This is a genomic window from Streptomyces sp. NPDC041200 (assembly GCF_055591805.1).
Map to the genome: position 1 here is coordinate 1 of NZ_JBVIZF010000008.1, position 56139 is coordinate 56139.

Below are 56139 nucleotides of genomic sequence, written 5' to 3' on the forward strand. Positions count from 1 at the left end.
GCCCACCGCATCCTCCAACGCCACGGCCTGCCACCCCTGGCCACGCTGGACCGGGCCACCGGCGAACCCGTCCGCCGCTACGAACGCTCCCAACCGGGCGAGCTGGTCCACATCGACGTGGACCGTCGACGGTGCCGGGCGGCCGGGCACTTCTCATGCCACCTTGATGACAACCTTGCCCGCAGTGTGGCCGTTCTCGACGGTGGCGAGGGCGGCCGGGGCGTCGGAGAGCGGATGGACCGCGGTGATCACGGGTGCGAGGGCTCCGTCGAGGGCCAGCCGGGCCGACCGCTCCAGGTTCTCCCGGTCGAGGCGACGCTCGACGAAACGCCCACCGAGATCGGGAACGGACATATCACCCACAGCGATGACCTGGCGGGGATGCCGGGCCAACGGAGCGACCGTCCGCAGCGAGGTGCCTCCGGCCAGGTCGACGATCCCGTCGAAGCCGTCCGGAACTAGCTCGCGTGCCGCGGCGGCGACGTCCTCGGCGGTGTAGTCGATGAACCGCACCCCGATGGCCTCGGCGTGCTCGCGTTTGGCGGTACTCCCGGCGCCGATCACACGCAGCTCGCGCCCGATGGCCAGCCGGGCGACGGCGAGGCCGACCCCGCCCCCGACCCCGTTGACCAGGACCGTGGCACCGGCCGGGAGACCGAGCTGGTCGAGCACGTCCACCGCGGTCGTCCCGGCCACTGGCAGAGTTGCCGCCACGGTCGCGGACAGCCCCTCCGGGATGCGCGCGGTGTTCGGCGCGGACAGCACCGTCGTCTCGGCGTAGGTGCCGCCACCGGTGAGTGCGAAGCCGAAGACCGCGTCACCCACCTCGAGCCCGTCGATGTCCTCGCCCAGGGCGAGAACGGTTCCGGCTGCCTCCATGCCCAGCACGCGGGGAAACGGACGCCCGCCGTCGAGCCCGTCGACCAGACCCGAGCGCAGAAGGTGGTCGAGCGGATTCACCCCGGCGACGTCGACCCGGATCAGCACCTCACCGCGACCGGGTACGGGATCGGGACGATCGAAGAACTCCTGCACCTCGGGCCCGCCATACCTGCCGAAACCCCACGCCTGCCCCATCTTCCGCCGCCTCTCGTGTGACCGACCCGGTCATTCCGGGCGTTGTCGCCATCCTCACCTCTGACATTGATGTCAGGGGCAATCGGCTGAGATGCAGATCACAGCGTCAGGCCGACCGCGCCACCGGTTCCGCGCCCGTGGACAGCTCCGCCCGGTGCCGACTGTTGGCCCTGATCAGCAGGTCAAGTGCATTCCGGGTCTCGATCAGGTGGGCGATGCCGGCGTCGATCCGGTCGCGCTCGCGCATCATCGCCGTGAACGTCTCCTCGGCGACGCCCAAGTCACCCGGGACGTCCACACATGGCAGCACAGTCGCGATCACCCGGCTGGACATACCCGCGTCGAACAGCTGTCGAATAAGCGACACGCGCTGGACCGCCGCAGCGGAATAGTGACGCTGCCCGGTATCGGAGCGTGAACTAGTCAGCAGGCCCTGCTCTTCGTAGTATCGCAATGAGCGCGGACTCACGCCCGTGCGCTTGGGCAGCTCGCCGATCCGCATTCCTCAAAGCCTACGCTCGCGTGCTCCAGGTTCAGACCGCCGGCGAGCGATGGGCACCCACGGACACCGCCACGGCCGCAGGGTTGTCGTCCCGGTCCCACGACTGAGCACGTTCGTCTGTACACGCCTGAGCACTTTTCTCAGTACGCCGACACCCGCCCTCAAACCGGCCTTGTTCGAATCCTGACTTGCGAAGAATCCCCCCGGAGGATTCGGAACAGGCACTCACCTTGTCATTTATGGTCCGGCGTCGAACGTGGCTCGAACTTGGTCGGCCTTTTCGTAGTTCAGCGGACACGTAGGCGGCCTTCGTCTGATCCTGTGCTCCGTCACAGAGTGGATCAGCGCGAAGGCCGTGGTCGTGAGTTTGGTACATCAGGGCATCCTGCGGGATGCGTTCGCGGAAGTGTCCCACTTCCGGTCGGAGCTGTACGCGTGTCTGACCGCGCGGGGCGCCCCGAGAACTCCGCTCACCAGAACCGCCGTTCTCGGCGTGAGCGCGCCGGTGGCGATGGAGGTCGCCACCGCGTTCGCCGTGTCGTGGAATCCGTTGGTGAAGTCGAAGGCGAGCGCCGTGACGATGACGACCGCCACCAGGAAGGTGATGTGGTCCATTCCTGTATGCAAACAAGCCCAGGCCAATGCCCGGCGAACGCGTGGCAAAGGAAGTACAAGGAGCACGCGCGCAGGTGGTGGGAATCGGCCCGGTCGGGAATACACGGCTGTGCGGGTGACCGTGCGGGGAGGGCGGCGTGCCCATCGGCACGTGCCCGAACGCGACGCTTGACTGTGCGCATGTCGCATCATCTCGACTCACCCCTCGCCCGCCAGGACGTCCGCCTGGACATCACCGACCTGTACGTCTTCCGTGGGGAGACCGGCACCGTCTTCGTCATGGACATCTGTCCCTCCGCGGCCGGCGACGACGCTCGCAAGGGCTTCCACCCCGAGGCGCGTTACGAGTTCAAAATCGACAGCGACGGCGACGCGGTCGAGGACCTCACCTACCGTCTCACGTACGGCGCCCCCGACGCCTCGGGCCGACAGCAACTGCGGCTGCACCGCCTCACCGGCGCCCAGGCCGCCGAGCCCGCGGCAGACGGCACGCTACTCGCCGAGGGCGCCACCGGCGACGAGGTGACCGGCCAAGGCGGCCTGCGGCTGTGGGCAGGAAAGGCCCACGACCCGTTCTGGATCGAACCCGGTGTGCTGGAGGCCATCGGCAACGCCTTCACGGGCGGCACCAAACCCGACCTCTCCCATTGGGACCCCAGCCGCGCGCAGAACCTCTTCGCGGACAACAAGGTGTACACGACGGTTCTGGAGATCCCCGACGGCGAACTGCTCTCCGCCACCTCCGGCCGGCGGAACATCGGAGTGTGGGGCCTCACCACCCTCGCCACCGACTCGGGCGGATGGCGCCCCATCAACCGCGCAGGGCTCCCCATGATCCACCCTCTCTTCACCCAGCACGACGAGACGCTGGGCGACCGGCTCAACACCACCCGGCCCGCCGACGACCTCCAGCACTACGGCAAGTCCGTGACCGACATGATCGCCGCCGTCGTCGCCCAAGGCGGCACGCAGGACCCCCACGCCTACGGCAAGACCGTCGCCGAACGGATCTGCCCCAACGTCCTGCCGTACACGATCGGCACCCCCGCGGTGTTCGGCTTCGCCGGCTGGAACGGCCGCTCCCTCACCGATAACGCGCCCGAGGTGATGTTCTCGCTCGCCACCAACACCGCATGCGGTATCGGCCTCGACCACAACGCGGTCCCGGCGAAGCCGACCACCACCTTCCCGTACGTACACCTCGCGGACTGAGCTTGCCGTTTAACCTCGGCGCTCGATGAGACGGGCGAGTGATTCTGTGGGCCAGCAGAGCCACTGCAGGAGTGGGTCGGTGACCACGAAGTAGTGGGCGCTGACCCAACCTCGCTTCTTGTCCAGGAGAGGCATTGTCAAATCCTGTGGACTGACCCGACAGCCCAATGGCCGGTCGATCAAGCAAGCGGCTTGCGGTAGCGGACGTACTCGTTCCGCCGCCGGAACCCCACACTCTCGTAAAGGTCGTAGGACCGGTGCGGATTTGCCGTGCCCGTGAACAGCCGAGCGGACGTTGCACCCTGCTCGCGAAGGCTTCGCAGCCCGTCCAGCAGCAGGACCCGGCCGATTCCGAGGCGTCGCTGGTCCGTCCGGACACTCAGCTCTTCCACCTCGCCCACGGTGTGGTCGTGACGGCGGATGGAGCAGAGGGCGACGCCGACCATGTCCTGCCCGTTCCAGGCAGCCCTCCAGCATGCCGGGTCGGCGGTGTCGACGAAGTCCTGGAAAGGCCATCTCTGAGTGAAGCCGGTGTCCGCGTACGAATCGACGACCGTCCTCCAGGCTGCACGGTAGTGGCTTGTCCCGATCGGCCCGGTCCGTATCCCGGCTGGCAGTTCGCCGCCCGGCTCGGGCACCTGCCGCAGATCGCCCAGCTCCAGCTCGACCAGGCTGAAGACACGTCGGTAGTCGGCTGCGCCCAGAAGTGCCGTGGCGTCCTGCTCGGAGGCCATGGCGTTCGCGCCGATCACTGCCGTCCGCGCCGTTCCATGCTGTTTGACGAGTTGGCGGATCCGCTCTTCGGCCCAGCTCAGCATGGCTGAGCCGATGCCCTGGCCGCGATGCTCGGGCAAGAGGTAGCCGCGGTGCAGGTACAGCCACGTATCGTCCCGCTCTTGCCACCACCGGATCGTCGAGTAGCCGACGACGCTCCCGCCGAGCACCACCAGGATCTGGTTCTTCGACGGCTCGTCCAACTTGGCAGAAGCTTCGGCGATCTCGGCCGCCGTCGGGAGCCCTTCCACTACCGAATGGACATCGACCCGGTCCCGTTCAACACACCCCAGCCGCACCGCGGCCATGGCGCCGTGGTCTTCGTCGCCGCGATACGGCCGGAACCCGAAGCCGACCGGAAGGTCCTTTCCTGCCGTGCCATCCAACATGACCGGATGTTCTCGAACTTCGAGGCAGGTCCGCCACCCTATTCACGCCGCGGTCGTCTGCGGCCGTTCAACGAGCTGGCCGCGTTCAAAGCGGGCCCCAGCGCGGACGAGGGCAACGAGGTGGGGTGCATTCACGGCTCGCCAGCGGGCCTGGGCGGACTCGACGAGCTTGAAGACCATCGCCAGGGCGGTGGCCCGGGATCCGGCGCCCTTGGTGACCTTGGTCCGCAGACGGACGGTCGCGAAGGTCGACTCGATGGGGTTGCTTGTCCGCAGGTGGATCCAGTGCTCGGCGGGGAAGTCGTAGAACGCCAGCAGCTCATCCTCGTCATCGACGATCTTCTTGACGGCCTTGGAGAACTTCGCGCCGTACTGCTTGGCGAACGCCTTGACCGCGGCGGCCGCGTGCTCCCTGTCCTCGGCGTTGTAGATGTCCTGGATGGCCTTCTTTGCCGCGGGCTGAGCTGACTTCGGGAGGCTGTAGAGGCAGTTGGCCGTTTTGCGAACCCAGCACCTTTGGTGGCGGGTTTCGGGGAAGACCTCGTTCAACGCGTTCCAGAAGCCCAGGGCTCCGTCGCCGACGGCGAGGACGGGAGCGCGCATGCCGCGCCGCTGGCAGTCCCGCAGCAGGCTCGCCCAGGACTCCGAGGACTCGCGGTAGCCGTCGGCCATCGCGATCAGCTCCTTGGTTCCGTCCGCGCGCACGCCCATGACGACCAGGACCGCGGCCTTCGCCTCCTCTAGCCGTATGCGTAGGTGGATACCGTCGGCCCAGACGTAGACGTAGTCCGTGGCGGACAGGTCGCGCTCGCTGAACGCCTTGTGGTCGGCCTGCCACTGGGCGGTCAGCCGGGTGACGGTGGCCGGGGACAGGCCGGCCGAGGAGCCGAGGAACTGCTCAAGCGCGGGCACGAAGTCCCCGCTGGACAGGCCGTGGAGGTAGAGGAGCGGCAGCACCTCGCTGATCTTCGGGGACTTGCGGCACCACGGCGGCAGGATCACCGAGGAGAACCGCTTGCGGTCGCCGGTTGCCTCGTTGATGCGCTTGTCGTTGATGCGTGGGGCCTTCACCTCGATCACCCCGGCCGCGGTCGCGACCTTCCTGGGCTGGTGATAGCCGTTGCGGACCACCAGGCGGCGCCCACTCTCGTCTTGCTGGTCGGCCAACTCGGCTATGTAGGAGTTGACTTCAGCCTCCAGAGCGGCGGCCAGCATCCGCCTCGCGCCCTCGCGGACGATGTCGTCGATCAGAGAGCCGGTCTCGGTCGTTCCAACGGCATTCACTACGCTTAGCACGGGCGTGCCTTCCCAACCGACGGTGCAACGTCGGCCTACTCGATGACCAGAAGTCGATCACTCGGGAAGGTGCGCCCTTCGGTCCAACCCGAGGCCGATCCACAGGTCATGAGCATTGCTCTGTCCAGGATCTGCGGGGCCTCATCGCGGTAGACGTAGCGGAGATAGCGGCGGCGGATCGGTGCTCCTGCTATCAGCAGTACTGGTGAGGCGACGAGGATGGCCAGCGGAATCAGGGTTTTCACAGCCGTGAGCTTGGCTCTCTCCTCGTAGCGCATGCGCTCAGTGTGCTGGTCCTCTGTGTCGCTCGTCAGCCTGTTCTGCGGGGTTCGGTGCCGACCTTGTGGTGGGTGGGACGGCTGTATGCCTCGCCCGTGGCGAGGACGCGTCCCACATCATGACGGATAGCCGGATAGCGGTTCTTCGAGCCGAGCGGTCGGCCGGGGCCGGGACGAGAGGGTTTCGGTGCACCGGTCGGCGAGCCGGTCTTTGTGTAGAGGTTTCTGAACCCTCTGCGGACGCGGGCGGGTGTGAGCTTGTTCGGCAGAGCGGGTCTCTCCCAGGGGCGTCGGAGGTCGGTGGCCAGCGGTCGAGCGAACCGGAGCTGGGCATAGGCGGCGATCGCCAGCCAGGTCCACCGGTCGGCCGCTTCCGGGCTGCGAAGCCGGGGCCTGGTCCAGCCGAGGGTCTGCTTGAACAAGCGAAACGTGTGCTCGATGTCGAAGCGACGGAGGAAGGACTGCCAGCAGCGATTGACGAGATCGTCCGGGAGGGCGCGCGGCGGATGCTGGCCGCCGCGCTGGAGGCCGAAGTTGACGCCTGCATAGCCGAGTTGGCGCGGGAGAAGGACGAGTACGGGCGCCGGCTCGTGGTCCGCAACGGCCACCACCAGCCGCGCAAGGTCACCACCGTCGCCGGAGTCGTCGAGGTCAAGGCCCCGCGCGTCAACGACAAGCGCGTCGACGAGGCCACCGGCGAGCGCAGGCGGTTCTCCTCGGCGATCCTTCCCGCGTGGTGCCGCAAGTCCCCGAAGATCAGCGAGGTCTTGCCCCTGCTCTACCTGCACGGCCTGTCCTCCAGCGACTTTGTGCCCGCACTCGAGCAGTTCCTCGGCAGCTCCGCTGGCCTCTCCCCGGCCACCGTGACCCGTCTCACGCAGCAGTGGCAGGCCGACCACAAGGCGTTCGGCGAGCGCGACCTGTCGTCCACCGACTACGTGTATGTGTGGGCGGACGGCATCCACCTGCGTGTCCGTCTGGACGAGGCGAAAGCCTCCGTCCTGGTGGTGATGGGAGTGCGGGCCGACGGCGCCAAGGAGCTGATCGCGATGAGCGACGGCTACCGCGAATCGACCGAGTCCTGGGCAAGCCTGTTGCGGGACTGTGCCCGGCGCGGCATGCGCGCCCCCCTCCTCGCGGTCGGTGACGGCGCGCTTGGGTTCTGGAACGCGCTCAGCGAGGTCTTCCCCGAAACCCGCCACCAAAGGTGCTGGGTGCACAAAACCGCGAACGTCCTCGACAGCCTCCCCAAGTCCGCACAGCCCGCGGCGAAGAAGGCCCTGCAGGACATCTACAACGCCGAGGACAAGGAGCACGCCGCCAAGGCGATCAAGACGTTCGCCCGGCAGTACGGCGCGAAGTTCCCCAAGGCCGTCAAGAAGGTCGTCGGTGACGAGGCCGAGCTGCTGGCCTTCTACGACTTCCCCGCCGAGCACTGGATCCACCTGCGGACCACCAACCCGATCGAGTCGACCCTCGCGACCGTCGGCTGCGGACGAAGGTCACTAAGGGCGCTGGCAGCCGAGCCGCCGCGCTGGGCATGGTGTTCAAGCTGGTCGAGTCCGCCCAGGCCCGCTGCCGCGCGGTCAACGCACCCCACCTCGTCGCCCTCGTCCGGGCCGGAGCCCGCTTCGAACGCGGCCAGCTGGTCGAGTGCCCCGAGGCCCTGGCAGCGTGACCAGGTTCAACCGTTCCACCGCACTTGGCAGTTACTCCCCGATCTCCCCGATCTCCCCGATCTCCCCGATCTCCCCGATCTCCCCGATCTCCCCGATCGAGAGATCGCCAGAGACAACCCCAACGCCGCCCGCGAGCATGCCTACCAATCTCTCCACCTGTTCCCGGGGCTCCGGCGCACCGGACCAGCTGGTCATCAGGAGGTGATGGACGGTTCCGACCACGGCGAGTGCGACCGCAGTCGTGTCGGCGCCTGCCGCGAGGCGGCCGAGGCGCTGTTCGGCATCCAGGTATTCCGCGATCGCTTCCTGGATTGCCGAGAAGCCCGGTGCCCCGGCCTCCAGTGCCTGGCGTATCCGGAGGGAGGCGGCAGGGCGCGTCATCGCCAGACCGGCGATCGTCGGACCGCCGGAGTCGAACAGTGCGAGCGCGACGCTGCCGAGGTTGCCTGCCACTGTGTCCTCGCCCGCTCGCCCGGGGAGTTCCTCGGCCTGCCGCGCGGTGCGCGCGAACCTGTCCAGGCACAGATCGGCGACGAACTCGTCCAGCCCGGCGAAATGAGCGTGCAGCAACCCCTTGGCGCAGCCCGCCTCGCCGGTGATTTCCCTGCTGGTCAGGCCACCAGGACCCTCCCGCGCCAACACGCGCTCCGCGGCAGCGAACAGCCGCTCCCGGACGTCGGGCATCGCCACTCCACGCGGTGACATGAGGCCTCTCCCGATGTGATGTCGCGGTCCGCCCCTGGCAGACCCTGGGGGATTGCCAGTATGGGCGTGCGCCCATACTGTTTGGGCGCACGCCCATCATAAGCTCGCCGACCCGGCAGCCCAGCAGGAGGCACCCGATGCGCAACGTCGTCAACACCGAGCAGGCCCAGGCATGGAACGGCTACGAAGGCACGTACTGGGCCCGCAATCAGGACCGCTGGGACGCTGTGAACGCAGGCTTCAACCAACCACTGCTCACCGCCGCCGCGATCGGCGAACACGACCGTGTACTCGATGTCGGATGCGGATCCGGGCAGACGGCACGGCTCGCCGCACGCCAAGCAGCCCAAGGGCAGGTTCTCGGCATCGACTTGTCGGCCCCCATGCTCGAGCGCGCTCGAGCGACCGCGGCGCGGGAGGCCATCGACAATGTGGCGTTCGACCACGCAGACGCCCAGGTCCACTCCTTCGAACCCGGCACTTTCGACGCGGCGATCAGCCGCTACGGGGTGATGTTCTTCGCCGACCCTGTCGCCGCGTTCGCCAATATCGGCCTCGCCCTGCGCCCCGGCGGCCGTTTGGCGTTCATCTGCGCCGCGGACTCCGGGCTCAACGAGTGGGTGCAGGCCATGGCGGCACTGCGGGACTACCTGCCCGTCGGAGACTTCGGAGCACCGGGACTTCCGGGGATGTTCTCCCTGGCGGATCCGGACCGCATCCGCGCGGTGCTGTCCGAAGCCGGGTTCACGAACGTCACTCCGCGGCAGGTGGAGGCGTACGGAAACTGGGGGCGAAACGCCGAGGACGCGGCGGCGTTCCTCCTGGACACCGGCCCCGGACGCCACCTGACCGGTCAGGTATCCCAGGAGACCCAGGACCGCGCACGCGAGGCACTCACGGACCACCTGCGCGACCACGAGGAGAACGGCACGGTCCAGCTGCGCAGCACCGCCTGGCTGGTCACCACAAACCACCCAGCATGATCGTGCTCAGCTGCCGCGGCCATCCACGCAACCTCCACTCCGCCGCAACGGTCGCGATCCACAACTCTTGACAATTGCTCACGTTTTGGTCGTTGGGGAGTACACATGCGCATTGGGGCATCACGCTCGGTCAGTCTGCGTTCCGGGGTTGCCTTGTCCGCTCTCGGTCTGGTGGCCCTCGGCGGTTGCGGCAGCCAGAAGGTAGCTGCCGGCGGTGACACGGATGTACTCGCAGACCGTGCCCGGCAGGTTGCTGCGGCCTGGGACGGGTCGACCGCGGCTGCCGCGTGGCGGGCTGGCTACTACCCCATGGGGGAAGAGGTCCAGCTGCCGCGCGGCGGCCTGCGCGGCCAGGCTGATAAACAGGCTTATAGAGCCCAGAACTTCTTCCTGAGCGGCGAGTTGCCCAACCTCGCGCCGAAGGACGGCCAGGTGACGTGGGCCGGGGGCGACTCAGTCACCCGGCCGCTGGTGGGTGCCGACGAGTTGTACCAGACCCTGACCGGCACCCGCTCCGGTGGAGAACCGCATCTCACCGTGACCAAGGTGAAGCTGGGCGAGATGACGGTGGCCACCAGCCGCGGACCGGCAACGGTCCCGGCCTGGCTCTTCACCCTGGACGGCTATGCCACCCCCCTGAAGCAGGCAGCGGCCGTCCCGTCGAAATTTCCCCCTGCGCCGATCAAGGCCGCTCGGGGCATTCCTGGGTATCCGCTTAACCGGCTGGTGAGGGTCGCCGCTGACGGGCGTTCGGTGGTCGTATTGGCCCTCCACAGGGTCTGCGACGACGACTCCAAGGTGGACGCGTTGGAAACGCGCGGCAGTGTCGTGCTGTCGGCCACCGTCAAGGAGCACGGAGACGGCGGCACCTGCAGCAAACAGGCGAGCTTGCAGCAGGTGACGGTGGAACTAGCCCGACCTGTGGACGACCGAGTCCTGCTCGATGCCCGCACTGGTCAACCCGTTCTTTACAAGGGGTTGGGCGGAATCTCTTCGTCCCCAAGTCGGAGTTGACGCCGCCAGGCTACGGCAGATGCTCGCGGATCACTACGCGGATGAAGGGTTTGGGTTCGATGTAGCGCATGCCCCACCTGTGCCGCACAGGTAGGTGCGGCAACCGGCGCCGAGGTCAGGTCCGCGAGCCGTCCCGGGCGGCCGGTGCGGGCGGACAGGGCACTGCTGTGAACGACTCGTCCTTGCCATCCGGCGAGTCGGAGAAGGAGCAGCGTCGATGCCTTCGTGATACCCGGCGACCCGTCAGTGAGGGGGAAGCGACACTCGCCCGAGCCGCCACCACCGCTGGCCAGCGCGGCCTGGAGCACCAACTGCGCAGCGTCAGCAAGGTCCGCAACAGCAAGGAGTAGCCGTGAGCTCGATCAACCAGGGACGACGCCCGGACCCTCTGGAACGACAACCTCATGGGACAGCGGGTCCAGCGATGCTCGGCTGCCATCGCTCTGGGCAGGTGCGGCATCGGGCCGGTGAGTTCGGCCGCCTCGGCTGAGCCGGGCAGGGTGCCAGCGCCAGCTCAGGAGGAGCGAACCGGCACGGACACGTGTGGGGCTGAAGGGTGTCTTTATCGCCGTACGGTGGTTGACCTGGGTCACCGGCGGTAGACGCGGGATCGATGCCCACCACGGTAAGGATTTCCCAGACCGTCGTCGAGCCGGCCGGGTGTCCGAGCCGGACCAGTTCGCCCTGAGTTCGTCGACAGCCCCAACGCGGATTCTCCCTGGCGAGCCGCAGCACCAGGGCCTTCACCGCACCCGCCGTCGCTTGCTGTAGCCCCACTTCCGGGCGATCAGCCTGCGGTGCCATGCCAACAGCGCCGCGGGGGTCACCGGGAACACCTGCGCCCACCGGAGCCGGGGGATCAGCGAGGACAGCGCTGCGAACCACAACCAGTCCGCATGTCCGTAGGGCGTCGGCCTCGTGAGCTGTATGCCCAGCACCCCGTTCTGGTGCCGCAGCACGAGCAATCCCGCGTTCTTGGCTGCGTCCCGGTGTGGCAGGACCTGAAGGGTGTCAATATTCCGATCAAGCTGCTGAGCTGGGCGTTTCCTGTGGATGGTGAGGCGGTCGGTGCATTCTGCGCGGGCTGTGCGAATCCATCCTTCGGCGAATGCGTTTGACCGTGGGCTTTGCGGCGGGGTCGGGATGACCCCTGTGCCGTTGCCGGCGAAGACGGCGTCGAATGCGGCGGTGAACTTGCTGTCCCGGTCCCGGATGAGGAACCGGAGCCCCTGGCCCTGTCGCCGAGGTCCATGAGCAGGTGCGGGCGAGTTGGGTGACCCATGCGCCGGTCGGGTGGGCGGTGACGCCCAGGACGTGAACGCGCCGGGTGGCGATCTCCATAACGACGAAGACATAGAGACGTCGGAGGAAGACGGTCCCCACGTGCATGAAATCGCAGGCGAGCAGCGTGTGGGCCTGTGAACGGAGATGAGGGCCAGGTCTGCTGGGATGCTCGCTGCGGTGCGGGCGGCAGGCCGGAGCGGCGCAGGACGCGCCGGATGGTGGCGGCGGCGACCCGATGACCGAGCCGTCGCGGTTCGCCTTGGATTCTGACGTATCCCCAGGTGGGGTTCTCTCGCGCCAGGCGCTGGATGAGCGCGACTGCCTCTTCCGGTATCGGTGGCCGGCCGGGCCTGGCGGGTGCCTGCCGCCACTTCTTACGCACCAGACGACGGTGCCAGGCCAGCAGCGTCCCCGGGGTGATCAGCCGATGACGGCGCAAGGCGGAGGGCAGGTGCCGCGCGAGAGCAGAGAGCACGGCACGATCAGCCCATGAGAGCCGCTGCCGCTGGACCTGCCGACGAAGCACAGCGACCTCATGACGAAGGGCAAGGATCTCGGCGTTGTTCGCGGCGGTCGATCGGCCCAGCACAAGGAGGCAACCCAGTAGTCGGCAGAAGATCAGGTAAAGCAGTCGCAGACCCACGATCACTGATCATGCCCATACTCGGGCGATCACAAAGCCCCAGGTCAATCACGGTACGGCAATAAAGACACCCTTCAGGGGGCCCGCAGGATCGTGGCCACAATCGCGCGGTCTCGGTCGCGGCTCCGCGAGGAAGCGGTTACCGAGACGACGCGTTGGTACGCGGACGATCGGACGTGCTCGTCCGCGACGGCATCGTCGATGTCCACGTCGAGGATGCCGGCCCCGCCAGCAACTCGGCCACATCGGAATGCAATGTCATCGCTTCGTCCCTTGTCGCAGGGTTGGTTCTTGGGCGGCCCTCGCCCCGCTCCCGTTCAGCCTGCGGACTGCGGCGAGGTCGGCCTGCGGACAAGCGGGGCACTCGCACCGGGGCCTCAATCGTCGCGTCCCGCTTCCTGGCCTTCGCGTACCCGCTTGTACCGCTCGCCCGGTGATAGGTCCGGGTGCTTCGCCGCCTCCGCGTACGGTTCGGTTTTCATGAGGAGGCTCTGCAGCGTCAGAGCGTGTTCGCCATGCATCTGTTTGGAGAGCCCGAACGGCGACAGGTCCTCATAGGGCATCTCGCCTTCCTTTCCCGCGATCTCGCCGCTGCCGATGGACTCGTGGTCGTAGGGCAGCACACCTCCGCTGTGCACAGGCCGCCACGAGGGCGGTTCATCTTTTACGCTGTCGAATACCATCAGGCCCAGGTAGGTGTGACCGGCCTTGATCCACGGGACGCACGGGACCTGCCATAGCTCTGCACGGAAGCGGTCCGGCAGCTTCCTCGCGTGGTCCCTGCTGTACAGCACCTTGTCGACGACGATCTCTGCACTGCGTTCGCCGCCATCGCGTGCCTGCTTCTCGCTGCCTTCCCTGATGTGGAAGACGGTCATGTGGTCGCCGAACGACACCCAGTCCTGCGCATCCTGTGCTGGATAGTCGGGATAGACGGCGTCGTAGTTGGCATCGGCGCCTCGGCAGCCGTGATAGCCGTCGTCGTCGCCATCGCCCAGGTACAGGCTCCCCGCCACACCCACCACCGCCGCCGCCAGAGCCGCGCTCGCAGCCACCACCGCCCGTCGGCCTCTGGTCCAGTCGCTCCAACGCATAGCCCCTCCTCGCGCACCCAACCGGTCATCCAAGGGACGCTTCCGCGACACCTTGGGTTGTACGTCGCCTCCGGTCGCGGTGCGGTACCGGAGGTGCTCTTCCAGCGTGGCCAGCGCCGCGCGCACCTGGTCGAGCGGGTCGTAAAGAGCTGCTTGCAGAGAGGCGGCCTCGGCTTTTTTCGCGGCCCAGCTCGCCCCGGCCCGACCCAGGTGACCGCGCTCATCGACGAGCACCCGCACCTGGGGGTCGAGCCCGTACTCCGGGAACTTTCCATCCCCCTTCCTCCACCTACTACCGCTGGCGACGCGCCGAGAAGGAGCCGTGCGAACGACGCCGCCAGGACACCGAACTGACCGGCAGGATCCGCCAGGTCCACCAGGACTCCGGCGGCATCTACGGCTCACCACGCGTGCACGCCATCCTCAGGCGTGAGGGCATCCAGGTCGGCAGGAAGCGAGTCGAACGGCTCATGCGCCAAGCCGGCCTGGCCGGGATCAGCCCCCGCAGAGACAAGGGCTTCACCCGCCGCGACCCGGACGCCGACCTCGCTCCTGACCTGGTGCAACGCGACTTCACGGCACCCGCGCCGAACCGATTGTGGGTCACTGACCTGACCATGATCCCCACCAGAGAGGGACCACTGGCTGTCGGCCATCCGGGACGCGTTCTCCCGCAGGGTCGTGGCCTGGGAGACCTCCGCCCACGCAGACGCCGACCTGGTCCTGTCGTCGCTGGAGTATGCCCTCACCAGCCGCGAGGTCGCCCCCGGCGAGCTCGTCCACCATGCCGACCACGGCACGCAATACACATCCATCAAGCTCACGACACGCCTGGTCAGAGCAGGAATCCAGGCATCCATGGGCTCGGTCGGCGACTCGTTCGACAACGCCCTGGCGGAGAACCTGTGGATACTGATCAAAACCGAGTGCATCCGCCGCCGCACCTTCGCGACCAGGGCCGAGGCGAACCTCGCGCTCTTCGAATACATCGACGGCTTCTCCAACCCCCGCCGCATCCAGAAACGGCTCGGCTACCTCAGCCCGGTCGAGTTCGAGGAGAAGCACTACGCCGACCAGGTAGCGGCCGAACCATTGAACCTGAGACCACGTCAACCCGCCCTGACCAGCTCATCGGCCACACCCGCGCAGCGGGGGAACCTCAGCCCGACGAACCGGTTGAGCGCTGTTCGGCCTGCGGTGAGCCAGCGATCCTGGCACCCAGGGCACCCCAGCCACTCCGGCACAGCGCAAGCACGCCGCAAGTACGGGAACCGTGTCAGCGCCCTACCGACGGCTATAGCCGGACCATGAACCACGGTTTGATTGATCCCCAGGGCCGGAGGCAGGGGCGCACGCACCCGTGGCCAGTCCAAACGGATGGCCCTGGGCCCGGGACGGCGTACCTGGTCTACGCGGCAGCCAGCGGCCACGACTCCGACGGATCACCCAGCCACGCCTGGTGGCCCTCCAGCGTGACCGTCAGCCCGAAGTCGAACAGCTCCGCCGCCCTGCGCCTGCCCACCAAGTGAGTGGTGCGGCCGTCTCATGGGCGAGGTTCCGCGGCCCCCACTGGTACATGGTGTCGTCCGCGGCGTACGCTCTGGAGTCGCGACTGCACCACCAGTGCCCACCGTCTTGCGGCCATGCGCAACGCCCGCGAGCCGCAGACTGACGGCGAACTCCGCGTGCGGGTCGGCCAGCAGCGAGACGTCCAGGTCGGTCTTCGACTCCCGGCTCTCTTCCCACGCCCCGGGACCGAACACCTCCGAGATCAGCGGCCGCCGCCGCTGCCCCCGCACAGACATGAAGGTGACCGCGCCCACGAACCGGCCCTCGGCTCGACCATCGTCCACGACGGCTGTACCTGCTCCACCCACGCCCACGGGAATTTCGTCACCGAGGCCGTGGCCACCAGCCGGTCGTACGGCGCGTTCTCCGGCCAGCTCTGCTCGCCATCCGCCAGCCGCACCCTCACGTCGCGGTACCCGGCGTCGAACAGGGCCTCCCTGGCGCCTGTGGCGGTAGGGGGCACGTGCGTCAGCGCGTGTTTCTGATCCCCTGATCTGAGTTGTCTTGAGTCCTACGCTGGCGTGGTGTCCAAGGGCGCCGCAGAGCGGCGCGCCAATTTGGCGCGCCGCCGCTGGATCCGTCACCGGGGCGGGTGCGTTTACTTGTAGATCGCGACCGGCGTTCCGCACTTCCATGCGCCGCCGCTTGCGTAGGAGCAGGCGGTGATCTTGGCGGAGAGGAAGGTGCCACCGTAGTAGGCGTACCGGGTCCCGATCGTCGTCTTGCCACGGTTGTTCACTTCAACGGCTGTCCAGTTGATGTCTCCTTCGGTTGAATGGACGTTGACGTAGACGCCAGCGCCCCCCGAGAAGGCACCGAAGTCCTGCAGAGTGCCGTTGATCTTCACTGCGGTGTTGGTGATGTAGTAGGAACCGGTGAACCTGGCGTCCGGCGCTGACGCGCTGACGCCGACTGCGTGCGCGACGCCGGTGCCGAGCAGGGTGAGTACACCTGCTGCTCCCACAATGCCGGTGGACTTGACTAAGCGGGACAGTCGGGACATTGCAAAGATCCTTTCAGTCAGAGATTCCGCGCTTCGCCCCTGAGCCGATATACGTGCTGCTGGGCAAAGATGACTTCCGTGTCCTGTGCCAACAACTCAGCGCTTAGCGAGGACGTCGTGGCCAAGGACTGTTAGTGCTTGTTTTCGATCCGGTGGGATGTTGGCCAGGATGGCTGGGCGGCTGATCGAGCGTCGACGTGATTTGACCTAGCCCGAATAACGACATCCTGGACATGCTCTGTGCCATGCCGGTACGCATCCACTTCACCACCGAGGACATGGCCCGCACCCGTTGCGCGGAGGCACCCCGTCCATTTCTTGAGCTGAACATCGCACTGCGGCAACTGCAGGAACGCAGTCATCCGACCCGGTTCGGGCCCTGGAGGCGGGAATCGTTGCGGCGCCTGCCCCCAAAGGTGCAGCAGTTGTTCGATCTGATCCCGTCAACGGGCTGGTCGGTGGGTTTCCTCGGCCTCCCGGCGGCCGAGGACATCGGAGAGGTGATGGATCAGATCCGCGCTATGCCTGCTGCCCGGGTCCGGAAGGACATGGAGGTCTGGGCCGGCCGCGACCATCAGCGGCCGGTGCCGGCCTGGACGCAGTCGCTCGGCAGTGACAAAGAGCTGCTGCTGGAGTTGACCGATGTCGCAGCCCACGTGCACCAGCACGTCATCGCTCCCTACCAGCAGCGCATCGATGCTCTCAGCGCCGCGGACCAAGCGCTGCGCAGACGTCAGACCGCCCACGGCGGACTCCATACCTTGCTGTCCGGACTCAACCCCCGCCACATCAAGTGGAAGCCGCCTGTTCTGGAACTCGCCATGGCCGACGGTGCGGACGACGACATTCATCTCTCCGGCCGCGGCCTGCTGCTGATTCCATCGGTCTTCGGGGTCGAATCCCCTGTACTGGGCGTGAGCGCCGAACCCCAGCCGTATCTGACCTATCCCATCCGCCGTAACGACACAGATCTCGCTCTGGCTCCTACGGAGACCGCACGGCTCCTCAGCACCGTCCCCAACTCCCTGACCGCGCTCCTGGGCCACACCCGGGCCATCGTGCTGTGGACCATCGCCCATCATCCCGGCTGCACCACCACCGAACTCGCCCGCCATGCCGGCATCTCCCCGGCCAGCGCCAGCCAGCACGCAACCGTTCTACGCACCGCCGGGCTGACCACCACCGTCCGCCACCACAACACCGCCCTCCACACCACGACCCCGCTGGGCACCAGCCTCCTCAACACCACCGCTTGAGAACTGCGCCGCACATTTCGCGAACGGCGCACTCTCGGCTGGTTCCGCCCCTTTACAGTGCGTGAGCTGGACGTTCAGAAACAGGTACTCACCTTGACATTTATCGTCCAGCGTCGGGGTCTTGCTTGGACGTCAGTCCCATGCGTTGAAGAGCACTCCGCCCAATGTGGTGATGCCGTAGAAGCGAACTTCGCGCTGCTCGCCTTGGGTTAGGACCGAGGTGTCGATGTCCGAGAGCGGCAGAGTGAGCTGCGCGCGATCAAGCACGACAAACCCCAGGTCGGCAAAGGCATGGGCCCACGGTGGTGGTGCGAGGAACTCCTCGGTGTACCAGTCCCGGCGTTCCTGAGCGAATGCGATCCACGGGTGGTAGGCGTGACACAGGATGACGCACTCGCCTGTGCCCTCGATGACCGTCGCGGTGTGAAACGTACGGGGGTACGTCTGTTCCTCTGTCTCGCCCACATGGCCTTTGGCCGCCCGGGCGGCTGCATACAGCGCTGCCCGAAACGTCCGCTGGTCGGTTTCCGGTAGCGGCCCGTCCTTCGGCTGGAAGAAGCCCGTGGCGCCTCGCGGCAGTGTGAACGCTGTGTCCTCGTCTACGGCCATGCGGCTCATTCTGCGAGGAGAAGCCCTGCCGACGTCTCACCTGTGCTCTGAGCTGCTGCTTTGTGCAGTTCTCCGAGGCTTCGTCCCTCTCTTGTGGTGGGACGGGCGAGTATAGGCCTCGCCCGTGGCGAGGACCCGGCCCACATCGTGACGGATGGCCGGGTGGCGGTTCTTCGAGCCGAGTGGCCGCCCGGGACCGGGACGCGTTGGTTTGGGTCCACCGGCTGGGGAGCCGGTCTTCGTACGGAGGTGCCTGAACCCTCGCCGCACGCGCGGGCGGGTGTGAGTCTGTTCAGCGCCGCCTCGCTGTCAGGGACGGTCAGTACAGCGGGACCCGGGTGAGGACGATGTACAGCGGGTCGGCGTCAGGACACGGCCGGCAAGGCCGTCGACTGGTACGTGCAGAACCCGGGAGCCTTCGTGGCCCCGGCTCTTGTCGGTCGGGTGATCACCGGCTCGCCGGTCTGCCCACGGACTGGCCTGCCCGCATGCCCTCGCGGTCTTCGAGGGCGCTGATGGCGGTGGCGGTGAGGCTGTGGGTGATGTGGCCTCGCATCAGCTGGGCGGCTTCGGCGGCGCGGCCGTCCGTGATGAGGGAAACAAGTTGGTGGTGTTCCTGTAGATCCCGGGTGCGGGGTTCGTCACCGGGCGGGAGTTCGAGGCCGAGGCGCCGGTAGCGATCGGACTTGTCCCACAGGTCGTCCAGGAGACGGATGAGGACGTCGTTGTGCGAGGCCCGGTACAGCGCCTGGTGGAAGGCGCGGTGGGCCGTCAGTGCCTCTTCCCCCCATTGGCGGGTGACGGGGAGGAGCTTGTCGACGGCGGCCTGCATCGTGGCGATGTCGTCGTCGGTCCGTCGCTGGGCGGCAAGTTCGGCGGCGGTCGGGTCCAGGGACAGGCGGACTTCGAAAAGCTGGCGGGCCTCGTTCGAGTTCATGACGGAGACCCGGACGTCGCGGTGGGTGTCGACGGTGACGAGTCCCTCGCTGCTGAGGCGGCGGATGGCCTCGCGCAGGGGCGTGATGCTCATGTTGAGGGACTCGGCGAGGTCGTACTGGGCGAGCCGTGACCCGGCAGGAAGAGTGCCGACGAGGATCCGATCGCGGAGTTCTGCGTAGGCGAGGTCGCTCTTGCTGAAGAACAGGTTCTGTCCTGCCATGGCCCCCTGACCATTCCTTTCCGGAGGTTCCCCACCCCTTGACATCCCGCCTCGGACCAGCCCACTCTAACACGTCGCATCTTATAAGATATGAGAAAGGCCCCGCAGTGAAGATCACCAACGTCTACGAGGGCGTCGTTCCGATCAGCTCCTCGATCCGCAACGCCTGGATCGACTTCAGCTCCATGGACTGTTCGATCGTGGCGATCGAGAGCGACGTCATCCGGGACGGCAAGCCCGTGGTGGGCTATGGCTTCAACTCCAACGGCCGCTACAGCGCCGGCGAGATCCTGCGCCGCCGGGTCCTGCCCCGCCTCCTCGAGGCCGAGCCCGGCAGCCTGCTCGATGAGCAGGGCGGCCTGGACCACGCCAAGGCGTGGGACGTGATGATGCGTAACGAGAAGCCCGGCGGGCACGGCGAGCGCTCGGTCGCGGTCGGTGTGGTGGACATGGCCCTGTTCGACCTGGCCTCCAAGATCGAGGGCAAGCCGCTGTACCGGTATCTGTCCGAGCGCTACGGCGACGGGCAGCCCGACGACTCCGTCTTCGTCTACGCCGCCGGCGGCTACTACGCCCCTGGCAAGACCCTCACCGACCTTCAGGACGAGATGCGCAACTTCCTCGACCTGGGCTACGACGTCGTCAAGATGAAGATCGGCGGCGCTGACCTGGCGGAGGACCTGCGCCGTATCGAGGCCGTCATCGACGTCCTGGACGGCGACGGCTCCCGGCTGGCCGTCGACGTCAACGGCCGCTTCGACCTCAACACGGCCCTGGAGTACGGGCGGGCCATCGAGCCCTACGGACTGTTCTGGTACGAGGAGATCGGCGATCCGCTCGACTACCACCTCAACGCCACCGTCGCCGAGCACTACGCCGGCTCCATCGCCACGGGCGAGAACCTCTTCTCCCTCCAGGACGCCCGCAACCTGATCCGCTACGGCGGCCTGCGCCCCGACCGCGACACCATCCAGGTCGACCCCGCGCTCTCCTACGGTCTGGTGGAGTACCTGCGCATCCAGGACATGCTCCGTCAGCACGGCTGGTCATCGAGGCGCTGCATCCCGCACGGCGGGCACCAGTTCTCCCTGCACATCGCAGCCGCCCTCAAGCTCGGCGGCAACGAGTCCTACCCGGGCGAGTTCCAGCCCACCGGCGGATTCGCCGACGACGCCGTCGTCGAGAAGAGCCGCGTCGGTCTGACCGACACCCCCGGCATCGGCTTCGAGAGCAAGGCCGCCTTCTACAAGGTGCTGCGCGCCCTGCACAGCTGACCGCCACCCCACCGCAGACGCGCCCGCCACCGGGCGGGCGCCGTCGGCCTGCGCCGCCGGATACGGGCGCCACACATGAGATCGGGGGCGCGCGAGCCGCGTCGCGTCCCCTGCACCCCCCACGGGACAGGGCTATACACGATCGTCGTGCAAGGGAGCACCAACGATGACAAGCACCACCACCGCCGGCCGGCCGCAGCGGTCACGGCTGAGCCGTCTCATACGGGAGCTGTGGTTCCAGGTCGTACTGGCCGCCGTCCTCGGCATCGCCGTCGGCATCCTCGCGCCCGGGCTGGGTGAGGACCTGAAGCCGCTCAACGACTGGTTCATCGCACTGGTCAAGATGATCGTGGTCCCGGTCGTCTTCTGCGTGGTCACCACCGGCATCGCTTCCATGGACAACCTGCGCAAGGCGGGCCGGATCGGTGTGAAGGCGATCGGCTACTTCCTGGTGCTGTCCCTGGTGTCCATGCTGATCGGGCTGGTCGTCGCCAACATCTTCCAGCCCGGCTCCGGCCTGCACGTCGACCCCTCGTCACTGAACGCCGACGACGTGCCCAAGTCTGACACCGAGCACGCCACCTTCACCGGCTTCATCTCCTCCCTCATCCCCGCATCCCTGCTGGGCGCGATCACCGGGGATGCGATCCTGGCCGCGCTGATGGTCTCGATCGTCTTCGGTGCGGCCCTGAACATGGCCGGCGAAGAAGGGGCACCGCTGACCCGCGGCATCAAGGCGCTGTCGGACGTCGTCTTCCGCATCGTGGGCTGGGTGATGCGGCTCGCGCCCTTGGGTACCTTCGGCGCCCTGGCCACCGTGGTCGCCACGTACGGCGCCGAGAGCCTCAAACAGCTCGCCTACCTCATCATCCTCTTTACCGCGACCTGCATCATCTACGTCCTGGTCGTCCTCGGCGCCATCATGCGGGCCTGCCGCCTGAGCCTGTTCGGCCTGATGCGCTTCCTCAAGGCCGAACTGCTCGTCGCCCTGAGCACCTGTTCCAGCGAGGCCGTCCTGCCCCAGCTGGTGCGCAAACTGGAGATCCTCGGCATCGGCCGACCCGTGGTCGGCATCGTCATCCCCTCCGGGTTCTCCTTCAACCTGGACGGCTCCGCGGTCTACCTCACGATGGCCTCCCTCTTCCTGGCCCAGGCCATGGGCATCGACCTGTCCTGGCAGCAGCAGCTGATCATGGTCGGCGTCATGATGCTCACCAGCAAGGGCACCGCCGGGATTGCGGGCGGCGCGTTCATCGTCCTCGCCAGCACCGTCACCGCGGTCGGCCACATCCCGCTCGCCGCCCTCTCCCTGATCGTCGGAATCGACCGCATCCTCAACGAGGGCCGCGTGTTCATCAACGTCCTCGGCAACGCCGTCGCCACGATCGTGATCGGCAAGTGGGAGAACGACTTCGACACCGAACAGGCCCGCAAGGTCCTGCACTCCCGCACCACCACGCCGCCGCAGGCCGAGTTGGACACCGCCAAGGTCGGCGCCGACAAGTAGCCGTGCCCGTTGGCAACGCGGTCTTTGAGCTGACGGCCACGATGGAGGCGCTGGGCGGTTCGGTCACCGCTTTCGCCGTCGCCGCCGTCGCCGACCGTCTCGATCGGTCCTTCCTTGAGATTCTCGACGGAGTGCCTGGGCCCGGTGCTCATCGGCCGGACGGCCCCGGGGATCTCCAGGGCCCCGGCTTGTGCCGACTGTCACCTCGCCTGTATCCGCTCGAAAGCCGCCCCTCGACCGCGGCGGCATTGAGGAGCTCGCGCGGGGCGCCACGCATCGACACGCCTGGCGGGCCTTGGGCCCTTGCCGGGTTCCCGTCGTCGGGCGATCTGTCCGCCAGCTCAGGCCGGGGAGCCCGCGCAGGTGAATCGCGGGAGGCCGACCTTCTCTCTGGTAATTGACAGGGTACGAGCGTACCTCTTAACGTACCCAAATCCAGGGGCGACGCCGTCAGCTCAACGAGGAGCGCCGATGCAGCACCTATACGAGATAGATGTCCAGGTTCCGATGCGTGACGGCGTAGCCCTCGCCGCCAACGTGTGGCATCCGGCCGCCGGGGAGGCTCCGACGCTGCTCGTGCGCCTGCCGTACGGCAAGGACGTGATGGGCTTCGGTCAGTCAGCCATCCCCGACCTCCTGACCTTGGTGGAGGCGGGCTACGCGCTGGTGGTGCAGGACTGCCGGGGCACCCACCGCTCGGAAGGCGAGTTCGTTCCCCATATGGCCGATCGGACCGACGGCGAGGACACCGTCGCCTGGATCGCCGACCAGCCGTGGTCGGATGGCACGGTGGGTATGTACGGGCCGTCCTACCTGGGGATGGTCCAGTGGGAGACCGCCGTAACCGGCGCCCCCGCCCTCAAGGCGATCGCGCCGACCTTCACCTCGATCGACAACTATGAAGCACCCTGGTACTCCGTCGGCGGTGCGCTCTCACTGAGCCTGGTCACGATGTGGAACGCCATCATGTACGCGGCCGACGCGCAGCGGTCCCTGGCGGTCGGCAAGGACACCCTGTCCCAGCTGCAGCAGCTCGGTCAGGCGGCGCTGTTTCCCGAGCCTCTCAACGATGTGCTGCCGACGGCCGAGGTTCCGGTCTTGGCGGCGTACGGCAAGTGGTGGGACGACTGGATGGCCCACCCGTCCCACGACGGATACTGGGACGCCATGGAGCTCACACCCGAGCTCAAGAACGTCACTGCCCCGGCGCTCAACATCGGCGGCTGGTACGACCTCTACATCGGCCAGACCGTCCGCACCTACACCACCGCCCGTCGGCAGGCTGGCAGTGCGCACGCGCGCGAGGGGCAACGGCTGATCATCGGTCCGTGGGATCACGTGTCCGCGAGTGGCGTCTATCCTGACCGCTCCTTCGGCCCGCTGGCCAGTGCCCAGATGATGGGCCTGACCGGCCTGCATGTGAAGTTCTTCGACCGCTGGCTCCGCGGCGACACCACCGCTCTCGACGACGTGGCGCCCGTGAAGATCTTTGTCATGGGTATCGACCAGTGGCGCGACGAGCAGGAGTGGCCGCTGCCCGACACGAGGTGGACCGATTTCCACCTCACGAGCGCCGGTCACGCCAACACCGCGGACGGCGGCGGCGTGTTGACCACCGAGGCGCCGACCGATGCCGGGCACGAGACCTACCTCTACGACCCGCGCCGCCCGGTTCCCTCGGCCGGCGGGGCGTCCATGCCGACGACGCCGGGGTTCTGCGGTCCGGTCGATCAGCGGACCGTCGCGGGCCGAGAAGACGTACTGTGCTTCGCCGGGCCCGTGCTCGAGGAGCCCGTCGAGGTCACAGGTCCGGTCAGCCTGACCCTGTTCGTCTCCTCTTCGGCGGTGGACACCGACTTCACCGCCAAGCTCGTCGACGTCTTCCCCGACGGCAAAGCGATCAACCTGTGCGACGGCATCCTGCGCACCCGCTATCGAGGCGGCCTCGCCACGGAAGAACTGATGGACCCCGGCACGGTCTACGAGATCACCGTGGACATGACCGCCACCTCCAACGTGTTCCTTCCCGGTCACCGCATCCGCGTGGACGTCTCCAGCAGCAATTTCCCCCGCTACGACCGCAACACGAACACCGGCGGCGTCATCGCTCGGGAGAGCGAGGAGCAGATGATCCCCGCGGTCAACCACATCCATCACGGGCCGGACCACCCCAGCCGTCTGGTGCTGCCGATCATCGGTCGGAAGGGTCAGCAGTGAGCGCCGCCGACCGGGTTGTTGAACTGACCGCGACCTTCGCGGCTCCTTCCGTCAACGTGGCCTGGCTGCTGTGCGACCGGCACCCTGCCGACCGCGTCGCGTTCACCGTCGTCGACGGCGCCGGTGGAGCTTCCACCCTGTCCTACGAAGAGCTCGCGGCGGACTCCCACCGCTGTGCGCGGGCGCTGCAGGGGCTCGGCGTCGGTCCGGGTGCCCGGGTGGCGACCCTGATGGGCAAGAGCGCCGACCTGGTCACCGTCATCCTGGCGATCTGGCGGCTCGGTGCGGTCTACGTCCCGCTGTTCACCGCGTTCGCGTCCCAGGCCATCGCCCTGCGCCTGGAAGGCTCCGGCGCGCACGTGGTGGTCGTCGACCCGGACCAGCGCCACAAACTCGACCCGGGTCCCGACCTGCCGGACGACCCTCAGCGCCGCGTCGTCGTCACCGGAACCGCGGCCTCCCGCGGTGACGTGTCGCTAGCCGGCCTCATCGCGACCGCGTCGCCGGAGCCGGTGCCCGCCATCCCCACGAGCGGGGACGGGCCGCTGGTGCACATGTTCACCTCCGGCACCACCGGCAAGCCCAAGGGGGTCGTCCACCCCGTCTCCTACATCGCCGGATGGCAGGTCTACCTGGAGTACGCCCTGGGTGTCGCCCGGGGCAGCAGCTACTGGTGCGCCGCCGACCCCGGCTGGGCCTACGGGCTGTACGCCGCCATCGTCGCTCCGATGGCGGCCGGCATCCCCAGCCTGCTGCTGTCCGGCGGGTTCTCCGCCGAGACGACCTGGCGCACCCTCGTCGACCACCAGGTCACCGATTTCACTGCCGCCCCGACCGTGTACCGGGGACTGCGCTCCTCGTCGGTGCCGGTGCCGCATGGACTGTACCTACAGCGGGCGTCCAGCGCGGGGGAGCCATTGACTCCGGAGGTCAACGAGTGGGCCGGCTCCGCGCTCGGCCTCGCTGTGCACGACCACTTCGGCCAGACCGAGGTCGGGATGCCCCTGGCCAACCACCACCATCCTGAACTCGCCCGTCCGCTCCAGGCCGGATCGATGGGCCGGCCACTACCCGGCTGGAGCCTGACCGTCCTGGCCGACGAGAAGGACGAGCCCGCCGAACCAGGCGTGCTCGGCCGGGTCGCGATAGACGTCGCCGGGAGTCCGCTGATGACCTTTAGCGGCTACCAGACCCCCGGGCAGAGCGACGCCAAGTTCACCGCCGACGGCCGCTGGTACCTCACGGGCGACGCCGGGCGCATCGACGCCGACGGCGACTTCTTCTTCTCCTCCCGCGACGACGACGTCATCATCATGGCCGGCTACCGGATCGGGCCGTTCGAGATCGAGAGCGTCCTCGCCCAGCACCCCGCCGTCGCCGAGTGCAGCGTCGTCGGCGCACCCGACGACGTCCGCGGCGAGGTCATCGAGGCGTACGTCGTCCTCCGCGAGGGTGACGACGCCTCGCCGGAACTGGCCGCCGAACTCCAACTGCTGGTCAAGACCCGCTACGCCGCCCATGCCTACCCGCGCTCGATCCACTTCATCGACGCCCTGCCCAAAACCCCCAGCGGCAAGACCCAGCGCTACCTGCTGCGCAGCCGCCGCCGCACCGAACTCGCCATCCCGGAGCCACCACGTTGACCGACACCGAACCTCTGCTCGTCGAGCAACACGGCACCGTCCGATGGCTGTTGCTCAACCGCCCCGAGCGGCGCAACGCCCTCGACGTCCCCCTGATAGAAGCCCTGGACAAGCAGATCACCAGCGCCGAGGCCGACCCCGGCACAGCGGTCATTGCCGTGGCAGGCAGGGGGCCGAGCTTCTGTGCCGGCGGGGACTTCCACCAGTTCCTGGAACTGCACGACAGGGGCGACAACCCGGTCGACTTCCTGACCGACGTATCGGCTTGCTTCAGCCGCATCGCGGCCAGCCCGAAACCATGGGTCGCCGTCCTGCATGGTCACGCCGTCGCCGGGGGCCTCGAACTCGCGCTGGCCTGCGACGTCGTTGTCGCCGCCGACACCACGCTCATCGGCGACGGCCACCTCAACCGGCGGCTGGTACCGGCCGGCGGGTCAAGCGTCCGGCTGCCCGGTGCGGTCGGACGCGGACTGTCGCGCTGGCTCCTGCTCACCGGCGAACTGCTGCCCGCGACCTCTTTCGCGAACACCGGCTGGATCCACGCGATCGTGCCCGAGGCCGACCTCGAGGCCACCGCCACCCGCGTCTGCCGGCAACTGGCCGACCGCAACAGTCCTGCCCAGCAACGGCTCAAGACGCTGTTGCACCGGATCGACGGCGTCGCCCCCGAGCAGGCCCTGCGCGAGGAACTGGCCACCTTCGCCGAAAACTGGTCGGCGAGCTCCGTAGCCGACGCCCTGCGGGCCTTCCTCGCACCCCATACCACCACGAAAGCGGACTACGAGTGAATCGCTACCACGGACGGGTCGTCGCCATCACCGGCGCTGCACAAGGTCTCGGCCTCGCGATGGCGACCCGGTTCGCCGCAGAGGGCGCCACCGTCGCGCTGGCCGACGTCAACGAACAGGCCCTCACCGACGCCGCCGGGACCATCGCCAACGCCCACGACGCGAAACTCCGCGCCGACGTGGTGAACGTGACCGAGTCTGCCCAGGTCGATGCCTGGATCGGCGGCGTCACCGCCGATCTCGGCCGCCTCGACGTGCTCGTCAACAACGCCGGTATCATCCGCGACAACCGCGTCGAGGACATCACCGACGACGACTGGCACGCGGTCATCGACGTCAGCCTCACCGGCGGCTTCCACTGCGCCCGCGCCGCGTTCGGCCCCATGAAACGCCAGGGTTATGGACGCGTCGTCAGCTTCTCCTCCATGTCATGGCGCGGCAATTTCGGCCAGACCAACTACGTGGCCGCCAAGGCCGGCATCGTCGGCATGACCCGGACCCTCGCACTCGAGGGTGCCCGCCACGGCATCACCGCCAATGCCATCGCCCCCGGCCTCATCGAGACACCGATGCTCGCCTCCATGAACGGTCCCGCGCGCGATAAACTCACGAACAAGGTCCCGATGCGCCACACCGGCAGGCCCGAGGACATCGCCGAAGCCGCGGCCTTCCTCGCCAGCGAAGCCGCGGGCTACATCACCGGCATCGTCCTCGACGTGGACGGCGGCATCTCCATCGGATCCTCGATCCGGTAACCGCGAGCCCTTGGACGAGCAGGTGATCAGCCGCTGCATGAGCCTTCGTCGTCCGGCCCAGCCACGCTGACCGGGCTGACCCGGTCGGCAATTGTGCAAGCCGTGATCGTCTCGTCATGGTATTTGGGCCGGGAGGCACTCATGCAGGGTGTACTCGTCATCGCGTTCGATGGTCCTGGCGCCCTGGTCGTACGAGAGCTTGCGGATCCGGAGGCTCAAGAGGGCCGGGTCCTCATCGATGTCGACTGCGGTCCGCTGCTGCTGCGGACGTCGCCTAAAAAGGCCGACACCCTTGTTCGACGTACTCACGGAGAGACTCCACGCGGGTACGTTGGGCGGTACGCTAGTACCCATATGCAAGGGTCGGCCTTCCGGCCCGGACGACCACCCGCCGCTTCCGGCGGAGACGCTCATGGGAGACTGCTGCGGTGACGGCCCAAACTGACCCGCGTGACCGACGCCCGCGCCGAACGGCGCGCAGACGGGTCGTCGACACACGTCGGCGGGACGAACTGCTGCGCCAGGCCGAGACGATCATCCTGACCGAAGGCTTCACCGCGGTGACCATGGATGAGCTCGCCCAGCGACTGGGGTGCTCCAAGGCGACGCTGTACAGCCTGGCCTCCACGAAGGAACAGCTGGTCCTGGCGGTCACCCGCGCCTTCTTCCGGGATGCGACAGCCGAGATCGAACAGGCTGTCCAGGCCGAGCCCGACCCCAGGCAGCGCATCCGGACCTATCTCGCCGGCGTCGGCACGGCCATGCGTCGGCATTCCCACGCCTTCTACGACGACATGGTCGGTTACGAACCGACCGCACGGATCTATCGCACGAACTCCGCCGCCGCGGCGCGCCGAGTCCACGAACTGATCGAGGAGGGTGTGCAGACCGGCGTTTATCGCGCGCTCAACGGCCAATTCGCCGCCCAGGTCGTGGCGGTCACCATCGACGCGGTCCAGTCGGGGATCCTCCTGGAGAGGACCGGCCTGACCGCCGGCGACGCCTTCTCCGAGCTCGGTGACCTCCTGCTGGACGGGATCAGTTCGGAGCAGGGCGCCTTCGAGCCTCCTTCCACAGCTGTGCGCTCCCCCAGGGACCAGGCCTCGGCGCCCAGGTAAAGCCCGAGGAAGGGGCGCACCTCGCGGATCGTCTCTGACAGGCACCACCTTCTTGGTGGTGTGGGCGTGGTCCATCGGCTTGACGAACTCCGGCCGCGCCTTCGTTTCTGCGAGCCTGGAGTGCGACGCCGCTGTGTCACGGCGGCGTCCGGGGTAGTCGAGGGTGCGTTCAGCCATCTCGGGCCCGATGCCGGGGGCCCTTCGGCCGGGGGTGTGGAGACCTTGTGGGGCTCGGATAATCGTCGCTCCTGGTCAAGCGGCATATCTGTACTCGTTGATCACGCCGCCGAGGATGCGGGTGCGCAGGACTATGCGGCTGGTCGGCTCCAGGACTGTAGGTGGTTGTCCGTGAGCTTGGGGAGGTAGTTGGCGTCGGGCCCGGTGGGGGCGGTGCGCGTTGTAGTGCCTCTGGTACGTGGCCAGGACGTGGCGCGCGTGAGCTTCGCCGAGGATGAGTAGGTGGTCCAGGACTTCTCGGCGGAGGGTGCCGACCACGCGTTCGCAGTGGGCGTTGGCCTTCGGTGCGCGGGCCGGTGTCTTGGTGATCTCGATGTCCTCGGCCTGGAACACGGCCGGTGCAACAGCGCCGCCAGGAACGCTCGATCGCTCGGCGTGAACCGGGCTTTCTGCTCGCCCAGTTGACGTTCCAGCACGGTGATCTGGTGGCGCAGGGCGAGGATCTCGGCGTCCTTGTCCCGGTCGGTCATCGGCAGCAGGCGAAGCATCGCGAACGCGTTTGTCACACCCAGGTAAGCCAGCCGCAGCAGCACGATCGATCATCATGACGCCGTGATGGCAACTGTGCGAGAGCGCCAGCTCGAAGCGGACGCGGCCAAGATTTCGGGACACCCGAAGAACCGCCCCCGCCAGGGCGGATGAGGTTTCCGGCAAGGGCAACGCCACCGCCGGCGAAGACCTTCCTTATGAGTCCGCCCTCGGTTCGAGCACTACGGAGCGACAACGACCTCCGCAAATGCGGAGCGCAGCTCAGGGGGAGGCGTCTGGTCGGTGACGAGGACATCGATGACCGACAGGTCACCGAGGGCCATCGCCTTCTTGCGGTCGAACTTGGTGTGGTCGGCGGCGACAACGACCCGGTCCGCGAGATCGAGAAGTGTGCGGCGCACTTCGACCTCGGCGGGGTCGAAGTAGGTGATCCCGCGGTCGACGGACAGTCCGCCGCAGCCGAGGATCATCAGGTCCAGATGGATCTGCGGCCTTTCCTGCGCGGCCGTGGAGGCGACCAGGCTCAGTTCGGGTGTCATGAGCCCGCCCAGGACGAGGACCCGGCTCCTGGTGTCGCGCAGTTCGAACGCCGCGTGGAGCGAGTTGGTGATCACGGTCAGATCGTCCCGGACGGCGAGTTCCGCGGCAACGGCGGTACAGGTGGTGCCGGTGTCGACGCCCACCGAGGCACCTGGCTTGACCAGGTCCGCCACGGCCCGCGCGATTTTCGACTTCTCGGGCATCATCGTCGAGGACCGGGATCCGTAGGCGGGTGCCCGGCGTGGCACGGCGCCGCCATGGACCCGGTCCAGCAGTCCTGCTTGATCGAGCTCGGCCAGGTCGCGGCGGATCGTCATGCCGGACACGCCGAAGCGCTCCGCGAGTGTGTTGACGTCGACCTGCCGGGATTCCTGCAAGGCACTGAGGATGGCTCGCTGTCGGGAGTTGCGCACGGGTTCCATCTCGTCTTGAGCCACGCTCATCACGCTATCCGGCCTCCTGCCCTGGGGTTCAACCAGGGGTGACCCATTGCTGCCACCCCGTCGGAGCGGTGTTCATGTGAACATTACAGCGACTCGTTCGGCCTGTCGCGACGCTCGCACACGTGGGTGGGTTCGGCTCGATACGGACGATTCCGATGGCGAGAACCCATTGACCTGCCCGCTTCCTGAAGCTACGGTCCGAGCACCCAATGTTCATTCGAACATCGTCGTTCGGAGGTCCCCATGGCTGTGCCCATCAAAGCCGGCATTGAGAAGGTGCCTGGCGGGCTGATGCTCGTCCCGATGCTCGTTGGAGCCGTGGTGCACACGGCGGCGCCGGGCTCAGGAGAGTTCTTCGGCTCCTTCACCGGAGCCCTGTACACGGGCCTGCCCGCGATCCTGGCCGTCTTCTATGTGTGTCTGGGCTCGACCCTGGATGTGAAGGCGACGCCCTACATCGCGAAGAAGGGCGGTGTGCTGCTGGGGACCAAGGTCCTGTTCGCGCTGGTCGTCGGTATCGTCCTGGGGAGGTTCCTCGGCGAATCGCCGGTCAGCGGCGGAGTCTTCGCGGGGTTGTCGACGCTGGCGGTCGTGGCGGCGCTGAACGACACCAACGGCGGCCTCTACATGTCACTGATGGCCCAGTTCGGACGCAGGCGCGACGTCGGCGCCTACAGCGTCATGAGCCTCGAGTCCGGCCCCTTCCTCACCATGGTCACGCTCGGCGTCGCCGGTCTGTCCGCCTTCCCCTGGCAAACCCTGGTGGGGGCGATCCTGCCCCTGGTGCTCGGGATGCTCCTGGGCAATCTCGATCCCGAGATGCGGCGCTTCCTGGCCCCCGCCGTGCCCGCCCTCGTGCCGTTCCTCGGGCTTTCACTGGGACTCACGCTCAACCTGACCGCCGTCTGGGAGGCCGGTCTGCTGGGGATCGGACTGGGGTTGTTCGTGGTGCTGGTCGGCGGGGCGGTGCTGTTGCTGGCCGACAAGGTGAGCGGCGGCGACGGTATCGCGGGCCTGGCTGCGGCGACCACCGCCGGCAACGCGGCAGTAGTCCCCTCGATCGTGGCGGCCGCCAATCCCGTCTACGCGCCGGCCGCCCAGTACGCAACCGTGCTCGTCGCTTCATCGGTCGTGGTGACGGCGATCCTGTGTCCGCTGATCACCCTCTTCTGGGCACGCCGGATCCTGAAGCAGCCCGCCGCGGCCGACGAGGCCGGCGATGCGACAGCCGACGGCGACGGGCCGTCCTCCGCCCCGCACCACCTGTCCGGCGGGAACAGGGAAGCTGCCGCACAGCACGACGGCACCTGAGACGAACGATCTTCACACCGCAGTCGTCGAGAAACGGAGAGCACATGCGTGACCAGCGGGTCGTGCGCTGCACCTACTACCTGGAATCGGAGATCGATCCGGAACAGGCTGCCGCGGCCATGGCCGGGGAGCAGTCCAGCGGCACCTTCGTTGCTGTGCCCGGCGAGTCCCCCCGCATCCGCGAACGGCATGCCGCGCAGGTCGTCAGCGTGCGGGACCTGGGCGCGCGCAGCCCGTCGTTGCCGTCGCGTTCGCGCCCCGAGGCCGTGCGGGCCGCTCTTGTGGTGGTCGAGTTCCCGATGGAGAACATCGGGACCGACCTGGCGACTCTGCAGACCACGGTCGCGGGCAACCTTTTCGAGCTGGGTGAGCTGTTCGCCTGCCGCCTCCAGGACATCGAGCTGCCGGAGGAGTTCGTTGCCGCTCACCCGGGCCCCGCGTTCGGCATCCCGGGCACCCGCAGGCTGATGGGGGGTGCCGAGGGAGTCATGATCGGCACCATCATCAAGCCGAACGTCGGTCTGGACGAGAGCGAGTTCCGCCTGGTCGTACGGGAGTTGGCCAGGGCGTCGGTCGACCTGATCAAGGACGACGAGCTGATGACCGATCCGGCGTACCTCCCGCTGGAGCGCCGGGTCGCCGTGGCCACCGAAGAGATCCGGGAGGCCGAGCAGATCACCGGCCACCCGGTCATGTACGCCTTCAACATCACGGGGGACCTCGCCGGGCTCCGCCGGCGCCACGACCTGGTGGTCGGGGCGGGCGGCCGGTGCGTGATGCTCAACGTCCCCGTCATGGGACTGCCCGCGCTGGCCTGGCTGCGGGAGGTCGCCGAAGTCCCCGTGCACGGACACCGCGCCGGTCTGGCCGGATCGATGCGCTCGCCGGCGCTGGGGATGTCGTACCGGGTGTGGCAGCAGCTGGCCCGCCTGGCGGGAGCCGACCATCTGCATGTCAGCGGTCTCGGCAGCAAGTTCTACGAGACCGACGAGGAGGTCGCGGCACACGTCCGCGGCCTGCTCGAGCCCCTGGGCAAGACGCTGAGTCCGGTACCGACCCTGTCGTCCGGCCAGAACGTCACCACCCCGGCACCGACCTTCACCGCGGTCGGCTCGACCGACCTTCTGATGCTCGCGGGCGGAGGCGTGGCTGCGCATCCCGACGGACCGGCGGCCGGCGTGCGCAGTCTCCGGACCGCCTGGGCGGCTGCCGTCGACGGTGTTCCCCTGAAGGTGGCGGCACGCGCGGCGGCCGAGGCAGGCGACCCGGCGCTGCTGCACGCGGGGCGCACGTTCGGAGGTGTGGCCTGACATGACGTACGTCAGTTTCGTGGCCGACGACCTGACCGGTGCCAGCGACGTCCTCGCACAGGCCCACCGCCACGGTCTCGACGCCGTGCTCGTCATCGGGGACGGAAACCGGCCGCTCCCCACCGACTGCGATGTCGTCGGGATCGCCGGACCGTCGCGTTCGCTCGGCGGAGCCGCCTTCGACGAGCTGGTGCGTGCACAACTGGAACGCATCGCCACCGCCGATGCGAAGGTGCTGATCTACAAGGTCTGCTCCACCTTCGACAGCGCCCCCGCACGCGGCAGCATCGGCAGAGGCATCGAGCTGCTGCACGAGTGCTTCCCCCACCACGGCCCGGTCGCGGTCGCACCGGCACAGCCGGGATTCGGCCGGTACACCGCCTTCAGCAACCACTTCGCCGGCTATTCCGGCGACGCCTACCGCCTCGACCGGCATCCCGTCATGGCGCAGCATCCGTCGACTCCGATGCACGAGGCCGACCTGCGGCAGGTGATCGCCGAGCAACTGCGTACCGGCGAGGCCCCCGCAGCCATCCACCTCCCTGCACACGCCGATGGTTCCTTCGGCGAGCAGTGGGCGACGCTCCGCCGGTCCAGCCGGGTCGCCTTCGTCGTGGACGCCGTCGAGGACGGCCACCTCGATACCCTCGCGCTGGCACTGCGAGAGGACAACACCCGGCAGGGCCCGTCGATCGTGGTCGGCTCCGGCGGTGTCATGGCCGCCCTCGCCCGCACCGCCACCGGGCGCTCCGACGTGGCCGGCAGTGCCCAGCCGGCCTCCGGGCCGGTGCTGGCCGTCAGCGCGTCGGCCTCCAGCACGACGGACGCACAGATCGCCGACGCCATCACGCACGGCTGGGCCGAGCTGGCCGTGCCCACGCAGTTGCTCAACGGACAGGATCCGTCCCTGCTGGACGATCTGGAGAAGCGCTCGGCCGCCTTGCTCGCGGCCGGACGGAACGTCATCGTGCACACCACGCGCGGTACCCAGGACCCTCGCTACGCCGCGGCCGGTCCCCTCGACGCCGCCCATGTGGGCGGACTCCTGGGCAACCTGGCCGGGAACATGGCCGTCAAGGGCCTCACCCGGGACGTCGCCGTGCTCGGTGGCGACACCTCCAGCCATGCACTGCTGACCATGGGGGTGAGCGAGCTGCGCGTCGCCACCCAGTTCGTCACGGCCGCCCCCGTCTGCCGCACCGACAGCGAAGCGGCCGTGGCCGGCTGCCGGCTGCTGCTAAAGGGCGGACAGGTCGGTCCGGTCGATGTCCTCGAACGCTTCGCGCAGCCGCATCCCGCGACCCGACCACCGGCCGTCCGGGCCACCAGTCATCCCGCCACGTACGACACACGAAGGAGTGTGCATTCATGAGGGCAGTCGTCAAAGCAGTCGCGGACAGGGGAGTCGAGTACGTCGCCGATGCGCCCGAGCCGAAGGCCGGCGACGGCGCGGTCGTAGTGGAGATCGCGGCAGCCTCGTTGTGCGGCACCGACCGCGAATGCTACGAGTGGTCGCCGGCGGCCCAGGCGTTCAACCTGGGACTGCCCGTCGTACTCGGTCACGAAGCGGCGGGCACCGTCGTCGAGGTGGGCACCGGGGTGGAGAACCTGCGCGTCGGTGACCGCGTCGCTCTGGAAAGCCACCTGGCGTGCGGCCAGTGCTTCGCATGCAGGACCGGGGACGCCCACACCTGCGAGCGCACGCAGATCCTGGGGATGCACTTCGACGGGGTCTTCGCCGAACGCGTCGCCGTGCCCCACCGCATCTGTGTCCCCCTTCCCGACAGCGTGCCCTTGGAGACCGGCGCACTGCTGGAATCGGCCGGTGTCGCGGTACACGCCATTCAGCGAGCCGGGTACTCGGTAGCCGGCCGAGGCGTTCTGGTCAGCGGCGCCGGGCCGGTGGGCATGGTCGTCGCGCGGCTGGCATCGCTCATGGGCGCCGCCTACGTGATCGTGATCGAGCCGAATCCGTTCCGCCGCGCCGAAGCCGAACAGCTCGGAGTGATCACGATGGAGCCCGGAGAGGGTGTCGCCGAGCGCAGCCGCGAACTCAGCGGCCACCGTGGCGGGGCCGACGTCGCCTTCGAATGTTCGGGAGCGGTCGCCGCACTCCCGTCCCTGTTCGACGCTGTGCGCCGAGAAGGAACGGTCGTGACCGTGGGACACCCGGGCCGGCCAGTGCCGATCGACGTCGCTGCCCAGATCAACAAGCGGGGTATCACACTGCGCGGCATCTTCGGCCGCCGCCTGTGGGAAACCTGGGAGCAGACGCTGCTCCTGCTGAACTCCGGACGCCTGGACCTGGACTGGCTGATCACGCACCGACTGCAACTCAGCCAGGTCGACCAGGCGATCGATCTGCTCACCGGGGACGCCTGCAAGGTGCTGTTGGTACCAGGGCTGGGCTGACGCTCCGATACCGGCCGTCGTCCGCGAGCCCATCCCGAACACGACGAGCCCACAGCGTGGACGACTTCGACGCACGCGGACTCCTGGGCACACGCGTCCTCGGCGGCGTCATCAACGAGCACCGCTATGCCGCTTGACCAGCAGCGATGACTTTTCGAGCCCGACACGAGTCCCTTGCAGCCGACGAGGTGGATTGATCCGCAAGAACGGGATGATGCCGCCGAGGCGCGGGGCGTCGGGCTGGACGAAGTCCGAGGCGCGCGCCCCGATCAGCTGGGCGTGTTCCCCGAAGCCGGTGAGCATCTCGCCGGTGGCGATCGGGGTGTCGAGCGTGGCCGCGAGGTCCGCGTTGCCCTGAGCCAGCAGCTTGGCCAGCGGCAGTCCGGTGCCGCGCCGCGGCCGAGCCCGAACGCCCGCTGGAAGTACACGTCACCCCCGGCGTGATCGTGCTGGGCGACGAAGCGCAACTGCGCTGCCCGCTGGCCAATCTACTGGCCAATGTCCGCATGCACACCCCTGCCACCGCGCGCTGCGCAGCGGAACTGGGCACGAGAGGTGAAGCCGTCGAGCTTCGCGTTCAGGACGAGGGGCCGGGCATCCCGTCGGACGCCGTCCCCCCCGTCTTCGACCGCTTCTACCCGGCGGACCAGGGCCGTAGCCGCCGCTCCAGGGGCGGCAGCGGGCTGGGCCTGGCCATTGTCGCCGCCATCGTCGAAGTCCACCGGGCGCGTATCGAACTCGACAGCACGCCGGGCAAGGGCACTCACGGCGACGTGGTCTTCCCGGTCCTGCGGGAGCGGGCACCCACTCCCGCCTGACGAACGCACTGGCAGTGGTCTCGATCAGGGGATCAGGGCGATCTTGCCCTGGGTGTGCCGCTGCTCCAGCTCCGCGAAGGCGTCGGTGACGCGGTCGAGCGGGTACGTGGCGGCGATCGGAAGGTCGACGGCACCCGAGGCGACCAGGTTGACCAGTCCCACCAAAATCTCCCGCGCGGTCGCGTTGTGGCGGCCATCGGTCCTGGCGCCGATCTTCGCCGCGCGTTCCATGGCGACGGTTGTCTGGATGCGGTCCGGTGGTATGCCGAGGGTGACGGCGAGGTCGAGGTACTCCGGTCCGTAGAGGTCGATGAAGGCGTCGATTCCATGAGCCCCCGCCGCTTGCAGGAGCCGCCCACGAAGGCCGTCCCCGTACGGCACCGGGGTGACACCGTGTTCGTCCAGCCACTTGGCGTTGGCCGGCGAGGCGATGCCGAGCACGCGCACGTCCTGATGGGTGAGCAGCTGTACGAGGAACGAACCGACCCCTCCCGCGGCGGCGGACACCGCGACCGTCTCCCCGGGCCGCGGAGCGACGGCGCGGAAGGCCGCGTACGCGGTGGCCCCGACCATGTGGAGGGAGCCCGCCACCTCCCAGTTCAGCCGAGGAGGTTTGGCCACCAGGTGGGTCGCCGGGACGGCCACGTGCGTCGCATGCGCGGACGGCACGGGACTCCAGCCCAGTACCTCGTCGCCGACGGCAAGCCCGTCGGCCCCCGCGCCGACGGCGACGACGACTCCGGCGATGTCGCTGCCCTGGGCGGACGGGAAGTCCACCGGGAACAGATGCCGGATCACCCCGGAGCGGATCATCGTGTCGAAAGGGTTGATGCCGGCGGCACGGACCTCGACGACGACCTCCGCGGGCCCTGGATCGGGCATCGGGACGTCGGTGACGTACAGCACGTCACGATCGCCGTACCGGTCGAAACGCACGGCTCGTGCCGTTCGGTTCATGTCTTCTCCGTGAAGTGTGGGACTGGCCGGTGAGGGCCGGGTGTGGTTGATGTCTTCGACCCGGTCCGGCCGTGGTCCTGTGGGTCGGGAGGGCGTCGTCGAAGGATGATGACGGTCTTTCCGGTGGCGTGGCCGGTGCGGGCCTTGGCGACCATGGCCGGGGCGTCGGCGAGCGCGACTTCCGCGTCGATACGGACGAGCAGTTCCCCCGTGGCGGCGAGTTCGGCGAGTGTCGTCAGCGTTTCGGCGGTGGGGCGGTTGCCGAGGTTGACGCCGAGGATGCCGTGGGCGGCCAGGGCCTCGGGATCAGTGGCGTTGTTGGTGCTGACCAGGGTGGAACCGGCGTGGAGCAGACCAGCCATGGGGCTGATGTCGCCGCCGGTCGGGGTGACGAGATCGACGACGGCGTCGATGCCCTCGGGGCGCGCGGCGGCCACCTGCACATGGGGGGTGCCAGGGTGTGGTCGATGACGGTGTGGGCGCCGAGATCGCGCAGATGGTCGGCCATGTCAGGAGTTCCGGTGGCCAGGACGCGGGCTCCGGCCCGGGCGGCGAACTGGATGGCCGACTGGCCTACGCCGCCACTGGCGCCGTTGATCAGAAGCGTGTGCCCGTCGGCGAGACGTGCGGCCCGGACGGCTTGGTAGGCGGTCACGCTCGCGGTGGGAAGCGCGGCGGCGAGTGTGAAGGAGAGGTTCTCCGGGATGGGGGCGATTTTGCCGTCCTGCTCGGCGAGGGCGTACTCGGCGTAGGAACCCTCCCCCTGGGGCAGCCGCATGAACTGCCCGTAGACGCGGTCCCCGGGCCGGAAGCGGGTGACGCCAGGGCCCGTCTTCTCGACCAAGCCCGCTCCGTCCGACCCCATGACCAGCGGACAGGCATGCGCAACGGAGTCCCTGAGGGCGCCGTCCGTGACCTTCCAGTCGAAGGGGTTCACTCCGGCTGCGTGGACGCGCACCAGGATTTCACCGGCGCCCGGCTCGGGAGTGGGCAGGTTGACGAACTCGGGCCGGGCTCCGGAATCGGTGACGACGACGGCTTTCATACCGAGGCTCTTTTCCGTACGGGTGGTCTGTCCTGCTGTCGGCAGGTTCAGCCGGCCAGGCTCGGCACCGGCGCCAGAGCGATGGTGTGGTGGGTGTGCTCGACCTTGGCGCGCAAGTAGCGCAGGTTGCTGGGCGTGGTGTGCACGCCGGTGGGTACGGTCCGGGTGACCGAGACGCCGAAGTCGCGCAACTGCTGTGCTTTGTCGGGGTTGTTGGTGAGCAGGTTCAGCTCGGTGATGTCGAGGGCGGCGAGCATCTGGGCGGCGGCCGTGTAGTCGCGGGCGTCCTCGGGCAGGCCGAGGGCCAGGTTGGCCTCGTAGGTGTCCAGACCCTCGTCCTGCAGGGCGTAGGCGTCGAGCTTGTTGTACAGGCCGATGCCGCGGCCTTCCTGGCGGAGGTAGAGCAGGACGCCTCCGGTGGCGGCGATGCGCTCGGTGGCCTCGCGCAGTTGGGGTCCGCAGTCGCAGCGGGCGGAGCCGAAGACGTCGCCGGTCAGGCATTCGGAGTGCAGACGTACCAGCGGAGCGGCGGAGGCGGCCGGGTTTCCCAGGATCAGGGCGACGTGCTCGGCGCTGTCGGCCAGGCCGTTGAAGGTGATCACCTCGGCGGTGACGTGGTAGCCGTCCGAGAAGCGCAGCGGGATACGGACCCGGGTGCGGACAGTGGCGGCGGCGGTGCTGGTGGTCATGGCGTCTCCCGCGATGCATGTGGTTCAAATTTGAACTCTTGCGTTGACGATAAGATGGAGTTCCAATTTGAACAACATGGAGAGGTGTGACGTGGGTCATACGCGATGGCTGAACGAGGAGGAGAAGCGCGCCTGGACGGCCTTCACTACCGCGCACGCGCTGCTGTACCGGCAGCTGGAGCAGCGGCTCAAGCGGGACTTCGGCCTGTCCGGCCTGCAGTACGAGATCCTCGCCCGGCTCAGCGGGGCCCCGAATCGCGAGTTGCGCATGGCCGAGCTGGCCGGCGCGCTGGTCAACTCCAAGAGCGGGCTGACCTATCAAATTGGGCAGATGGACAAGGCCGGACTGGTCCGGCGGCGGTCCTGTGAGAGTGACGAGCGCGCGGTCTACGCGGTTCTCACCGACGAGGGCATGGCTCTGCTGGAGCGGGCGGCGCCCGGTCATGTGTCCCTGGTCAGGGAGCTGCTCATCGACGTGCTCACGCCCGACCAGGTACGGGCGCTCGCCGACGGCCTCGGCGAGGCGAGCCGCCGCATGGCCGCCGGAGCCGGCGGGGTGGGCCCTCCCGTGGCCGATGGGACCACGTGCTCGGATCCTGGCGCTGAGGCCGCCGTCCACATCAAGGCGTGAAGGGGGATCACGGCCGGTTGCTCACCGGCGATGGGCGTGCGCGTGTGTTCTTCACGCTCGCCCTGACCGGCTGGAGCATCGTCATGCCCCAGTCGCGCCGCATGGTCCTCGGCCCTGATCATCGGCTCGACGACCTGCGCGCGGATGGGTGCGCAGCCTGCCGCATGGGCGGACCGTCCCGGTCCGGCACCCGGTGGAACCGTGGGGTTGACGCGTCCGGGAGAGATCCGATGATGGCGAGGTGAGGACACAGAACGGCGAGTCGGTTCTGGCGCGGGCCGTACGGATCTTCGAGGCGTTCACGCCGGAGGAGTCGGCCCTGACCGTCTCGGAGATCGCCCGTCGTACGGGGCTGCACGTGGCGACCGCGTCGCGGCTGGTGGCCGAGCTGGTCTCGTACGGGTTCCTGACCCGGGACGCCGACCGCCGGGTCCGGATCGGCATGCGCATGTGGGAGCTGGCCACCCGGGCCTCGCCCACCCTGTCGCTGCGCAACGCGGCCATGCCGTTCATGGAGGGCGTCCACGACGTCGTCGGACACCACGTGCAGCTCGGGGTGCTGGATGGCGAGGAGGCGCTGTTCCTGGAGCGGCTGACGGCACCGGGCGCGGTCATCAACTACACCCGCATCGCGGGGCGCCTTCCATTGCACGCCTCCTCCAGCGGCCTGGTCCTCCTCGCCCACGGCCCCGCCGACCTGCGCCGACGGGTGCTCGACGAGCCTCTGCGCCGCTACACCCCGAACACTCCGGCCACTGCTGCGCGGCTGCGGGCCGTACTGGCCGAGGTCCTCCGGCAGGGGTACGCGTACTGCCCCGGGTACGTGCATCCGGACGTCCTGGGCATCGCAGCGCCGGTGCGTGACGCGCGCGGTGAGGTGGTGGCCGCGCTGGCGGTGATCGTCCCGAACGAGGCCGGGGCCACGTCCGTCGTGCCGGTGGTGCGGACCGCGGCACGTGGTGTCTCCCGGGCGCTGGGGGCACCGGCCGCCCAGGGGCGGCCGCGCGATGCGGGTGACTCACGTGACAGCAGTGCGAAGACCATATGAGGGGCACAGAAAGTTCGTCTCTCACTGATTGAGAACGCTGTCGCGATCGTTCGTGGTGGCCGCGCATCCTGCCTGCAACCCAACGACGGGAGGCGGCAACGTGGTCGGAATCAGCGTGGTTGCGGATGCCGGGCCCGGCGCCGGTAAGGAACGGCCGACGCCCGGGTACGCGGCAACTCTGGAGGTTGCCGCGAAGGAGCGCGTCGCCGAGGGCGTCGTGTCACTCACCCTCGTGCACCCGGACGGTGGCCGGCTGCCGGACTGGACACCGGGCTCTCACATCGACGTGGTTCTGCCGGAGGGGACGACCCGGCAGTACTCCCTGTGTGGAGACCGCTGGGACGCGCACACCTACCGGATCGCCGTACTGCGGGAACCCGCGGGGCGGGGAGGCTCCGCCTTTGTGCACGACCGGCTGGGGCCAGGGGATCGCGTGGGCGTCGGGGGCCCGCGCAACCGTTTCCCCCTGGTGCCCTCGGCAAAATACCTCTTCATCGCCGGCGGCATCGGTATCACGCCCCTGCTGCCCATGATCCATCAGGCCGAACTGCTCGGCACCGACTGGCAGTTGCTGTACGGCGGGCGTACGCGGGCGTCGATGGCGTTTCACGAGGAGCTGACCGAGACCTACGGCAACCGGGTGCACATCGTCCCCCAGGACGAACTCGGGGTGCTGGACCTGGCCACCTGGCTGGGCACGCCGCGTCCGGACACCACGGTGTACTGCTGCGGCCCCGGCCCGCTGCTGGCCGCCGTCGAAGCCGCGTGTGCCGCTTGGCCGCCGTACGCGTTGCGCAGGGAACGCTTCACCGCCGCCGCGCAGGCCGCGCCGGTGCGGGAGGCCCCCTTCGAGGTGGAACTCCGGCGCACCGGACGCACCGTCACCGTCACCCCGGAGATCTCGGTACTGGAGGCGGTGCGCCGGGTCGGCGCGGAGGTGCTCTCCTCCTGCGAGCAGGGCACCTGCGGCACTTGCCTGACACCGGTGCTCGAAGGACAGCCGGAGCACCGGGACTCGGTGCTGGCCGACCACGAACGGGCGGCGGACGACTGCATGTTCGTGTGCGTGTCGCGGTCCTGCGGCGACCGTCTCGTCCTCGATCTCTGAGACCTCACTTCCTCAAGGAGCCGCGATGACCGAGGCACTGGAGCGTGCCGTCGAGCCGCCCGTCAGTGACGCCGACCCGTTCGCCCATGAGGTCCTGCTGGACCCCGAACCCCTGCACCGGACCCTGCGCGAGGCCGGCCCGGTCGTGTACCTGCCGCGCTACGACGTCCACGCGCTGGCCCGCTACGAGCAGGTGCGCGCCGCCCTGGTGGACTGGCAGCACTTCGAGTCCGGCTCGGGCGTGGGCCTGGCCAACTTCCGTCACGAGAAGCCGTGGCGCCCACCGAGCCTGCTGCTGGAGGCTGACCCACCCCTGCACGACGCACCGCGCCGGGTTCTGCGGGACATCCTCGCCCCGCCCGCCCTGCGCGGCCTGCGCACAGCCTGGGAGACGACGGCTGAGGAACTGGTCGATCAAGTCCTCGCCGAAGGCGTCGAGTTGGACGGTTTCTCGGCGCTGGCGGAAGCCTTCCCGCTGCGCGCCTTCCCGGACGCCGTGGGGCTCGGCCCGGACGGCCGGGCGCACCTCCTGCCGTACGGCAACATGGCCTTCAACGCCTTCGGCCCGCGCAATGACCTCGTGGCAGCGGACGCCCACCGCATGGCCGAGCTGTCCGCATGGGTGAACGCCCAGTGCGCACGGGAAGCCCTGGGCGAGGACAGCTTCGGCGCGCGCATCTGGGCCGCCGCCGACCGCGGGGATCTCACGTACGAGCAAGCCCCGTTGGTGGTGCGTTCCCTGCTCACCGCGGGCGTCGACACCACGGTGCACGGCCTGGCGGCCTGCCTGTACGCCTTCGCCACCCACCCGGACGAATGGCGACGGCTGCGGGCGCGGCCCGAGTTGGTGCCGCTCGCCTTCGATGAGGCGGTCCGCTGGCAGTCGCCGGTGCAGACCTTCTTCCGTACCGCCACCGCCGATGTCACCGTCGCCGGGACGGTCATCCCCAAGGGCACGAAAATCCTCATGTTCCTGGGCGCCGCCAACCGCGACCCCGCCCGCTGGGCCGCCCCCGACCGCTTCGACCTCACCCGTGACCCCTCCGGGCACGTCGGCTTCGGCATGGGCATCCACCAGTGCATCGGTCAGCATGTCGCCCGTCTGGAGGCCGAGGCACTGCTGACCGCCCTCGCCCGGCGCGTCGAGCGCATCGAACTCACCGGCACACCGCGCCGCCACCCCAACAACACGCTGCGCTCGTGGGCCTCGCTGCCCGTGCGCGTGCACCCGGCCGCTTGACCAGCCGGCTGTCCTCTTCCACGGAAAGGCAGGGAACTCAGCAATGTCCCAGCAGGTACGAGGCGTCGTCGCACGGGCGCAGGGCGAGCCGGTCACCATCGAGACGATCGTGATCCCGGACCCGGGGCCGGGGGAGGCGGTGGTGAGGATCCAGGCATGCGGGGTGTGCCACACCGACCTCCACTACCGTGACGGCGGCATCAGCGACGACTTCCCCTTCCTGCTCGGCCACGAGGCGGCCGGCGTGGTGGAGTCGGTCGGCGAGGGCGTCACTGACGTCGAGTCCGGCGACTTCGTCATCCTCAACTGGCGTGCCGTGTGCGGTCAGTGCCGGGCCTGTCTGCGCGGGCGCCCCTGGTACTGCTTCACCACCCACAACGCCCGGCAGAAGATGACCCTCACCGACGGCACCCAGCTGTCCACGGCCCTCGGTATCGGCGCCTTCGCCGAAAAAACCCTGGTCGCCGCAGGCCAGTGCACCAAGGTCGACCCGGCCGCGTCCCCGGCCGCGGCGGGGCTGCTGGGCTGCGGCGTCATGGCCGGTATCGGCGCGGCTGTCAACACCGGCGCGGTCACCCGTGGCGATGCGGTGGCCGTGCTCGGCTGCGGCGGCGTCGGCGACGCGGCGGTAGTCGGCTCCCGGCTGGCGGGCGCCGCGAAGATCATCGCCGTGGACATCGACGACCGAAAGCTCGCCACCGCGACATCCCTGGGCGCCACCCACACCGTCAACTCCCGGGATGCGGACCCCGTGGCGGCGGTGCGCGAGCTGACCGGGGGCTTCGGAGCGGACGTGGTCATCGAGGCGGTCGGCCGCCCCGAGACGTACCGGCAGGCGTTCTACGCCCGCGACCTGGCCGGCACGGTCGTCCTCGTCGGCGTCCCCACACCGGAGATGAAGCTGGAGCTGCCGCTGCTGGACGTGTTCGGCAGGGGCGGGGCGCTGAAGTCGTCCTGGTACGGGGACTGCCTGCCCTCCCGGGACTTCCCCGTGCTGATCGATCTGTACCTCCAGGGCCGCCTGAACCTGGACGCGTTCGTCACCGAGACGATCGCCCTGAACGGGGTCGAGGACGCCTTCGCCCGGATGCACAAGGGCGATGTGCTGCGCTCCGTGGTCGTCGTGTGACGGCTGCCGGCGTCGAGCACCTGAGCCCACGTCCGGCACTTCAGTCTGGTCGGCGGCGCCTGGGACGTGGGCCGCCACATTCGAACGTACTGAACGTTATGACTATAGTGGTCAGTATGAATAGCATGGTTGTGGGTGATGTGGAGATCACCCAACTCGTGGACGTAGCCGCGGTCCGCATGGACCGCGGCACCTTCTATCCAGACTGTGACCAGATGCTGTGGGAGCGGAATCGTTCGTGGCTGGCACCGGACTCATGGGATCCGGACGCGGATGAGGTGCTGATGGTGGTGCAAGGGTGGCTGGTCCGCAGCGGCGACCGCACAGTCCTTGTGGACACAGGTCTTGGCAGCACCGAAGAGCAGCAGTCCCCGCCGTTTCTCGAGGCGCTGCGGCGGGCCGACGTGCGGGCGGAGGACGTAGACCTCGTGGTGTGTACGCACCTGCACGGCGACCACGTCGGCTGGAACACGCGACGCGTCGGCGACACGTTCGTGTCGACGTTCCCGCGGGCGCGCTACCTGCTGGCCCGCGCCGACTACGACTTCTATCATCCCCGCACCCGCACCACCGCCCGCTCGGGCGAGAACACGCAGGCCGCGTTCGAGCGCTGTGTCGCACCCATCGAGCAGGCCGGACAACTGGACCTGTGGGAGGAGGCCCAGGATCTGGACGCGGCGCTGCGGCTGGAGCCGGCCCCCGGGCATACGCCCGGATCGAGTGTGCTCACGCTGCGCTCCGGCAATGAGCGGGCGGTGTTCGTCGGTGACATGATGCACGGCCCGCTGCAGGTGACCGTGCCGGACTGCTGTCCGGCCTCTGATGAGGACCCGGCCCAAGCGCGCGCTACCCGGCGACGCGTGCTGGGCTGGGCCGCCGATGAGGACGCGCTCGTCGTGCCGGCGCACTTCCATGCAGGTGGCGCGCTCCGAGTGCGTCGTGACGGGAGCACCTTCGCCGTCCGCGACTGGCGCCTGCGACGCTGAGCAGGTCCTCGCCGCGCGGCGCTACCGCGCGGCGGAAGTCTCGGCTGAGGAACGTGCTGCGGGTGATTGGCTCACGCGGCGCCTGCCGGGATGCCTCGGCGCACGGTGCTGCCCACACGGCGGCCCCGGCTCCGGCGCCGTTGTGAACCCGTATCGGCGCGAAGCCGACAGGCCGACCATCCCCACCGGTGGCTGAGACAACCGGATGACGAATGCCCCGTGGAAGGTGCTTGATGAGACTCAATGGCAAGATCGCTTTTGTATCCGGTGCGGCCTCGGGAATCGGACGTGCCGCGGTGTCACTGTTCCGGCAAGAAGGTGCTCAGGTGGTGGCGGCCGACCTGAACAGTGAGCAGTTGGCGGAATCTTTCGCCGCGGCCGACGGAATCACCGCTGTTCCGCTCGACGTCAGCGACAGTGCTGCGGTCACCGCAGCGTTCAGGCAGGTGGAGGCGCGGCATGGCCGCCTCGATGTGCTGGTCAACGCGGCCGGCATCACCGGGCCAGGATCGGAAGTCGACCGGATGGCCGCAGCGAACGAACGAGCGCTGGAGGCGATAAAACGGGGGGATGCGCCGGCGTTCGACTATCTCGAAGACACCACCGACGACGACTTTCGTCGCACGATGGAAATCAATCTGTTCAGCCAGTTCTATACCCTGCGTTCGGCCGCGCCGCTGATGAAGCGTGCCGGGGGCGGAAGCGTCGTCAACATCTCCAGTGTGCTCGCGCTGGTCGGCACGGCGCAGCCCCTGTATTACCCGGCCTCGAAGGCCGGAATCCTCGGCCTCACCCGGGCAGCCGCCGCTGAGCTGGCGCCGTACCAGATCCGGGTGAACGCGATCGCCCCGGGCGGCGTGGACACGCCGATGGTGCACCAGCACTCCGAGGAACTCATCCAGTTCCTGCAGTCGCTGCAGACGATCAAGCGATTGGGCACTCCGGAGGAGATCGCCCAGACAATCCTGTTCCTCGCCGACGACACCACCGGCGGCTTCTACACGGGCCAGACCCTGTCGCCCAGCGGCGGAACGCACATGTAGGGGGTGCCGAGGCCGGGCGCGTCACCGCGGCTGCACACGTTGGTGGACAGCGTACGCAATGGCGGGGCGGCGGAGCCTGCCGCGGAGGCGCGCATCAGGATGACCACCGTATGAGATCATGGCCTCAGGCAGAGGAAGGGTCAAGAAGGTGCGTCGGCTGATCGAGCAAGACTCCATGAAGGCCGCTCGGATCCTGGACAGTACCCGCAAACTGGTCATCGAACACGGCATCCGCAAGGTGACGATCTCCGAGATCGCCGAGTCCGCCGGCGTGGCCAAGGGCACGGTCTACCTGTATTGGAACACCAAGGAGGACTTGGTCCTCGGCGTGTTCGCTCGCGAGTTGCTGTCCTGGATCGACAAGATCAACGCCGGGATCAAGAAGGAACCCCACCTCATCCTGCCGCGGCGCCTGGCACCGCTGATGATTCGCACGACGTTGGGCAATTCGTGGCTGCGGCGCTTGCAGGACGGCGACATGCTGCGGCTGCTCTCCTATCACGCAGACAATCGGGAGCGATTCGCCGCGGCATCGCCGAGCGAGATGTGCCACGCGGCCATGCCCGTCCTGCGTGACCACGGGCTCGTGCGTGACGACCGCCCGCTGTCCAAGCAGATCTTTGTCCTGGACTCCCTCCTGATCGGCTTCGGCACGGTCATGGCCGACCCTCCAGCGGCGGGCTCGTTCCACATCGACGATCCTCAAGAAGTCCTCGCCGACACCGTCCACCAGTTGCTCGAACCGCTCAAGGACCCCGCCGAGCACATCATCACCGCAGCCGCGGAGACGGTGCTCGCCCGGTTCGCAGCCATTCACGAGAACGTCTTTGCGCTCATCGCGGTCGGCTCAGACGACCCCGCCTGATTCCCAGCCGCACGGCGTCTGCTGGCCATGGCGGAATTCCCCGGGGGTGGTGCCGCAGTGGCGGGTGAAGAACTTGCCGAAATTGGTGGGTTCCGAGAAGCCGAGGCGGCGTGCGATGACCGCGACGGGCTCGTCGGTGTGGGCGAGGAGCCGCTGGGCCTGGAGGGCGACGCGGGCATCGATGGCCTCTTTGACGGACTGCCCGGTGGCGGCCCGGCAGGCGCGGGTGAGGGTCTTGACGGTGTAGCCCAGACGGTCGGCGTAGTCCTCGGCACGCCGGGTGGTGGCGTAGGAGCGTTCCAGCTCGGCGCGGAAACGGGCGTAGACCTCGCCGCCGGCATGCGGGTCGGTGCGCGTCCCGTGGTGGGGAAATCGGTCGATGTGCAGCAGGAGGGCGGCGAGCAGCAGGCGCAGGATGTCGCGGGAGGCTCCTTGCGGGCGGGTGGATTCGGCGCGCAGTCGGCCGAACAGGGCGGAGGTGGTGGCGTAGTCGCTGCCGGCTGCCAGTTGCCAGCAACTCGGTGCGGACCAGTCGCCGACGAGTCGGCTGGTTGCCGTCGGCTCGGGGAAGGCGGCAGTGAACAGCAGATGGGTGCCGTTCATCCGGCCGGGCGCGGTGAAGCGCTGCACCTGGCCGGGGCGGACCCAGAGCAGGGTGCCGGGGCGGCAGGAGTGGGTGACGAAGTCGACGGTGTGCTCACCGGCGCCCTCGGTGATCAGCGTGAGGGAGTGGAAGTCGGCGCGGTGCACCTGTTGCAGGCTGCCGTCGGTGACCCGGCTGTGCAACGCGGCCAGGTCGGTGATCTCGATGCCGGGCGCAGGAGCGTGCGGCGGATTGAACCCGAACCCTGGGATGGCGGCCGCTCCGGCCCTCACCAGGTCGTCCGGACCGTTCGCGGGCCCTACGCCCCTGTCCGTTTTTGACCACGACACGTCTTTACCTTACCTCGCCTGCCTGGACCTTTGCGCGGACAGTGGAGAGTGAGGCAGCACAGGAGCCTCGTTCCACCAGATACCCGCCATGCGCAACTCCACTGAAAGGGATCATGTGATGAGCCGGATCGTCGTGTTCGGGGCCGCCGGAAAGGCCGGCTCCCGTGTCGTCGTCGAGGCCGCAGCCCGTGGCCACCAGGTCACCGCCGTCGCCCGCACCGTCGATGCGCTGACCGCCCTTCCCGACGGGGTCCGCACGGTCGCGGGCGACGTCACCGACCAGCCAGCGGTCGCGGCCCTCGCCAAGGACGCGGACGTCCTGGTGCTGACCGTCGGCAGCCCGGATGCCGCCCTCTACACCGACGCCGTCGCCTCTGCCGCGGCGGCCGCCCGCGCCCTGGGACCGGCTGGCCCGCGCATCATCCACATGGGCGGCGGTGCGAGCCTTCTCAACGACGACGGCGTGCGGTTCTTCGACGCCCCCGGCTTCCCCGAGGAGTTCAAGCCCTACGCCATCGGGCAGATCCATGCCCTGGACGCCTACCTGGCCCTCGACGAAGGCGTCACCTGGACTTATCTGTCCCCGCCTCCGGTCCACTTCGCCCCCGGCGAGCGCACCGGCCGCTATCGCACCGGCCTCGATCACCCCGTCACCGGGCCGGACGGCGAGGCGCGAATCTCCTACGAGGACTACGCCGCCGCTCTCGTCGATGAGATCGACAACCCCCGGCACCTCAACCACCGTTTCACCGTCGGCTACTGATCCACCCGATCGGCAACAGCGCCACGTACAGCCGGCGGCTCCGCATAACCTGCCTGTCAGCTCTGCTCGTCGTCCAGCGTCAACGGGTCGGTACCCTGCCACGCGGCTCGCAACAGCCGCCGCAGATCTTGCGGGGCCACAGCGCGCGGGTTGTTCGGCGGGACCACCTCCAGGATCGCCCGTACGGCATCGTCGATGTCTGCCTCGTCGAACCCGTGGTCGCGCAGTGCTTTCGGCGCGTCCACGGCATGGCGCAGCCATTGCAGGCCCTCAATGGCCGACGCGGCGCCGAGGGCTTCCGCGATCCGGTGCTCGGCCTCCGGTGCGGCGGGTGCGTTGAACGCCAGCACATACGGCAGCACGATCGCGTGCGTCTGGGCGTGCGGCAGGTCGTACGCGCCGCCCAGCACATGACAGATCTTGTGATGCAGCCCCGAGCCCGCGGAGGAGAACGCCACCGCCGACAGGTAGGCCCCGTACAGGACCTGTTCGCGGCCGTCGAGCCCGGCCGGGTCGGACACCACGGCCGGCAGCCCGGCCGCCAGTGCGCGGATGCCCTCGCCCGCCAGCGCCCGGTCCACCGGGTCGGTGCGCGGCGCCCAGAGGGAATCCACGCAGTGTGCGAGGGCGTTCAGCCCCGAAGCGACACTCATCGCCACCGGCAGCGACAGGGTCAGCGTCGCGTCATAGACGACCGATCGAGGCAGCACCCGCGCGTCCACGCCCGTGTTCTTGCGTGCCTCCTCGGTCAGCCCCCAGACGCTGGTGGCCTCCGACCCCGCGTAGGTCGTGGGGACGGCCACGATGGGGAGCCCGCTGGTCAGCGCGACCGCCTTCGCGAGCCCGGTCGTCGAGCCCCCGCCGACGCTGACCAGGAGGTCCACCTGGTGCGCGGTCGCCGCGGCGCGTGCCCGCTCGGCCGACTCGACCGGAACGTGCATCACCACCTCGTCGTGGCGGACCACGACCGGCACCTGGGCGGTGACCTTCTCGGCCAGGCCGCTCTCGGTCGGCGCCGCGATCACCATCACCCGGGAGCCGCCTAGCCGCTCCACCTCGGCGCGCACCGTCGCAGGCGCTTCGCCGGGTGCGAAATGGACGCGCTGCGCAAGGGTCTCATGCTCGAATCGCACGTGATCCTTCTCCTTCTGTTCGTGGGAGGGGAACTGCCGGGCAGAGAGGGAAGCGGTCATGTCCGCTGCGGGGAGAGCATGATGTCGAACCGCACGCGGGACCAGCTCCGTCCCGACAGGTCGCGTCCGTCGGGAGCCGGTGTGCCGGGCTGCTGCTGCTCGAAGCGCTTGACGAGGGATTCCTTGACGCCGAACACGGCGTCGGAGCCCAGCAGGCTGTCCCCCTCGGCGAAGATGTGGGTGACGAGGGTGCGCAGGCCCGGTGCGGTGGCCATGAAGTGCAGATGGGAAGCGCGCAGGGGCGAGCGCGCGGTCTTGTCGAGCAGGGCTCCGACGGGTCCGTCATGGGGGATGGGGTACGGCGTGGGAGTGAGCCCCCAGAACGCGTAACCGCCCTTGTCGTCGGTGTACAGGTGTGCCCGGCCGGCCAGGTGGCCGTCGTCGTACTGCACGTCGTAGAGGCCGTCTTCGTCGGCTTCCCAGACTTCGAGGCGTGCGCCGGGTACGGGGTTGCCGTCGGTGTCGGTGACGGTGCCCTCGACCCAGCAGGGTTCTCCCGGGGCGCCTGCGGCCATGTCGCCCCCCAGGGGGATCTCGGGAGAGCCCTCCACGAAGAACGGGCCGACCACCGTTGCCTCGGTGGCGCCTGTGGTGGCCTCATGGTTGACGTTGATGGTCTGCATGGACGCGCCGAGGACGTCGGACAGCAGCACGAACTCCTGGCGTCGGTCAGTGGTGATGTGGCCGGCGGCGGTCAGGAAGTCGATGGCCTGTTGCCACTCCGCTTCGGTCAGACGGACCTCACGGATGAAGGCGTGCACGTGCCGCACCAGAGCCTGCGTCAGTTCCTTGAGCCGGGGATCCGGCGTGTCCTCGAATGATGCGAGCACCGTCTGGACCAGCTCGTCCTCTACCTGACGCTGGGCGTCCGACACGGTGGGAGTGGTGGTCATCTTGAGGTCCCTCCTGAAGGTGGCATGGTTGTCGGAGTATTCCCGGGGTGCCGGTGGGGAGAGGTCACGGGGCGATCCGGCTCGGTTCTGTTGTCGGACCCGCTACGGCGCATCCCCGCGACCACCAGCACGGTGCATACCAGCACAACGCCCGCGGTGACGCGGTAGCCGATGGCGACGGAGTGGGAGAACGCCTCCGCGACAGCTGTCCGGGCCTGGGCTCCCGTCCGCGCGGCGGCGAACGCCTCGGCCGGTGTCGTCCCGGCGGAGCCGATCGACGCAGGGAGGCGCGAGGAGAAACCGGTGGCGATGGCCGTGCCGACGACGGCGACGCCGAGCGCGCTGCCTAGCTCCCGGGCCGCACTGTTGAGTCCTGACCCGACGCCCACCCGGTGTGGCGGGAGTCCGGAGACGACGGCGTGCGAGAGCGCCGGGGTTGCCAGGCCGTTGCCGAGCGCTGTGACCAACGTGTATGCGGTGAGCAGGGAGAAGGGAGTGGCGGCGGTCGCCGTGGACAGCAGCAGCAGCCCGCCGCTGACGAGCAGCAGCCCGGTGAAAACGCTCGACAGGGCGCCCCAGCGGTCGGTCCAGCGCAGGCCGATCCGGGTCGCCGCGACGATTCCCGCCGCGAGGGGCAGCCCGCCGAATCCCGCCTGGAGCGGGGAGAACCCTTTGACGTACTGGAGGAACTGGGCGTTGACGTAGAAGAGGGCGAACATGCCGAAGAAGACGGTGGCGACGCCCACGGTTCCCGAGCGCACCGGAGGCAGCCGGAACAGGCGGGGGTCCAGGATGGGCCGCTCGATGCGCAGCTCGGCCAGGACGAAGCCGGTCAGCACGACCGCGGCAGTCCCGAAGGCGGCCAGGACGGGGACTGACGTCCAGCCGCGCGCCGGGCCCTCGATGATGCCGAACAGCAGGGCGATACAGCCCGTGATCAGCAGTGCCGAGCCCGGAGCGTCCAGTCCGGTCGGAGCCCGGCCGGCCCGCGGCGTGAGGTACGCCGCGCAAGCCAGCAGCACGACAGCGATCGGTACGTAGGCCCAGAAGAGCGCGCGCCAGGGCAGGTACTGCAGGATGAGCGCCCCGCCGGAGTTTCCCAGGACGCCGCCCACCGGCTGCGAGGCGCTCCAGATCGCGACGGCGGCGGCACGCCGGGCCGGGGGGACGCCGTGCAGGAGCAGGGACATGGACGCCGGCATGAGCAGTGCCGCTCCGAACCCGCTCAGCGCTCGCCCGGTGAGCAGCAGCGCCACATCCGGGGCGAGCGCCGACACGGCGCCGCCCGCGGCGAACAGGCCGAGACCGCACAGCAGGGCGCCCTTGCGGCCGAGGTGGTCACCCAGCGCTCCGGCGGGGACCAGCAGAGCCGCGAAGACGATGACGTACGAGTCGACGATCCACAGCAACTGCGCGGGCGACGGGTGCAGGCCGCTCGCCGAGAGCTTGGGAATCGCGAGGTTGATGGCGGCGACGAGCGACTGCACGCACATCACCGAGCCGCACATCACCAGCAGCACATCGCGTGTCCTGCGAGGGGGTGCGTCGACGACGGGGTACGCCGTGAGGTCGGCGGATGCCGTGACCGCTTCTTGTCGTCCTGGTGCGCCGGGCGCGTTGCCGGGCGCGTCCGGCGCGGGGACGCCTGCCATGCTGACGACCGTCTACCTGGAGGTGTGCCGGGTTCGCCGCCCGTCGTTGACGATGAGCGCGAGCAGACCCCCGGCGAGGGCGAAGTTCTTGAGGAAGTCGCCTTTCTGGTGGGCGCGTTGCGGACCGGCGGGCTGGGTCCAGAAGGGGAAGGCGGCGAGGGTAGTGGGCACCAGCGAGCCGGTGAGGGCCGTCGCGCAGGCCGCGGGGGCGATCCCGGCCGCCAGCGCGGCTCCCGCGGCGACATGGACGGCCGCGTTGGCGCGCACCAGCTGGCGGTCCGTGCACCGGTCCAGGACCGGTGCCGCACGACGGCACCGCTTCAGGAAGGTCTCGGCTGCCTGCGCGGGGCCGTCCGGGTGGCGCCACACGTGGCGGCCTCCGGAGACGAAGACGGCGGCCAGCGCGAGACGGGAGAGGGCGCGGCCCACGTCGTCGAGGCGCGGTGGGGTGTCAGGCATGCCATGGATCCGTTCGCAGATGGCGGTCGAAGAAGCGCTCGATGAGAGCGGGGGTCAGCAGCACGGAGCGCTCGACGTCCGCGACACGGGAGGAGAGCAGAGCGGCCGTCCTGGGGCGCAGTTCCCAGTCGCCGGTGTTGAGGAAGCCGTGGTCGGCGCCGTGGACCAGAAGCAGATGGGACTCGGCGCCCGTGGTGACCAGGGCATCGTGGAGGCGGCGGCTCTGTGCCGGGCCGATGAGGAGGTCGGCGTCGCCGTGCAGCAGGAGCACGGGCGGAACGCGTCGGTGGGCCTGCCGGGCCGGGCTGGCCTCGACGGCGGTGGTGGTCCGGTCCGACGGGCGTCCGCCCAGGAGGCCCCAGGCCGGATCGGAGGGGTCCACGCCCACGACTCCACCGGGCAGTGCGTCGTCGTTGAGATGCAGCAGATCCGTGGGGGGATAGCCCGCCACCACGGCCCGTACACCGGGCGCCGCGAGGGAGTCGTCGGTGTCGGTCGCGAAGGCCGCGAGCAGCGACAGGTGCGCCCCGGCGGAGCTGCCCCACAGCCCGACCGATGCCGGGTCCAGGCCATGGGTGTCCGCCATGTCGTGCAGGTGGCGCAACGCGGCGAGGACGTCATGCAGCTGGGCAGGCCAGGGCGATACTTCGGAGGACCGGTAGTCGATGTCCGCCATGGCGTATCCGCGTTCGGCGAAGAGCCGGGTCAACCGGGGCCCGTAGCCCCGTCGTTGGTTGCGCCAGCCACCGCCCGGAAGCCACATGATCACCGGAGTGGGGGTGGGTGCGGACTGCGGTAGGTACAGGTCCATCCGTAGTTCCGTCCGGCCCTGAGAGCCGGACGGTGTGCTGAACAGGATGTCGCGCACCACCCGGACGGAAGCCGGGTCGATCCTCTCGGGAGGACACGGTGCACGGCTGAGCCCTTCCATGAAGCGGCCCATGACCTCGGCGTTGTTCGCCAGCACAGCGGCGACGTCGGAGGTGGGTGGCTGCCGTGAGGCCTCACTGGTCACCGGATCGTCCCGTCACGGCCAGGAGAGGGAGGGAACGACGCCTGCTTTCGCGGTGCTCGGCGAGCCGCTGCTGGTAGTGCGGGGCGAGCATGTCCGGGGTCCACTCCATCTCGTGGTCCAGCGTGACGTCGACACCCGTGACACCCGGTAGCTTGGAGAGCCGCTCGCGCGCCTCGTTGGCGAACGAACCCAGCAGCATGCAGGTCGGATCGGTGAGCCCGAACGTCACGCTGACCCGCTGACCGCCGTCGTCGTCGTCCCGGACCTGGATGGCACTGATCAGCCCCATGTCGTCCATCCCGGCCGGGACACCCGCGGTGATGCTGCACGGGTCGATGATCCCGTTGAGCACCTCCCGGACCCGGTCCTCGGTGATGCCGCTCATCAGGCCACCGCCACCGGTTCGACCTTGCCGCCCCACGGTGCGGCCAGCTCGGTGGTGTCGAACTCGTCGCCGGCGATCGTGGCACGCAGTTTGTCCTCGTCGATGCCGTGCAGTCGCAGGAAGTTGCGGCCGAGGATGTCCTTTTTCACTTCCCTGGTCAGCGGCTCCACGCCGCGCTCCTCGACCAGGTCCCGCGGTGTTTCGAGATCCCAGAACGCCTCGATCAGCGGGCGCGGATGGGCCGCGATGACTCCGGTGCCCCAGATGACGCGCCCGGCCCCACCGGGTACGGCGAGGAAGGCGCCGATCGCTTCGGCGAACCGGCGCGGCGCGGTGCGCGCCAGGGCGGAGGTCACTTCCAGGTTGACCACGACGTTGGGAGCGCACTCCATCAACATCGCTGTTTCCTCGACGAACGCCAGCCCCCCGTGCACCACCTCGAAGGTCAGGTCGGGGAACGCCGCCGCGGCCCCCTCGATGTCGTCGATCCGCAGCGCGTGGGCCGGCCCTGGCCCGACCGGGAGTGCCTTGTGGATGCCCACCACCTTCAGTCCGCGCTCCCGGGCCCGCTCGAACACCGGGTAGCACACTTCCGGATCGCTCATGTCCAGCGAGGTGACCCGGCCCTCGACCAGGTCGATCGGGTAGAGCTTGAGAGCGTTCACCCGGTGCTCGTCGACCAGTTCGTCGACCCGGTCCACCGCGCCCGGCCGCAGCGGGGACACCGCGCCGTAGACCAGCACCCGGTTCGGCCAGAGCTCCCGCATGTGGAGCCCGGAGGACAGCGCGGAGCCGCCGTCGCGGAAGTGTCCGTAGATCGGTGTCTCGTGGTAGACGATCATGTCGGACTGGCTCTCCGCCAGGATCGACCGCCCGATGGTTTCGGCGCCCGCGCCGTGGTCCAGATAGAGCGACTTCTCGATCGCGTAGCCGGGTCCGCCGAACCTCTGGTGCTGGTGGTACATGTGCTCGCCGATGGCGCGGCCGAAGGCCGGGTCGACGCAGTTCTCCGGCAGGAAGTTGTAGTCGTGCGCCACACCCTCGACCACCAGGGTATTTTCGATCATCGTGTGCTCCTTCGGCTGTTGATTCCTGGGGGACTGGTTGGCGCGCTTACGCCAGCAGCTCCGCGATGCTCTTCAGGGCCTCGACCGCGAGGCGGTCGTCGGTGGCCCCGTCTGCGCCACCGACGCCGATGCCGCCGATGACCTCGCCGTCGTCCACGACCACCGGCTGTCCTCCGGGCACCGGCAGCAGGTGACCGTCGACCAGATGCGGCGGGGCGGCGGCCATGGCCGGGTCCCTGGCTAGCGCCGCGAACGCGGAGGTCGGCATGCCGGTGACGGCGGCGGTGTAGGCCTTGCGCCGTGCGGTTTCGACCCCGATGGGGCCGACTCCGTCGTCGCCGAGCAGCACCTTGGTGACGCCGCCGCGGTTGACGACGACCGCGCAGATGCGCACGCCCTCGGCCCGGGCCGCCTCCAGCGCGGCCTCGGCCGCGCCGTACGCGATGGCGTAGGTCAGGGGTTCCCTCATCTTGCGGTCCTTTCACGGAGCGGTGTGACGGTGGCGCCGGAGCGGGCCGGCACTGCCGGGACCCCGCGGATCAGGTCCGACGCCTTCTCGGCTACGGCGATGACGGTGGCGTTGATGTTCGCGCCGGGCACGCTCGGCAGCACGGACGCGTCGACGACGCGCAGCCCGTCGATACCGCGGACCCGCAGGTCGGGGTCGACGACGGCGTTCTCGGAGGTTCCGATGGCGCAGGTGCCGCAGGCGTGGTTGGCGGAGTAGCCGGTCTCCCGCAGATAGCGCTCGAGGGCCTGGTCGGTGCGCGCGTCGGGGCCCGGAGCGAGCTCTGCCCGGATCATGGGGGCGACTTCGGGGCTGCGCAGGATGGCCAGCGTGGTGCGCACGGTCTCCCGCAGGGCGGCTACGTCCTCCGGCTCGGTGAGGAGGTTGAACGTGATGCGCGGAGGTGCGGTCGGGTCGGCGGACCGGAGCCGGACCTCGCCACGGCTGCGGGGGGTGGCGACGGCGTTGAGGGCCACGCAGTGGCGGTTCTTCAGCGGCCGGACGCCCGGGAACCAGGGCCGGGCGTC

The 56139-nt window shown here is 68.8% G+C and carries 53 protein-coding genes and 8 pseudogenes (1 of these 61 only partly in view); 30 read left to right on the top strand and 31 right to left on the bottom strand.

The window, feature by feature from the left end:
* A pseudogene (locus ACZ6CL_RS19645) lies at positions 1-126 on the top strand (IS481 family transposase); the annotation flags it as partial.
* A gap of 27 nt (positions 127-153) precedes the next feature.
* Here the strand turns inward: ACZ6CL_RS19645 and ACZ6CL_RS19650 are convergent.
* The 3 genes and pseudogenes from ACZ6CL_RS19650 to ACZ6CL_RS19660 form a co-directional block, all read right to left on the bottom strand.
* Positions 154-1077 carry an NADP-dependent oxidoreductase gene (locus ACZ6CL_RS19650; protein ID WP_468937400.1) on the bottom strand — a complete coding sequence of 308 codons (924 nt, stop codon included), beginning with the start codon at positions 1075-1077 and terminating at the stop codon, positions 154-156.
* A gap of 106 nt (positions 1078-1183) precedes the next feature.
* Positions 1184-1579: a MerR family transcriptional regulator gene (locus ACZ6CL_RS19655; RefSeq protein WP_468937401.1), complete on the bottom strand. Its 396-nt coding sequence runs from the start codon at positions 1577-1579 to the stop codon at positions 1184-1186.
* 459 nt (positions 1580-2038) lie between these two features.
* Positions 2039-2194: pseudogene (locus ACZ6CL_RS19660) on the bottom strand (inorganic phosphate transporter); the annotation flags it as partial.
* Between the two features lie 180 nt (positions 2195-2374).
* On the opposite strand from ACZ6CL_RS19660, the gene ACZ6CL_RS19665 reads away from it, so the two are divergent.
* A complete protein-coding gene (locus tag ACZ6CL_RS19665) occupies positions 2375-3406 on the top strand; it encodes a DUF4331 family protein (RefSeq protein WP_468937402.1) in 1032 nt (343 codons plus the stop codon).
* A gap of 179 nt (positions 3407-3585) precedes the next feature.
* On the opposite strand, the gene ACZ6CL_RS19670 is transcribed toward ACZ6CL_RS19665, so the two are convergent.
* From ACZ6CL_RS19670 to ACZ6CL_RS19685, 4 genes and pseudogenes are all read right to left on the bottom strand, one after another.
* Complete coding sequence (locus tag ACZ6CL_RS19670) at positions 3586-4569, bottom strand: GNAT family N-acetyltransferase (RefSeq protein ID WP_468937403.1); 984 nt, start codon at positions 4567-4569, stop codon at positions 3586-3588.
* Between the two features lie 42 nt (positions 4570-4611).
* Complete coding sequence (locus tag ACZ6CL_RS19675; RefSeq protein ID WP_468937404.1) at positions 4612-5865, bottom strand: IS256 family transposase; 1254 nt, start codon at positions 5863-5865, stop codon at positions 4612-4614.
* 35 nt (positions 5866-5900) lie between these two features.
* Positions 5901-6143, bottom strand: coding sequence for a hypothetical protein (locus ACZ6CL_RS19680; RefSeq protein WP_468937405.1), 243 nt, complete (start codon positions 6141-6143; stop codon positions 5901-5903).
* Positions 6144-6175: 32 nt separating this feature from the next.
* Positions 6176-6622: pseudogene (locus ACZ6CL_RS19685) on the bottom strand (NF041680 family putative transposase); the annotation flags it as partial.
* Between ACZ6CL_RS19685 and ACZ6CL_RS19690 the strand changes: the two are divergent.
* Positions 6575-7821, top strand: a pseudogene (locus ACZ6CL_RS19690) (IS256 family transposase). The pseudogenes ACZ6CL_RS19685 and ACZ6CL_RS19690 sit on opposite strands and share 48 nt — an antisense overlap.
* A gap of 124 nt (positions 7822-7945) precedes the next feature.
* On the opposite strand, the pseudogene ACZ6CL_RS19695 reads toward ACZ6CL_RS19690, so the two are convergent.
* Positions 7946-8527, bottom strand: a pseudogene (locus tag ACZ6CL_RS19695) (TetR/AcrR family transcriptional regulator); the annotation flags it as partial.
* Between the two features lie 137 nt (positions 8528-8664).
* On the opposite strand from ACZ6CL_RS19695, the gene ACZ6CL_RS19700 reads away from it, so the two are divergent.
* A complete protein-coding gene (locus ACZ6CL_RS19700) occupies positions 8665-9510 on the top strand; it encodes a class I SAM-dependent methyltransferase (protein WP_468937406.1) in 846 nt (281 codons plus the stop codon).
* Positions 9511-9615: 105 nt separating this feature from the next.
* The gene (locus tag ACZ6CL_RS19705; RefSeq protein ID WP_468937407.1) at positions 9616-10524 is read left to right on the top strand and encodes a hypothetical protein; all 909 of its coding nucleotides are present in this window, start codon (positions 9616-9618) and stop codon (positions 10522-10524) included.
* 585 nt (positions 10525-11109) lie between these two features.
* Here the strand turns inward: ACZ6CL_RS19705 and ACZ6CL_RS19710 are convergent.
* Together ACZ6CL_RS19710 and ACZ6CL_RS19715 are read right to left on the bottom strand one after the other, a co-directional pair.
* Positions 11110-11540, bottom strand: a pseudogene (locus ACZ6CL_RS19710) (integrase core domain-containing protein); the annotation flags it as partial.
* 1288 nt (positions 11541-12828) lie between these two features.
* Positions 12829-13779, bottom strand: a complete 951-nt coding sequence (locus ACZ6CL_RS19715; protein WP_468937408.1) for a hypothetical protein — start codon at positions 13777-13779, stop codon at positions 12829-12831.
* Positions 13780-13895: 116 nt separating this feature from the next.
* Here ACZ6CL_RS19715 and ACZ6CL_RS19720 point away from each other — a divergent pair.
* Positions 13896-14042, top strand: a pseudogene (locus ACZ6CL_RS19720) (IS3 family transposase); the annotation flags it as partial.
* Positions 14043-14190: 148 nt separating this feature from the next.
* Positions 14191-14856 carry a transposase gene (locus ACZ6CL_RS19725; protein WP_468937641.1) on the top strand — a complete coding sequence of 222 codons (666 nt, stop codon included), beginning with the start codon at positions 14191-14193 and terminating at the stop codon, positions 14854-14856.
* A 460-nt stretch (positions 14857-15316) separates the two neighbouring features.
* Here the strand turns inward: ACZ6CL_RS19725 and ACZ6CL_RS19730 are convergent, their stop codons facing one another.
* Together ACZ6CL_RS19730 and ACZ6CL_RS19735 are read right to left on the bottom strand one after the other, a co-directional pair.
* The gene (locus tag ACZ6CL_RS19730) at positions 15317-15577 is read right to left on the bottom strand and encodes a hypothetical protein (RefSeq protein WP_468937409.1); all 261 of its coding nucleotides are present in this window, start codon (positions 15575-15577) and stop codon (positions 15317-15319) included.
* Positions 15578-15712: 135 nt separating this feature from the next.
* Complete coding sequence (locus ACZ6CL_RS19735) at positions 15713-16117, bottom strand: hypothetical protein (RefSeq protein WP_468937410.1); 405 nt, start codon at positions 16115-16117, stop codon at positions 15713-15715.
* Positions 16118-16362: 245 nt separating this feature from the next.
* Between ACZ6CL_RS19735 and ACZ6CL_RS19740 the strand changes: the two genes are divergently transcribed.
* Positions 16363-17373, top strand: coding sequence for a winged helix-turn-helix domain-containing protein (locus ACZ6CL_RS19740; protein WP_468937411.1), 1011 nt, complete (start codon positions 16363-16365; stop codon positions 17371-17373).
* Positions 17374-17505: 132 nt separating this feature from the next.
* Here the strand turns inward: ACZ6CL_RS19740 and ACZ6CL_RS19745 are convergent, their stop codons facing one another.
* Together ACZ6CL_RS19745 and ACZ6CL_RS19750 are read right to left on the bottom strand one after the other, a co-directional pair.
* Complete coding sequence (locus ACZ6CL_RS19745) at positions 17506-17982, bottom strand: hypothetical protein (protein ID WP_468937412.1); 477 nt, start codon at positions 17980-17982, stop codon at positions 17506-17508.
* A 448-nt stretch (positions 17983-18430) separates the two neighbouring features.
* Positions 18431-19141: a GntR family transcriptional regulator gene (locus ACZ6CL_RS19750; protein WP_468937413.1), complete on the bottom strand. Its 711-nt coding sequence runs from the start codon at positions 19139-19141 to the stop codon at positions 18431-18433.
* 107 nt (positions 19142-19248) lie between these two features.
* Between ACZ6CL_RS19750 and ACZ6CL_RS19755 the strand changes: the two genes are divergently transcribed.
* The 7 genes from ACZ6CL_RS19755 to ACZ6CL_RS19785 all read left to right on the top strand — a co-directional run bounded on the left by ACZ6CL_RS19755 (position 19249) and on the right by ACZ6CL_RS19785 (position 28443).
* Complete coding sequence (locus tag ACZ6CL_RS19755; RefSeq protein ID WP_468937414.1) at positions 19249-20415, top strand: mandelate racemase/muconate lactonizing enzyme family protein; 1167 nt, start codon at positions 19249-19251, stop codon at positions 20413-20415.
* Positions 20416-20581: 166 nt separating this feature from the next.
* Positions 20582-21922, top strand: coding sequence for a cation:dicarboxylate symporter family transporter (locus tag ACZ6CL_RS19760; RefSeq protein ID WP_468937415.1), 1341 nt, complete (start codon positions 20582-20584; stop codon positions 21920-21922).
* A gap of 363 nt (positions 21923-22285) precedes the next feature.
* Positions 22286-24139, top strand: coding sequence for a CocE/NonD family hydrolase (locus ACZ6CL_RS19765; RefSeq protein ID WP_468937416.1), 1854 nt, complete (start codon positions 22286-22288; stop codon positions 24137-24139).
* Positions 24136-25782, top strand: coding sequence for an AMP-binding protein (locus tag ACZ6CL_RS19770; protein WP_468937417.1), 1647 nt, complete (start codon positions 24136-24138; stop codon positions 25780-25782). Before ACZ6CL_RS19765 ends, ACZ6CL_RS19770 begins: the two co-directional genes overlap by 4 nt.
* Positions 25779-26570: an enoyl-CoA hydratase/isomerase family protein gene (locus ACZ6CL_RS19775; RefSeq protein ID WP_468937418.1), complete on the top strand. Its 792-nt coding sequence runs from the start codon at positions 25779-25781 to the stop codon at positions 26568-26570. Before ACZ6CL_RS19770 ends, ACZ6CL_RS19775 begins: the two co-directional genes overlap by 4 nt.
* Positions 26567-27325: an SDR family oxidoreductase gene (locus ACZ6CL_RS19780; RefSeq protein WP_468937419.1), complete on the top strand. Its 759-nt coding sequence runs from the start codon at positions 26567-26569 to the stop codon at positions 27323-27325. Before ACZ6CL_RS19775 ends, ACZ6CL_RS19780 begins: the two co-directional genes overlap by 4 nt.
* Positions 27326-27753: 428 nt before the next feature.
* Positions 27754-28443 (top strand): TetR/AcrR family transcriptional regulator, encoded by a 690-nt coding sequence (locus ACZ6CL_RS19785; protein ID WP_468937420.1) that lies wholly within the window; start codon positions 27754-27756, stop codon positions 28441-28443.
* Positions 28444-28695: 252 nt separating this feature from the next.
* On the opposite strand, the gene ACZ6CL_RS19790 is transcribed toward ACZ6CL_RS19785, so the two are convergent.
* Positions 28696-29013, bottom strand: coding sequence for an integrase core domain-containing protein (locus tag ACZ6CL_RS19790; protein ID WP_468937421.1), 318 nt, complete (start codon positions 29011-29013; stop codon positions 28696-28698).
* Between the two features lie 5 nt (positions 29014-29018).
* Between ACZ6CL_RS19790 and ACZ6CL_RS19795 the strand changes: the two genes are divergently transcribed.
* Positions 29019-29228, top strand: a complete 210-nt coding sequence (locus tag ACZ6CL_RS19795) for a hypothetical protein (RefSeq protein ID WP_468937422.1) — start codon at positions 29019-29021, stop codon at positions 29226-29228.
* A 162-nt stretch (positions 29229-29390) separates the two neighbouring features.
* Here ACZ6CL_RS19795 and ACZ6CL_RS19800 read toward each other — a convergent pair whose 3' ends face one another.
* Entirely contained in the window at positions 29391-30146 is a 756-nt protein-coding gene (locus ACZ6CL_RS19800) for a DeoR/GlpR family DNA-binding transcription regulator (protein ID WP_468937423.1), read from the bottom strand.
* Positions 30147-30395: 249 nt separating this feature from the next.
* On the opposite strand from ACZ6CL_RS19800, the gene ACZ6CL_RS19805 reads away from it, so the two are divergent.
* From ACZ6CL_RS19805 to ACZ6CL_RS19820, 4 genes are read left to right on the top strand one after another with little or no spacing between them, the layout of a single operon-like run.
* Positions 30396-31463 carry a 2-keto-3-deoxygluconate permease gene (locus ACZ6CL_RS19805; protein WP_468937424.1) on the top strand — a complete coding sequence of 356 codons (1068 nt, stop codon included), beginning with the start codon at positions 30396-30398 and terminating at the stop codon, positions 31461-31463.
* 44 nt (positions 31464-31507) lie between these two features.
* A complete protein-coding gene (locus tag ACZ6CL_RS19810) occupies positions 31508-32773 on the top strand; it encodes a RuBisCO large subunit C-terminal-like domain-containing protein (RefSeq protein ID WP_468937425.1) in 1266 nt (421 codons plus the stop codon).
* A 1-nt stretch (position 32774) separates the two neighbouring features.
* Positions 32775-34145 carry a four-carbon acid sugar kinase family protein gene (locus tag ACZ6CL_RS19815; RefSeq protein WP_468937426.1) on the top strand — a complete coding sequence of 457 codons (1371 nt, stop codon included), beginning with the start codon at positions 32775-32777 and terminating at the stop codon, positions 34143-34145.
* Entirely contained in the window at positions 34142-35185 is a 1044-nt protein-coding gene (locus ACZ6CL_RS19820; protein WP_468937427.1) for a zinc-dependent alcohol dehydrogenase, read from the top strand. The genes ACZ6CL_RS19815 and ACZ6CL_RS19820 overlap by 4 nt, the downstream gene beginning before the upstream one ends.
* Before the next feature lie 111 nt (positions 35186-35296).
* On the opposite strand, the gene ACZ6CL_RS19825 is transcribed toward ACZ6CL_RS19820, so the two are convergent.
* Positions 35297-35566, bottom strand: coding sequence for an enolase C-terminal domain-like protein (locus ACZ6CL_RS19825; RefSeq protein ID WP_468937642.1), 270 nt, complete (start codon positions 35564-35566; stop codon positions 35297-35299).
* Between the two features lie 59 nt (positions 35567-35625).
* On the opposite strand from ACZ6CL_RS19825, the gene ACZ6CL_RS19830 reads away from it, so the two are divergent.
* A complete protein-coding gene (locus tag ACZ6CL_RS19830; RefSeq protein ID WP_468937428.1) occupies positions 35626-36003 on the top strand; it encodes an ATP-binding protein in 378 nt (125 codons plus the stop codon).
* 24 nt (positions 36004-36027) lie between these two features.
* Here ACZ6CL_RS19830 and ACZ6CL_RS19835 read toward each other — a convergent pair whose 3' ends face one another.
* From ACZ6CL_RS19835 to ACZ6CL_RS19850, 4 genes and pseudogenes are all read right to left on the bottom strand, one after another.
* A complete protein-coding gene (locus ACZ6CL_RS19835; RefSeq protein ID WP_468937429.1) occupies positions 36028-36960 on the bottom strand; it encodes an NADP-dependent oxidoreductase in 933 nt (310 codons plus the stop codon).
* Positions 36957-37397, bottom strand: coding sequence for a zinc-binding dehydrogenase (locus ACZ6CL_RS19840; protein WP_468937430.1), 441 nt, complete (start codon positions 37395-37397; stop codon positions 36957-36959). The genes ACZ6CL_RS19835 and ACZ6CL_RS19840 overlap by 4 nt, the downstream gene beginning before the upstream one ends.
* A 323-nt stretch (positions 37398-37720) precedes the next feature.
* Positions 37721-38005 (bottom strand): annotated as a pseudogene (locus tag ACZ6CL_RS19845) (alcohol dehydrogenase catalytic domain-containing protein); the annotation flags it as partial.
* A gap of 47 nt (positions 38006-38052) precedes the next feature.
* Positions 38053-38694 (bottom strand): GTP cyclohydrolase II, encoded by a 642-nt coding sequence (locus tag ACZ6CL_RS19850; protein WP_468937431.1) that lies wholly within the window; start codon positions 38692-38694, stop codon positions 38053-38055.
* Between the two features lie 91 nt (positions 38695-38785).
* On the opposite strand from ACZ6CL_RS19850, the gene ACZ6CL_RS19855 reads away from it, so the two are divergent.
* The 8 genes from ACZ6CL_RS19855 (at position 38786) to ACZ6CL_RS19890 (ending at position 46744) form a co-directional block, all read left to right on the top strand.
* Positions 38786-39325 carry a MarR family winged helix-turn-helix transcriptional regulator gene (locus tag ACZ6CL_RS19855; RefSeq protein WP_468937432.1) on the top strand — a complete coding sequence of 180 codons (540 nt, stop codon included), beginning with the start codon at positions 38786-38788 and terminating at the stop codon, positions 39323-39325.
* A gap of 241 nt (positions 39326-39566) precedes the next feature.
* The gene (locus ACZ6CL_RS19860; RefSeq protein WP_468937433.1) at positions 39567-40373 is read left to right on the top strand and encodes an IclR family transcriptional regulator; all 807 of its coding nucleotides are present in this window, start codon (positions 39567-39569) and stop codon (positions 40371-40373) included.
* 100 nt (positions 40374-40473) lie between these two features.
* On the top strand, positions 40474-41481 hold the full coding sequence (locus tag ACZ6CL_RS19865; protein WP_468937434.1) for a PDR/VanB family oxidoreductase: 1008 nt from the start codon (positions 40474-40476) through the stop codon (positions 41479-41481).
* 25 nt (positions 41482-41506) lie between these two features.
* A complete protein-coding gene (locus ACZ6CL_RS19870; protein WP_468937435.1) occupies positions 41507-42721 on the top strand; it encodes a cytochrome P450 in 1215 nt (404 codons plus the stop codon).
* Between the two features lie 43 nt (positions 42722-42764).
* Positions 42765-43850, top strand: a complete 1086-nt coding sequence (locus ACZ6CL_RS19875; protein WP_468937436.1) for an S-(hydroxymethyl)mycothiol dehydrogenase — start codon at positions 42765-42767, stop codon at positions 43848-43850.
* A 116-nt stretch (positions 43851-43966) separates the two neighbouring features.
* Positions 43967-44836 carry an MBL fold metallo-hydrolase gene (locus ACZ6CL_RS19880; RefSeq protein ID WP_468937437.1) on the top strand — a complete coding sequence of 290 codons (870 nt, stop codon included), beginning with the start codon at positions 43967-43969 and terminating at the stop codon, positions 44834-44836.
* A gap of 233 nt (positions 44837-45069) precedes the next feature.
* A complete protein-coding gene (locus tag ACZ6CL_RS19885; protein WP_468937438.1) occupies positions 45070-45879 on the top strand; it encodes an SDR family NAD(P)-dependent oxidoreductase in 810 nt (269 codons plus the stop codon).
* 148 nt (positions 45880-46027) lie between these two features.
* Positions 46028-46744, top strand: coding sequence for a TetR/AcrR family transcriptional regulator (locus tag ACZ6CL_RS19890; RefSeq protein WP_468937439.1), 717 nt, complete (start codon positions 46028-46030; stop codon positions 46742-46744).
* Here the strand turns inward: ACZ6CL_RS19890 and ACZ6CL_RS19895 are convergent.
* A complete protein-coding gene (locus ACZ6CL_RS19895; RefSeq protein WP_468937643.1) occupies positions 46727-47623 on the bottom strand; it encodes an AraC family transcriptional regulator in 897 nt (298 codons plus the stop codon). The two genes, ACZ6CL_RS19890 and ACZ6CL_RS19895, sit on opposite strands and share 18 nt — an antisense overlap.
* A gap of 172 nt (positions 47624-47795) precedes the next feature.
* Between ACZ6CL_RS19895 and ACZ6CL_RS19900 the strand changes: the two genes are divergently transcribed.
* Positions 47796-48440, top strand: coding sequence for an NAD(P)-dependent oxidoreductase (locus ACZ6CL_RS19900; RefSeq protein WP_468937440.1), 645 nt, complete (start codon positions 47796-47798; stop codon positions 48438-48440).
* Positions 48441-48496: 56 nt separating this feature from the next.
* Here the strand turns inward: ACZ6CL_RS19900 and ACZ6CL_RS19905 are convergent, their stop codons facing one another.
* The 9 genes in view from ACZ6CL_RS19905 to ACZ6CL_RS19945 are tightly spaced (at most 56 nt apart) and all read right to left on the bottom strand, a layout consistent with a single transcriptional unit that may run on beyond the window.
* A complete protein-coding gene (locus tag ACZ6CL_RS19905) occupies positions 48497-49573 on the bottom strand; it encodes a maleylacetate reductase (protein ID WP_468937441.1) in 1077 nt (358 codons plus the stop codon).
* A 56-nt stretch (positions 49574-49629) separates the two neighbouring features.
* Positions 49630-50526, bottom strand: coding sequence for a dioxygenase family protein (locus tag ACZ6CL_RS19910; protein WP_468937442.1), 897 nt, complete (start codon positions 50524-50526; stop codon positions 49630-49632).
* Positions 50523-52178 (bottom strand): MFS transporter, encoded by a 1656-nt coding sequence (locus tag ACZ6CL_RS19915; RefSeq protein WP_468937443.1) that lies wholly within the window; start codon positions 52176-52178, stop codon positions 50523-50525. Before ACZ6CL_RS19915 ends, ACZ6CL_RS19910 begins: the two co-directional genes overlap by 4 nt.
* Before the next feature lie 12 nt (positions 52179-52190).
* Positions 52191-52637 (bottom strand): hypothetical protein, encoded by a 447-nt coding sequence (locus ACZ6CL_RS19920; RefSeq protein WP_468937444.1) that lies wholly within the window; start codon positions 52635-52637, stop codon positions 52191-52193.
* A complete protein-coding gene (locus ACZ6CL_RS19925; protein ID WP_468937445.1) occupies positions 52630-53652 on the bottom strand; it encodes an alpha/beta hydrolase fold domain-containing protein in 1023 nt (340 codons plus the stop codon). The genes ACZ6CL_RS19920 and ACZ6CL_RS19925 overlap by 8 nt, the downstream gene beginning before the upstream one ends.
* Positions 53642-54037: a metal-sulfur cluster assembly factor gene (locus ACZ6CL_RS19930; protein ID WP_468937446.1), complete on the bottom strand. Its 396-nt coding sequence runs from the start codon at positions 54035-54037 to the stop codon at positions 53642-53644. Before ACZ6CL_RS19930 ends, ACZ6CL_RS19925 begins: the two co-directional genes overlap by 11 nt.
* Positions 54037-55104 (bottom strand): amidohydrolase family protein, encoded by a 1068-nt coding sequence (locus ACZ6CL_RS19935; protein WP_468937447.1) that lies wholly within the window; start codon positions 55102-55104, stop codon positions 54037-54039. The genes ACZ6CL_RS19930 and ACZ6CL_RS19935 overlap by 1 nt, the downstream gene beginning before the upstream one ends.
* A 46-nt stretch (positions 55105-55150) precedes the next feature.
* Positions 55151-55573, bottom strand: a complete 423-nt coding sequence (locus ACZ6CL_RS19940) for a GlcG/HbpS family heme-binding protein (RefSeq protein WP_468937448.1) — start codon at positions 55571-55573, stop codon at positions 55151-55153.
* A protein-coding gene (locus ACZ6CL_RS19945) for a GMC family oxidoreductase (protein ID WP_468937449.1) crosses the window boundary here: on the bottom strand, positions 55570-56139 show its 3' end. 1110 nt of this gene lie beyond the right edge of the window; the window shows 570 of its 1680 coding nt (coding positions 1111-1680); the start codon falls outside the window, past its right edge — the gene reads right to left on this strand; the stop codon is at positions 55570-55572. The genes ACZ6CL_RS19940 and ACZ6CL_RS19945 overlap by 4 nt, the downstream gene beginning before the upstream one ends.

What these genes read in the sequence shown, in the direction of transcription:
- ACZ6CL_RS19650 (WP_468937400.1), bottom strand. Translation starts at nt 1,077, where the DNA reads ATGGGGCAGGCGTGGGGTTTCGGCAGGTATGGCGGGCCCGAGGTGCAG.
- ACZ6CL_RS19655 (WP_468937401.1), bottom strand. Translation starts at nt 1,579, where the DNA reads ATGCGGATCGGCGAGCTGCCCAAGCGCACGGGCGTGAGTCCGCGCTCA.
- ACZ6CL_RS19665 (WP_468937402.1), top strand. Translation starts at nt 2,375, where the DNA reads ATGTCGCATCATCTCGACTCACCCCTCGCCCGCCAGGACGTCCGCCTG.
- ACZ6CL_RS19670 (WP_468937403.1), bottom strand. Translation starts at nt 4,569, where the DNA reads ATGTTGGATGGCACGGCAGGAAAGGACCTTCCGGTCGGCTTCGGGTTC.
- ACZ6CL_RS19680 (WP_468937405.1), bottom strand. Translation starts at nt 6,143, where the DNA reads ATGCGCTACGAGGAGAGAGCCAAGCTCACGGCTGTGAAAACCCTGATT.
- ACZ6CL_RS19700 (WP_468937406.1), top strand. Translation starts at nt 8,665, where the DNA reads ATGCGCAACGTCGTCAACACCGAGCAGGCCCAGGCATGGAACGGCTAC.
- ACZ6CL_RS19705 (WP_468937407.1), top strand. Translation starts at nt 9,616, where the DNA reads ATGCGCATTGGGGCATCACGCTCGGTCAGTCTGCGTTCCGGGGTTGCC.
- ACZ6CL_RS19735 (WP_468937410.1), bottom strand. Translation starts at nt 16,117, where the DNA reads ATGTCCCGACTGTCCCGCTTAGTCAAGTCCACCGGCATTGTGGGAGCA.
- ACZ6CL_RS19740 (WP_468937411.1), top strand. Translation starts at nt 16,363, where the DNA reads ATGCCGGTACGCATCCACTTCACCACCGAGGACATGGCCCGCACCCGT.
- ACZ6CL_RS19745 (WP_468937412.1), bottom strand. Translation starts at nt 17,982, where the DNA reads ATGGCCGTAGACGAGGACACAGCGTTCACACTGCCGCGAGGCGCCACG.
- ACZ6CL_RS19750 (WP_468937413.1), bottom strand. Translation starts at nt 19,141, where the DNA reads ATGGCAGGACAGAACCTGTTCTTCAGCAAGAGCGACCTCGCCTACGCA.
- ACZ6CL_RS19760 (WP_468937415.1), top strand. Translation starts at nt 20,582, where the DNA reads ATGACAAGCACCACCACCGCCGGCCGGCCGCAGCGGTCACGGCTGAGC.
- ACZ6CL_RS19805 (WP_468937424.1), top strand. Translation starts at nt 30,396, where the DNA reads ATGGCTGTGCCCATCAAAGCCGGCATTGAGAAGGTGCCTGGCGGGCTG.
- ACZ6CL_RS19810 (WP_468937425.1), top strand. Translation starts at nt 31,508, where the DNA reads ATGCGTGACCAGCGGGTCGTGCGCTGCACCTACTACCTGGAATCGGAG.
- ACZ6CL_RS19815 (WP_468937426.1), top strand. Translation starts at nt 32,775, where the DNA reads ATGACGTACGTCAGTTTCGTGGCCGACGACCTGACCGGTGCCAGCGAC.
- ACZ6CL_RS19820 (WP_468937427.1), top strand. Translation starts at nt 34,142, where the DNA reads ATGAGGGCAGTCGTCAAAGCAGTCGCGGACAGGGGAGTCGAGTACGTC.
- ACZ6CL_RS19835 (WP_468937429.1), bottom strand. Translation starts at nt 36,960, where the DNA reads ATGAACCGAACGGCACGAGCCGTGCGTTTCGACCGGTACGGCGATCGT.
- ACZ6CL_RS19850 (WP_468937431.1), bottom strand. Translation starts at nt 38,694, where the DNA reads ATGACCACCAGCACCGCCGCCGCCACTGTCCGCACCCGGGTCCGTATC.
- ACZ6CL_RS19870 (WP_468937435.1), top strand. Translation starts at nt 41,507, where the DNA reads ATGACCGAGGCACTGGAGCGTGCCGTCGAGCCGCCCGTCAGTGACGCC.
- ACZ6CL_RS19875 (WP_468937436.1), top strand. Translation starts at nt 42,765, where the DNA reads ATGTCCCAGCAGGTACGAGGCGTCGTCGCACGGGCGCAGGGCGAGCCG.
- ACZ6CL_RS19880 (WP_468937437.1), top strand. Translation starts at nt 43,967, where the DNA reads ATGAATAGCATGGTTGTGGGTGATGTGGAGATCACCCAACTCGTGGAC.
- ACZ6CL_RS19885 (WP_468937438.1), top strand. Translation starts at nt 45,070, where the DNA reads ATGAGACTCAATGGCAAGATCGCTTTTGTATCCGGTGCGGCCTCGGGA.
- ACZ6CL_RS19900 (WP_468937440.1), top strand. Translation starts at nt 47,796, where the DNA reads ATGAGCCGGATCGTCGTGTTCGGGGCCGCCGGAAAGGCCGGCTCCCGT.
- ACZ6CL_RS19910 (WP_468937442.1), bottom strand. Translation starts at nt 50,526, where the DNA reads ATGACCACCACTCCCACCGTGTCGGACGCCCAGCGTCAGGTAGAGGAC.
- ACZ6CL_RS19915 (WP_468937443.1), bottom strand. Translation starts at nt 52,178, where the DNA reads ATGGCAGGCGTCCCCGCGCCGGACGCGCCCGGCAACGCGCCCGGCGCA.
- ACZ6CL_RS19920 (WP_468937444.1), bottom strand. Translation starts at nt 52,637, where the DNA reads ATGCCTGACACCCCACCGCGCCTCGACGACGTGGGCCGCGCCCTCTCC.
- ACZ6CL_RS19930 (WP_468937446.1), bottom strand. Translation starts at nt 54,037, where the DNA reads ATGAGCGGCATCACCGAGGACCGGGTCCGGGAGGTGCTCAACGGGATC.
- ACZ6CL_RS19935 (WP_468937447.1), bottom strand. Translation starts at nt 55,104, where the DNA reads ATGATCGAAAATACCCTGGTGGTCGAGGGTGTGGCGCACGACTACAAC.
- ACZ6CL_RS19940 (WP_468937448.1), bottom strand. Translation starts at nt 55,573, where the DNA reads ATGAGGGAACCCCTGACCTACGCCATCGCGTACGGCGCGGCCGAGGCC.